The following is a 52,684-nucleotide window of genomic DNA, read 5'->3' on the forward strand; positions in this document are numbered from 1 at the left end:
TCGCGGCGCGCTGTTCGGGCCGACCGGCACCTCCGAGAGTCGCGCTAGAGTGACGTTCGGTGGCGACCGCAACACCAGCGTGACGCTCGGCCCCACGGCCGCCGGTAATCGACCCGATTCATAGTCACGCTAAGTTAAAGCCATGCCCGTCGACCCCAGGACACCGGTATTGATCGGCTATGGCCAGGTCAACCATCGCGACGAAATCGACCCGGAAAAGCGGTCCATCGAACCGGTCGACCTCATGGTCTTCGCGGCCCAGCGAGCTGCGGACCCCCGGGTGCTCGAGGCCGTGGATTCCGTCCGCGTGGTGCACATGCTCTCGGCGCACTACCGAAATCCCGGCCAACTCGTCGGCGAACGCCTCCACGCCAAGAAATTCGTCGCTAGCTACAGCAGCATCGGCGGCAACACGCCACAATCACTGCTCAGCCAGGCATGCCTGGACATTCAGCGGGGACGAGCCGGCGTAGTGCTCATTGCCGGCGCCGAAACCTGGCGTACCCGCAGCGGACTCAAGTCCCAGGGCAGCAAATTGGTGTGGACGATTCAGGACGAATCCGTTCCGCTGCCCGAAATCGCCGGTCACGACGTGCAAATGGCAGGTGCGGCCGAGCTGAAGATCCGCCTGGACCGGCCCGCCTACGTGTATCCGCTTTTCGAGCAGGCGCTGCGAATCGCCAATGGCGAATCGATGGCAGACCACCGCAAGCGAGTCGGCCAGTTGTGGGCGCGGTTCAACGCCGTCGCGGTCAACAATCCCAACGCGTGGATCCGCAAGCCGGTGACCGCCGAGGATGTCTGGCAACCCGGACCTCAGAACCGCATGATCAGCTGGCCCTACACCAAGTTGATGAACTCCAACAACATGGTTGACCAAGGCGCCGCGCTGATTCTGACCTCAGTTGAGCAGGCGACACGCCTAAAGATTCCCGCCGATCGCTGGGTCTACCCCCAGGCGGGCACCGACGCTCACGACACCCCTGCCATCGCCGAGCGCGCCGAGCTGCATCGGTCGACGGCAATCCGGATCGCCGGTGCGCGGGCGTTGGAGCTGGCGGGCATCGACGACATTGGCGGAATTGACTATGTCGACCCGTACTCATGCTTTCCCTCCGCTGTTCAGGTCGCCGCGGGCGAGCTAGGCCTCGATTCCGACGATCCCGCCCGGCCGCTTACCGTCACCGGTGGACTGACCTTCGCCGGCGGCCCGTGGAGCAACTACGTCACCCATTCCATCGCCACCATGGCGGAGCTGCTGGCGGCAAACCCCGGACGACGTGGCCTGATCACCGCCAACGGCGGCTACCTGACCAAGCACAGCTTCGGCATCTACAGCACCGAGCCGCCTCCTAAAGACCGCGCATTCCGCTGGGAAGATGTGCAATCAGCCGTGGATCGGGAACCCACCACTACCGGCGTCCTCGATTGGGAGGGCGTGGGCACCGTCGAAGCGTGGACGACACCGTTCAATCGAGACGGCGAGCCGGAGAAGGCCTTTCTGGCGGTCCGCACGCCAGAGGGCTCGCGCAGCTTGGCCGTGATCGCCGACCCCGCTTCGGCCGCGGCTACTGTGAATGAGGACATCGCCGGCGCCAAGGTTGCAGTCGCCGCCGACGGCAGCGCCACGCTGCAGTAACCGGGCGCGGGGCAGCACAGCAGGATGAGGGCCTGCTGCGAAGTCACGGTTAAGGTCACGTTCAAGCGTCAATAGTCGCGGAAGCAACGCCGACGTGCCTATTGTCATGGAGAGAGGTTGGGGGAGGTGAGGCCAGCTGCAGGTCCTGGTTACCGACGCCACAAGCACCGTCGGGCGGTTGGTCACACGCCAATTGATCGCGGCCGGACACACGGTCAGCGGCATAGCGCCCTACTCACACGACTGCCTGGACGCGGGCGTCGATTTCGTTTGCGCGTCGCTGCGCGACCCGGTGCTGCTCGAGTTAGCCGCCGAAGCCGACGCGGTGATCCATCTCGCGCCGATCGACACTAGCGCGCCGGGTGGCGCCGGCATCAACGGCCTCGCCCATGTGACCCATGCGGCCGCCCGAGCCGGTGCCCGGCTGCTGTTCGTCTCCCAAGCCGCTGGACGCCCGGAACTCTACGCGCAGGCCGAGACGTTGGTGTCCACCGGTTGGGCGCCGAGCTTGATCATTCGGATCGCGCCTCCGGTCGGCCGGCAGCTGGACTGGATGGTGTGCCGTACGGTTGCCACGCTAATGCGCAGCAAACTCTCTGCTCGGCCAATGCGGATGCTCCACCTCGACGACCTAGTCCGCTTCCTGGTGTTGGCGATAAACACCGACCGTCATGGTGTGGTTGACCTGGCCACCCCGGACACCACAAATGTGATCACTGCCTGGCGATTGCTGCGCTCGGTCGACCCGCGGATGCGGCTGCACGGTGTTCGCGGCTGGGCCGAGTTGATTCCCCAAATCGATATCACGACGGCACAAGAAGATTGGCAGTTCGAATACGGCTGGCAAGCGCTCGACGCGATCGTCGACACCGGGCGAGGACTCGTCGGCCGCAAACTCGGTCCCGCCGGCGCGACCAGCGGGTCAGGCCCGCTGTCGCTACCGGTAGACACCATCCCGCGGTTCGAGCCCTCCGACGGCGCACCCTTGAGCTGCGCGGCGCCCGATGGCCTGGAGGGCGAATTCGACGACCGGATCGATCCGCGGTTCCCGGTCTTCAGCGCCACGACACTAGCCGAGGCGCTACCGGGACCGCTGACCCCGATCACGCTGGACGTCCAGTTGAGCGGCCTGCGGGCGGCCGGTAGGACGATGGGTCAGGTGTTAGCGCTTGGCGATGTGGTTGCCGATGAATGGGGCAGTCGGGCGATCGCGGTTTTCGGTCATCGCCCTTACGTCGGGGTGTCGGCCAACATCGTGGCTGCCACCCAATTGCCCGGCTGGGACGAGCAAGCCGTCGCCGAGCGCACCCTGGGCGGGCAAAAGCTCAAGCCACAGCCCTCCGACTTGCTGCCGTTGGGTCCGCCTCAACTGGCGACTGGACCGCTCGGGTCGGTCGCCAAAGCGCTCGCCACGGCGCGGTCGCTGGCCCTGCTGCGCCATCTCCGGTCCGATACCCAGGCCTACGTTGCCGCCGCGACGGCCGAACATCTCGATGAGGGACAGCTCACCTCGCTACCGGACGCCAGCCTTGAAGTTCGGATACGACTGCTGCGGGATCGGATCCACCAGGGCTGGATTCTCACGGCGCTGTGGGTGATCGACACCGGCGTCACCGCTGCGACGCTGGAACACACTCGCGCGGGATCCAGCGTGTCCGGAGTTGGGCTAATCATGGAAAGCGACCGCATCGCGGCCGAAACCGTCTCGCTGGCGGCGGTGTTGCGCACCGATTCGCTGCTATCCGGCCTGGCATCCGAAGGCAACGTCGCCAGCATCCGGGCACTGTCTCCGGCCGCCGCTGCGGCTCTGGACGAAGCGGTAACCCAGCTCGGACACCGCGGGCGCGGAGAAGCCGAGCTGGCCAATCCGACGTTTGGCGACGATCCGGCACAACTGCTGATGACTGCGGCCGAATTCGCTGCAGCACCGCACGAGCCGGCGCCACCGCTCAAGTTGTCGCAGCGATTAGCCGCCAGCGCTCGCCGTTCCCGCGAGCTGGCTCATGACACCACCATCCGGTTTACCCATGAGCTTCGGATGACATTGCGCGAGCTGGGATCTCGCCGAGTTGCAGCGGACCTTATCGACGTCGGTGACGACGTGTACTACCTGACCTGCGATGAGCTCGTCACCATGCCGGCCGACGCCCGCCTCCGAATCAAGCGCCGTCGCACCGAGCGGGAACGCCTGCAGGCGCAACACCCGCCCGACATCATCGACCACACCTGGAATCCCACTGAATAGTGCTCAATTCACCAGCTCGCCTAGTGGCGACTGCGGATCGGCCAGACGCTCGGCGTCAACGGGAGTCCTCGATTGGATCAGGCCTTTGACGTCGTCGAGGACATCCCAGATGTTGACGTTCATCCCGGCTAGCACACGGTTGTCGCCGTCGAGCCAGAATGCGACGAACTCGCGCTTGGCGACGTCGCCGCGGAAAACCACCCGGTCAAAACTTGGCGCATGCCCCGCATACTCCATCCCAAGGTCGTACTGATCGGTGAAGAAGTAGGGCAGCTCGGCGTATTCTCCTGGCCGGCCAAGCATCCCGGCGACCGCCACCGCGGGTTGCTTCAGCGCGTTGGCCCAGTGCTCGGTACGGATCCGAGTGCCAAAGAGCGGATGTTGCGCGGCAGCGATGTCGCCGACAGCGTAGATGTCGGAATCGCTGGTGCGTAACGACGTATCGACCAGTACGCCGCCTGCGTCGGAGCCTGAGCCGAGCGCTAGCCCCGCCTGCTCGGCCAGTTCGATATTGGGCTTCGCGCCAACGGCCACCAGCACGGCATCGGCGGAGACGGTCGACCCGTCGCCCATCCTGAGGCCGGTGGCCTTGCCGTCGGACGTGGTGATTTCGGCGACCTGCGCCTGCAGCCGTAGGTCCACGCCGTGGTCGCGGTGCAGGTTGGCAAAGACTTCGCCGACGGTTTCGCCGAGCGCGGCCAGCAGTGGTTGTTTGGCCGTTTCGACGACGGTGACGTCGACGCCACGCTGACGAGCCCCGGCGGCGACTTCCAGGCCGATCCAGCCGGCGCCGACCACTGCCAACGAAAACCCCTCGGCCAGTACCGAATTCAGCGCATGCGCGTCGTCATAGGTGCGCAAGTAATGAACTCCGGCGGCGTCGGATCCGGGTATCGGTGGGCGACGCGACCCCGATCCCGTCGCTAGTAACAGCTTGTCGTAGTGCACCGTGGTGTCGTCGGCCAGTCCGACACAGTGGGCCGCGGGATCCAGCGATATCGCCCGCAAGTTGAGTCTCAGGTCGACGTGATTATCGCGGTACCAATCAGAATTGTGCACCGTGAAGTCATTCAGTGACTTCTTACCGGCAAGGTATTCCTTGGATAATGGCGGGCGCTCGTACGGCAGCAGCTCCTCTTCGCTGACGAGGATGATTTGACCGTCGAAGTCGTTGTCTCGCAGCGCTTCTACCGCTTTGGCCGCGGCAAGTCCGCCGCCCACTATGACGAATGTTGTCGACCCAGCCATGATCGCTACTCCATTCTGTTTTCGCCGAATTTTCCACCCTACTCGGGCATGCCTAACCCAAAAGTTTCCGCAGCGACAACGCATTCCGGACGGCGTGACCGCCCAGGTCGTTGTTGAAGTACATCCACACGTCGCGCCCTTCGGCAGTCCAGGTACTGATGCGCTGGGCCCACCGCGCCAATTCGTCACGAAGGTAGGAACCCGCGTACATCGCGTTCTGATCGGAGCCGTGCATCCGGACATACACCACGTCGGCGGTGGCCCGCGGGATACAAGCCAGGCCGCCGCCGCTCATCACCACATATGCGGCGCGGTGGCGTTCCAGCACCGCATAGACCGCCGGGTGGTCCCAGGACGGATGTCGCAGTTCGACGGCAACCCGGATCGGCGAAGGCACGCCGTCCAGGAAGGAGTCCAGGCGAGCATCATCGCGGTGCTGCTCGGGATGCAGTTGAACGAGCAGCATCCCGTGGCGGTCGCCCAACACCTGCCAGCAGCGTTGGAATCGTTCGATCCAAGGTCCGGGTGACGCTAGCCGGCGGTAGTGGGTTAGCCCGCGGTGCGCCTTGATCGACATGGTGAACCCATTCGGCAGCTGGTCGCGCCACCCGGCGAAGGTCGAGTCCTTGGGCCAGCGGTAGAAGCTGGCATTCAATTCCACCGTGTCGAACACCTCGGCGTAGCGCGCTAGCCGGTCCCCAATAGGCAGGCCGAGCGGGTACAGCACGTCGGTCCAATGGTCATACGACCATCCGGAGGTGCCGATTCGGACGGTCATCACCGGATCAACCGGCCACCTGCCGGCGCATGTCGGCATCCAGCGACGTTCGCACGAGCGCGGCCGCCAGCCGCGCGTTGGTGCGCGGCGCTAAGGCGGAAAGCTCCGCCGGATCGGTGGGCAGGCGCAATGCCTTGGCCGCAACAATGGCGCGGTCGTCGAAGTATGGTCGCACCCAGGTCCACACATCCTGCACCTCGCGCAGATAGATGTCGGCAGCTGTGTCTCCAATCCCGTTGAACTGCTTGAGGGTTCGTCTAGCCGCCGCCGGATCATGCTGGCTGCGCCGAGGGATTTGCCGCAAGTCTCCGGCGAATTCGTCTCGCACCCGCTCGGCCATGTCGGTAAGCCGGGTAGCCGAACTCTCGTCGTACCGCACGTAATGGGCGCGGCCGAACGCCTTGATCATTGCGTCCCGATCGGATGCCAACACGGATTTCGGTGTACGTAAGCCCGCCTCGAAGAGTTCCCGCGCCGCGCGCATGGCGACCGTGGCGTCGATGGGTTTGCTCGCCAGCATGCACAACACCAACAGCTGAAACAGCGGCATGGGCGTGTCCTTCAGCCGGATTCCCGCCTCCTCGGCGTACGTGGTCCCGGCGACCTTGAGCAGTCGTCGCACTCGTTGCTCGGACTTGTCCATAAACGCGGCGTACCCGCACCGCGTCATCGCAAACCGAGCCGGTCATTTGGGAGGCAAGCTGCGTGCGTAACCGGCACCCCGCGAGACCCAACTGGCAAGCTGGCGTTTGGTTTTCACGCCGTCGGCGGCGACCCGCAACCAGCCGCGGGTTTCTCGGCCTGCCATCACCATCGGGCTAACGTGCGCACGGCCTAGGAGCGTGTCGGTGTCGTCCGGCGGCACCCGCACCAGCAGTCCGCCCTGACCACTGACGGCGACGGCCATGTGTCCACCAATCAGGAATGCAAGACCGCCGAACATCTGCTTCTCATCGACCCCAGGCTGGGATGCCAGTAGCTCGCGAATACGGTTCGCGAGGTCGGTGTCGTAGGCCATGACGTCGGTGTCAGTCCAAATCCACCCGGATCGTCAGCAGGTCGGTGCCCATGGTCCGCACTCCCGCGCTATTGAGCCTGGGCAGGCTGCGCAGCCGGTCGCGCGGTTCATCGTCGGGCAGCAGATGCGCCGTTCCGCTGCGCCACTTGCCACCGATACGTACCCGAACGGCGGGGTTGGCCTTGATGTTGTAGACGTAATCCGAGTGCTCGCCGTGTTCGGAAACCATCCAGAACTTGTTGTCGACCACACTTCCGCCCACCGCAGTCCGCCGTGGCTGTCCTGACTTGCGGCCCGTGGTTTCGAGCATGGTCACCGGCAGTTGCCTCCCAATCGGATTGACCACCAGCCGCTGAACGCGATGAACGACCTGCCGTTTCAAATCTCGAAAGTCCGCCATAACTTTCGATTCTGCACCGATATTAGGCAGGCCGCGGGGCCGGGACACCGACGGCGCGCAACACCCATTCCCTGGGGACGGTTAACAGCAACGACCGGCGGGGAACGGTGGTCAACACCGCCTCGGGGATCGCGGTCTTGTAATGCATGGACAACCGTCCGGAAAACCCGGGGTCGACTTGGCTGACGTCGACCTCGATTGCCAGACCGCTTGCGGACAAGTCGGCTTTCACCGGGCCCTCGTCAGGTTCATCCCAGCGCTTATCGATGGCTCGCCCGGCGACCTTCGGCACCGTCGACAACGTGCCGAGGACCCGCTGGGAAGTGAGTACCAGGGCTCCAACGTAACTGCGGATGTTTCCCTTGGCGGCCATGCCCGGGACCGAACCGCTGAATCGGAAGGTGACGGGGACGAACTCGGCAAGATGGAGGATTCCCTCTGGTTCGAGTTCGGCCCGCATGTCGGCGGGTAGCTTGCCAATGCCAAGAATTCTGCGCAGGATCACGGCCATCCCTGCACAGTAACGGCCTCGGCGCAGCGGCGAGCCACTTTGCTCGAGCATTGATGTTTGTCGGGCCCTCGGATGAAGCACCGACCAACGCCGCGAAGACAGGCGCCGCCATGCCGGCGGCGCCTGTCCGAGTAGCTGCTACGTTGCGTACGGAACGAACGGACCACCAGGCACGTAGACGCCCCAAGCGGATACCTCCGGATTCCACACGATCGGATACGCCACTACTGAATTGGGCGGCATCCAGACAGCAGGAAGCCCGTAGCTGACCGGGTCATTGTAGTGGCCCGGCGGGGGAGCTCCACGCTGTCCCGGCGGAAGCGGAGTGCCTGCGCCATCGCAGTTGACGCCCGGACCCCCGGGGCAAATCGGCACCGGCGGCGGAACGGGATCATACGGATCGGCTTGCGCCAACCCGGCACCAAACCCGAGCGCTCCGAACGCAAAACCACCAGCGATCGCCGTACTAGCTGCGACTTTCTTCAGTTTCATGGTGAACTCCTTGTCGAGCAGTCTGGCTGCATCGTCGACTTGTGCACGACCCCCCGATCAGGGCGGACGGGCAGTGGTATGACCCCCTCAGCGGCCGGTTACCCAGTACCGAGGAAAGCTAAAACAGGACATTCCAGGGGTCTCGCCGGCGATGGCAAGCCACCGCAGGCGAGCAACCCAGAGCTGTCAGGCGGCGACCGTGGCGGTCTTGGCCGCAGGTTCCAGCGCCTGCCCGACGATCTCCGCCACGTCACTCATGGGCTTGACTGTCAGGGCATCGAGCACCTCGGCAGGGACGTCATCCAAATCGGGCTCGTTGCGCGCCGGTATGAAAACCGTTGACAGACCGGCACGTTGGGCGGCCAGCAGCTTCTGCTTGACACCACCGATCGGCAACACCCGGCCGTTCAACGTGACTTCGCCAGTCATGCCGACATCGGACCGGACCTGACGCCCGGTGGCCATGGAGACCAACGCCGTCACCATGGTCACCCCGGCCGACGGCCCGTCTTTGGGCACCGCACCGGCCGGCACGTGCACGTGAATGCGCCGATCCAGCACCTTGGGGTCAACGCCCAACTCCGTCGCATGTGATCGCACGTAGGACAGCGCGATCTGCGCCGACTCCTTCATCACGTCACCCAACTGCCCCGTCAGCTGGAGCCCTGGTTCCCCGTCGGTTGCTCCGGCTTCGATATAGAGCACGTCGCCGCCCAATCCGGTGACCGCCAGGCCGGTGGCCACGCCGGGCACCGCGGTGCGTTCTGCCGACTCGGGTGTGAACCGCGGCCGGCCCAGGTAGCCAACCAAATCGGGCTCGTCAACGGTGACGGGCGCGGGGTTCTCGGCCAGCTTCGTGGTCACCTTGCGCAGCGCCTTGGCGAGTAAACGCTCGAATTGACGCACGCCAGGCTCGCGGGTGTAGTCGGCGGCGATCTTGCGCAACGCGGCGTCGCTGACCATGACCTCCTCAACGGTCAGCGCAGCCCGCTCCCGCTGTCGGGGCAGCAGGTAGTCACGGGCGATGGCAACCTTGTCGTCCTCGGTGTAGCCGTCGATCTGCACCAGCTCCATCCGGTCCAGCAACGCCGACGGGATGTTCTCAATCACGTTGGCGGTAGCCAGAAACACCACATCGGAGAGGTCTAGATCCAGATCCAAGTAGTGGTCGCGGAAGGTGTGGTTCTGCGCCGGGTCGAGCACCTCGAGCAGCGCCGCACTCGGGTCGCCGCGGTAGTCGGAGCCTACCTTGTCGATTTCGTCCAGCAGCACAACGGGATTCATCGATCCTGCTTCGCCGATCGCTCGCACGATGCGGCCTGGTAGCGCGCCGACATAAGTGCGCCGGTGCCCCCGGATCTCGGCTTCGTCGCGCACGCCGCCCAACGCCACGCGCACGAACTTGCGGCCCAGTGCCCTGGCCACGCTCTCACCCAAGGATGTCTTGCCGACACCCGGGGGACCGGCCAGCACCATGACCGCGCCGGAACCGCGACCACCGACGACCTGCAGCCCACGTTGAGCGCGGCGAGTACGCACCGCCAGATATTCGACGATGCGGTCCTTGACGTCCTCTAGTCCGTGGTGGTCGGCATCCAGAATTTCCCGCGCCGCTGCCAAGTCCGTCGAATCCTCGGTCCGGACGTTCCACGGCAGGTCGAGCACGGTATCCAGCCACGTACGGATCCAGCCGCTTTCCGGGCTTTGGTCGCTGGCCCGTTCCAGCTTGCTGACCTCGCGTAGCGCTGCCTCGCGAACCTTTTCGGGCAAACCGGCGGCCTCGACGCGAGCCCGGTAAGCCGTGTCTTCGGGACCCTCCGGTCCCAACTCGCCGAGTTCCTTGCGGATGGCGGCCAGCTGTTGGCGCAGCAGGAACTCCTTCTGCGTCTTTTCCATGCCGGTCCGCACATCTTCGGCGATCTTTTCGTTCACCTCGACTTCGGCCAGATGTTCGCCGGTCCAGTCGATCAGGACCCGCAGCCGTTCTGCGACATCCGCAGTCTCTAGCAACTGCCGCTTCTGCACATTGGTCAGGTAGGACGCATACCCTGATGTGTCCGCCAGTGCCGACAGATCGGTCAGGCTGTTGACGTAGTCAACGATCTGCCAGGCTTCACGGCGTTGCAGCATGGCCAGCAGCAGTTTCTTGTATTCGGCTGCCAGAGCCTTGATCTCGTCGGTCACCTCCGCCTGAGGGACCTCGGTCACCTCGACCCATAGCGCCGCACCCGGCCCGGTAGCTCCGGCTCCGATGTGCGCCCTGTGCTCGCCGCGCACGACCGCGGCGCTGCCACCACCGGCCATGCGTCCAACCTGCAGGATTTTCGCCACCACGCCGTGGGTCGGGTAGCGGTCCGCCAACCGGGGGGCGATAAGCAGCTGACCCGACTCGCTCGCCTGAGCGGCGTCAACCGCCACGCGTGCGGCGTCGTCAAGCGCAATCGGCAGCACCATTCCGGGCAAGACGATCTCGTCGGTGACAAACAAAACTGGCAACGACATGGCTTCAGCCATCAATCCTCCAAAGTTAAGCCTGATGCGCTCAACTCGGTAGCGTCCCGGTTTGTTCCCCGAGATGGCGAGACTCGTTACGCAGCTAGTTGTGGATCGCGGGCTGCTCTGAACGCGCCGAAGCGCGCTGGCGTGCCCGGAAGGCTTCGACCTTGGCGCGGTTGCCACATTTGATCCCGCACCACTGTCGGTTCTTTGCTCGCGACGAGTCTATGAAGAGGCGGGTGCAACCCGGGTCGACGCAGCGCTTTACGTACTCGATGTCGGCACCCGCAAGGAGATCCAACAGATCCGCGGCCAGGGTGGCGAGCAGTTGCGCTGTGGTGCCTTCGCGACGAGCGAAGCCCGTTCGCTGCAATCGCAGCGTGAGCTGGCGCTGGCAGGCTCGCTCGTTGAGAAGGTTGACATCGCCAGGCTTGGGCCGGCGCTGCTCGAGCCGGGCCATAACCGACCGGTAAATGGCCTCGCGCAACTCGATAGCGGCCGCGAGATCGCTGTCCGTGACATCGATCGCGGTGTCCACCAGCCCAGCTTGAACCGCCCAGTCGGACAACCGTTCCGGGTGCGTCAACAGTTCCTCCGACGCGGGACTTCCGCGGTATCGCACGGTGCCCGCGAAGTCGAGGCAGCGGCGGCCGCTGACGAAGCGAAACGTCACGTAACCACCTTGACAGGTTTCATGATCGTCGACAAGCTGTAACGGTATAAACAGGTTACGCTGCGGAACCGGATGCATCCCGCCCGCACGTGAACCGCAACGGCATCGCCGCCGTTTACTAGTGCGAGAGGTGGAAGGAGCCAACGCAAATGGACCTCTACCGCATTACCCACCCACTGCGGTTGGCCAAGGGATCGCACCAGCCGGGATCAGGCAAAGGCTGCGCGATGAATGTGATTTCCTACATCAACGGCGATGCCCGAGTTACCGACTTTCCGGAATGCTCGGCGCGGCCGTTGAGCATCCTCGTCCAGTCGTGTAACGACCTGCTGGCGGCAGGAGACGGCTACCTGTCGCCAGAAGACAGCATGCTGGCCCTCGACCTCGCCTGGCAGACGGTGGGTACGGCGGACGTTCCCAACACCGTCGTACACGCCTGGATCGCCGAATTGCTGGCCAGTCCGACGTGGGGAGTCTTCGGCTACGCAAGACTTACCGCGATCAAAGCGATCATCGATCTTGCCGAGCTGCATCGCGCCGCCGCGTCTGGCGACATGCCACCTGCCGCCGACTGGGACGCCGCCACCCGTGCCATCCGGATGACCAACTGCAGCGCCGCCGGACTGCATGCCATCCGCGCCGCATACGAGTCAGCTGCCCTCGTGGATACCGATCTGCTGCCGGGACTGGATGAGGTGGTCGCTCATGCCATGAACGCCCACGCGCTGGGCGCCGAGGGTACCACCACAAGCCGAATTGTCGAGCTCACCCGTCACGCGATCCGGTCGTGGCGTGATCTTGCCGGACTGGACAACCCGGCGCCGCTGGAGCGTGCAGTCATTCCCGCGGAAGCGGCCTAAGACTGCGCAGTTGCGTCACATGCTTGGGCGAAAGCTCCTCAAGGCAGGTCACGCCGAGTAACGCCATTGTCCGGGTTACACCGCTCGCCAGGATTTCGATCGCGCGTTTGACGCCGGCCTCGCCGCCGGCCATTAGGCCGTAGAGATAGGCTCGCCCAATCAGTGTGCATCGCGCGCCGAGCGCGATCCCCGCCACGATGTCGGCGCCCGACATGATGCCGGTGTCCAACAGAATCTCGGTGTCCTTACCCAGTTCACGCGCCACCGTCGGCAACAGATGGAATGGCACCGGGGCCCGATCGAGTTGACGGCCACCGTGATTGGACAACACGATGCCATCGACGCCGCGATCCACCACGGCGCGGGCGTCTTCAACTGTCTGGATCCCCTTGACGACGAGCTTGCCGGGCCATTGCGACTTGATCCAGGCCAGATCGTCGAAGGTGACGCTGGGGTCGAACATGGTGTTGAGGTACTCGGCGACGGTGCCCGACCATCGATCCAGTGACGCGAACGCCAGCGGTTCGGTGGTCAACAGATCGAACCACCAGTGCGGGTGCGGCAGCGCGTCAAGCACGGTTCGCAGTGTGAGCGCTGGGGGGATTGACATCCCGTTGCGGACATCGCGCAGTCGCGCGCCGGCAACCGGAACGTCGACGGTGACCATCATGGTGTCGAATCCCGCGTCGGCGGCGCGCCCCACCAACGCCATCGAACGGTCGCGATCACGCCACATGTACAGCTGAAACCATTTGCGGCCCTGCGGGACAGCAGTGACCACATCTTCGATCGAGCAGGTGCCCAGGGTGGAGAGTGAGAACGGGATCCCAGCCGCGGCCGCTGCCCGCGCACCGGCGATCTCGCCCTCGGTGTGCATCAACCGGGTAAATCCGGTCGGCGCGATCCCGAACGGGAGTACCACCGGCTGACCGAGCACGTTCCATCCAGCAGTCACGTTGGTGACGTTTCGCAGGATCGTCGGGTGAAACTCGATGTCGCGGAAGGCTTGTCGGGCCCGCGCAATGGATAGTTCATCCTCGGCGGCACCGTCGGCGTAGTCGAAAGCCGCCTTGGGGGTGCGCCGTTTGGCGACGCGTCGCAGATCCTCGATGGTCAGCGCGGCGTCTAGGCGACGCTTCGTGCGGTCGAACTGGGGCCGTTTGAACTGGATCAGCGGCGCCAGGTCGCGAATTTTGGGCACCCGCCGTTTGATCGCCACCAATTCATCTAACCAGATGTGCGACCGTAGTCTGATGAAATCGACAAGCGATCCATTCGATCTGCAGCGCTTTGTCGACGCGCAGTCGCCGGTCTATCGCAATGTTGTCAACGAGCTGCGCGCCGGACGAAAACGCAGTCACTGGATGTGGTTCGTCTTCCCGCAACTTCGCGGGCTCGGCAGCAGCCCAATGGCTGTACATTACGGCATCTCCTCGCCGGAGGAAGCTCGCGCCTATCTTGCGCACGACATACTGGGGCCGCGCCTGCACGAGTGCGCTCAGCTGGTCAACCAGATACCGGGCCGCTCGATCCAGGAGATCTTCGGCCCGCCCGACGACCTCAAACTGTGCTCGTCGATGACGCTGTTCGCCCGTGCTACCGACGACAACGCGGACTTCGTCGCGCTACTGGCCAAGTACTACGGCGGCGGAGAGGACCAGCGGACCGTGGCACGGCTGAGATCCAAATAGGCCCAACAATGTGACGAGCCGCCGGAGCCGGTGCTGAACCAGCCCGGCGGCTCCGATATGCGTGCTGTCACGACGCCACGATCAGCCGACTGCCTCCAGTGTCTGGGCGGCGGTGATCGCTTGTGCCACACCGGAAACGATCGCTGCAACCTTCAACGCCTCCAGTACAGCCTCTCGGCCAATGCCCGCCTCACGCAGCGTGTGCTCGTGAGCGACCACGCAGTGCGAGCACCCATTGATCGACGACACCGCGAAGGACCAGAGCTCGAAATTCGCCTTGTCCACACCCGGATTGGCGATGATGTTCATCCGTAACCCAGGGCGCAGATCGTCGTACTGTCCCTCGAGGAAGCCGCGGCCACGGTAGAACACGTTGTTCATGCCCATGATCGACGCGGCTCCCAGCGCCGCATGATATGCCTCGGCAGACAGATTGTCGGCTGCTTCGGCGCCAATCTCGGCCAGCACCTGCGTGTTCCGTGTCGCCGCGGCACTGGCCAGCAAGGTGCCCCAGAGCTGCTCGTCGCTCAGCACCGCGCTGCGGCTGATGGACCCCAGGTTCAGCTTCAGGTCTTTGGCGTACTCGGGTATCGCGGCCTTGAGGTTCTCTACACTCATCTCACTCTCCGATCAGGCGTCAAACGTCGGGCGTCGGGCATCAGGCGGAAGCCTTGAGCAATTCGCCGGCATCGAGGGTGGGGTCGCCCTTACGCCAGTTGCACGCGCATAGCTCGTCGGATTGCAGGGCGTCCAGGACCCGCAGCACCTCATCGACGTTGCGTCCCACGGATCCGGCCGTCGCTGAAACGAATTGGATCTCGTTGTTGGGGTCGACGATGAATGTCACCCGGTCAGCGACGCCGTCGGCGTTGAGCACTCCGGCGGCTTGGACGAGCTCGCGCTTGATGTCCGAGAGCATCGGGAAGGGCAGCGTCTTGAGATCTTCATGTTGTGCACGCCATTGGAAGTGCACAAATTCGCTGTCGATCGAGACGCCAAGGACCTGCGTGTCGCGGTCTTCGAATTCGTCGTTCAGCTTGCCGAACGCCGCGATCTCTGTCGGGCATACGAAGGTGAAGTCCTTCGGCCAGAAGAACACTACTCGCCACTTGCCCGGATGGTCGTCGCTGGAGACGGTGGTGAAATAGTCGCCGGGCTGCTTAGCGTCGACCTTCGACAGATCGCCACCGATCAACGCAGTCAGGCGGTAGGCGGGGAATTGATCGCCAATTGTCAGCACAGCCATATCACTTCTCCTCATTTGACTTTCAACACACAGCTCTTGGTCGCTCGCCACCATGGTGCCTGCATTTGACTGTGAGGTAAAGGTGATATGTCCCACTATACTAATAGGTATGACCGATAAGACTTATCAGCCGACCCTTGCCGGGCTTCGCGCGTTCGCCGCGGTAGGTGAAAAACAGCATTTCGGCAGTGCGGCAGCCACTCTCGGCATCAGCCAGTCGACGTTGTCGCAGGCGTTGGCGGCACTGGAAGCCGGCCTGGACACCCACCTCGCCGAGCGATCGACGCGGCGTGTCTTCTTGACGCCAGAGGGCAAACAACTTCTGCCGTTCGCCCGTGCTGTGATCGAGGCGGCGGACGCATTCACTGCCGCCGCCGCGGGGGTATCGGATCCACTGCAGGGCACCATGCGGTTGGGATTGATTCCCACCGTGGCCCCATACGTACTGCCGACCGTCTTGGCCGGACTGGCACGTCGGCTGCCGTCTCTGAGTGTGCGGGTGATCGAAGACCAGACCGAACGGCTACTCGCGATTCTGCGGGAAGGGGCATTGGACGCGGCCCTGATCGCGTTGCCCGCCGACGCCAACGGCTTCACCGAAGTCCCGATCTACGAAGAGGATTTCGTACTGGCACTGCCCCCGGCACATCCGCTGTCCGGCAAGCGTCGGGTGCCAGTTGCGGCGTTGGCGGACTTGCCGCTGCTCTTGCTGGACGAAGGCCATTGCTTACGGGATCAGGCTCTCGACGTGTGCCATAAGGCCGGTGTACGGGCCGAACTTGCCGACACCCGGGCAGCTTCGCTGGCAACCGCCGTGCAATGCGTAATTGGCGGATTGGGGGTGACGCTGATACCGCAGAGCGCGGTGCCCGTCGAGGCCGCGCGCAGCCGCGTCGGGCTCGCGCAATTTGCCGCGCCGTGCCCGGGACGGCGGATCGGCCTGGTGTATCGGACTTCCAGCGGTCGCGATCAGCCCTACCGGCGGCTCGCCGGGATCATCGGCGAACTGATCAGTGCTCAAGAGCGAGTGCGGCTGGTCAAATAACAGCCGGGGCATCGGCAAGGTGCGCGGGTTAAGTTCGGCCTTATGGAGAAGGTAATCGCCGTGCTGATGCGGGCCGAGCCGGATGACGAGTGGTGCGCCCGACAGCGGGGTCCGGTCGCCGACGCTCTGTTGGGACTGGGTGTTCCCGGGCTATCGATCAATGTTCGTGACGGCGCGGTGCGCCACTCCTTGATGACATTGACTACGTTGAATCCGCCGGTGGCCGCGGTGGTCAGCCTGTGGACCCAGCAATGCTACGGCGAGCAGACCGCGGAGGCGCTGCGCCTGCTCAGCGCGGAATGTGAGCAGTTCGCCGCCTACTTGGTGACCGAATCGGTACCACTGGCCGGCCCGACACTCGAATTCGGCGCTCGCACACCGGGTTTGGCCAACATCGCGCTGTTGCGCCGGCCCAGCGGCCTCGACCGGTCGACCTGGCTGAACCGCTGGCAACGTGACCACACGCCGGTAGCGATCGAGACACAGTCGACATTCGGCTACACCCAGAACTGGGTGGTACGAGGCCTCACCCCGGACGCGCCGGGAATCGCGGGCATCGTCGAAGAGTTGTTCCCCGCGGAGGCGATCACCGATATCAAGGCCTTTTTCGGCGCCGCCGACGACAACGACCTGCAGCACCGGCTCAGCCGGATGGTCGCCAGCACAACTGCATTCGGTGCCAACGAGAACATCGACACCGTTCCAACCAGCCGTTACGTGTTTAAAACACCTTTCGCTGAATGTGAGGACCGCGTATGACAACGCTGAATGAAGCTACGGCGCTGGCCGCGGCAGAAAGTGGTCTGGCGGTGGTTTCCACGGTTCGCGCCGACGGAACCGTTCAGGCTTCACTGGTCAATGTCGGCCTGTTGCCGCACCCTGCCGAGGGCGAACCGGTGCTCGGGTTCACCACCTATGGAAGGGTCAAACTCGCCAACCTGCGGGCTCGGCCGCAACTGGCCGTCACATTCCGCAACGGATGGCAATGGGCGACCGTTGAAGGCCGCGCGCAGCTGGTGGGCCCTGACGATGCCCAACCGTGGCTGGCCGACGCGGACCAGTTCCGGCTGCTGCTTCGCGAGGTCTTCACCGCTGCGGGCGGCACGCATGACGACTGGGACGAGTACGACCGGGTGATGGCCGCCGAGCGGCGGGCCGTGGTGTTGATCGCGCCCCCCCGGGTCTATAGCAACGGCTAGCCCGGCGAGCAGACACAAAATCGCCCTGGAACGCGCGGTCCAGGGCGATTTTGTGTCTGCTCGCCGGTAGGTTGGCAACCTGTGACGCTGCTCATCGACGACGAAAACCGCGTACGCACCCTGACATTGAATCGGCCCGAGGCGCTGAACGCGTTCAACGAAGCTCTTTACGACGCCACCGCCCAAGCCCTGTTGGATGCGGCCGATGATCCTCAGGTCGCCGTGGTGTTGCTGACTGGCACCGGACGCGCCTTCAGCGCGGGCACCGACCTCGCCGAAATGCAGGCGCGAATCACCGACCCAGACTTCACCGAAGGGAGGTACGGGTTTCGCGGGCTGATCGACGCGCTACGCAGTTTCCCCAAGCCGTTGATCTGCGCCGTGAACGGCCTCGGAGTGGGGATTGGCACCACGATCCTCGGCTACGCAGACCTGGCGTTCATGTCTTCGACGGCGCGTCTGAAGTGCCCATTCACCAGCTTGGGTGTGGCACCCGAAGCGGCGTCTTCGTACCTGCTGCCACAACTGGTTGGTCGGCAAAACGCTGCCTGGTTATTGATGTCCTCGGAATGGATTGACGCCCTGGATGCCCTGCGCATGGGGCTGGTGTGGCGTGTCTGCGATCCCGATGCGCTGTTGCCCGAGGCCCGTCGACATGCCGAAATCCTTGCCGCCCGTCCCATTGCGAGCCTGATGGCCGTCAAACATACGATCGTCGAACCCATGCGACCCGAGATCGCGGCCGCGACCGCGCGGGAAAATGCGCACTTCGCCGAGCTTATGGGCACGCAGGCCAATACCGCGGCTCTGGCGGATTTCAGCGAACGGCGTCGCTAAGGCGCCGCGACTGCGTCGAGTTGGACGGCGGCGATAATTGCCCGCAGCGTCCGACGGCAGCGTCCACAGTCCCCGCCGGCCCCGCACGCAGCGGCGATTTCTTTGGAGGTCGACGCGCCCCGCGCCACGGCGTCACACACGGTCTGATTGGTGGCTCCGACGCACAGGCACACGTACATCAGCAAACCCCTGCCACACGCTTGCGCATCGCAGCCCGCATCATCGGGATGCCTGCCGGAGACCAACGTCGCATATTAGTGGAGTCTAACCTAAGTAGGTTAGTGGAGTCTAACCTAAGCTACTGACACGCGGCCGACGCGTTGCGTCGGCGTGACGCGCGGAGGGCGCAACAAACACGCGCCGACCCCTAGTTACTGCACTAGATTTAGACGCGGCACCCAAAGGTGCTGCAAAACCCCAGCATGGTGGCGCTCCAGCCCAGCCCACCTGTTGCGGTCAGACATGCCATCCTTCACACCGTAGGAGTGCTCATGCAAGGTGATCCGGATGTTTTGCGCCTACTCAACGAGCAATTGACCAGCGAGCTCACCGCTATCAACCAGTATTTTTTGCATTCCAAAATGCAAGACAACTGGGGCTTTACCGAACTAGCGGAGCACACCCGCGCCGAGTCCTTCGACGAAATGCGGCACGCCGAGGCGATCACCGATCGCATCTTGTTGCTGGACGGGCTGCCGAACTACCAGCGTCTGTTCTCGGTACGCATCGGCCAGACGCTGCGCGAACAGTTCGAGGCCGACCTGGCCATCGAATACGAGGTGCTCGACCGTCTTAAGCCAGGAATCATCATGTGCCGCGAAAAACACGACAGCACCAGCGCCATCCTGCTGGAAAAGATCGTGGCCGACGAGGAATCCCACATCGACTACCTGGAGACGCAACTGGAGCTGATGGACAAGCTCGGCGAGGAGCTGTACTCGGCGCAATGCGTCTCGCGGCCACCGAGCTGACACCCGTACCAGGCGCTGCCGAATAGCGCTCGCAAACCTGGGCACCCGTTAGCGTCGGACGCCGACCGGAAGGCAGGTATGACGAGCGCGACACCATCGGCGATCCCGTCGCTCCAAGCCGCCGATCCCACCCCAAGCAGCGCACTCATCAGCCCACAGCGGCGCAACTTCATCTTCCTGGCCATTGCGCTCGGCATGCTGCTCGCGGCGTTGGACCAGACCATCGTGGCGACCGCGCTGCCGACCATCGTCGCCGACCTGGGCGACGCCGGCCGTCAATCATGGGTGGTCACCAGCTACCTGCTGGCTTCGACAATTGTCACCGCATTGGTCGGCAAACTGGGTGATCTGTTCGGCCGCAAGCGCGTGTTCCAGGCGGCGGTGGTGTTCTTCGTCGTCGGCTCGGTGTTATGCGGGCTCGCGCAATCGATGGTCATGCTGGTAGGAGCGCGGGCGCTGCAAGGCATCGGGGGCGGCGGCATCACCGTGACAGCCAGCGCTCTGATCGGTGAGGTGGTCCCGCTCCGGGAGCGTGGTCGGTATCAGGGGGTTCTGGGTGGGGTATTCGGTGTCACGACGATCGTCGGCCCGCTGCTGGGCGGCTACTTCACCGACTATCTGACCTGGCGTTGGGCGTTTTGGGTCAACATCCCGGTTTCGGTCGTGGTGTTCTTCGTCGCCGCGGCGGCAATCCCGGCACTGGCCGTGTCCGCCAAACCGGTGATCGACTACGCCGGGATTGTGTTTGTGGGCCTCGGTGCGGCGGGCCTGACTGTGGCCACCAGCTGGGGAGGCACCCTATATCCGTGGGATTCGGCGACGATCATCGGGCTGTTTGTCGGCGCCGCGGCGGCCTTGGTGGTGTTCGTGTGGGTGGAAAACCGGGCGTCCGAACCGATCCTGCCAATGCGACTCTTCCGTAGCCCGGTCTTCACCGTGTGCTGTGTGCTGGCCTTCGTCGTGGGTTTCGCGATGCTCGGCGCAATGACCTTCTTGCCGACATATATGCAGTACGTCGACGGCGTGTCGGCAACCACCTCGGGTTTGCGCACACTGCCGATGGTTTTCGGCATGCTGGTCACCTCAACTGGCTGTGGCACGCTGGTTGGCCGCACCGGCCGGTACAAGATCTTTCCGGTGGCCGGGACGACATTGATGGCGGTCGCGTTTCTGCTGATGTCGCGCATGGACCCAACGACCTCGGCCCTGGTTCAGTCGCTGTTCCTCCTTGTCCTGGGTGCCGGCATCGGCCTGTCCATGCAGGTGCTGGTCCTGATCGTGCAAAACACGTCGAACTTCGAAGACCTGGGTGTGGCGACCTCGGGTGTGACGTTCTTCCGCACGATCGGTAGTTCGTTCGGCGCCGCCATCTTCGGTTCGCTATTCAGCAACTTCCTCAACGAGAGACTGGGCCCGGCGGTGGCGTCCAGTGGCGCATCCGCCGAAGCGGTCAGTTCTCCCGCCGGGCTGCACCGGCAACCCGCTGCCGTAGCCGCGCCGATCGTGCAGGCTTATGCCGAGTCGCTGTCGCAGGTGTTTCTATGGGCGGCTCCGGTGGCAGCGGTCGGGTTCATTTTGGCGCTGTTCTTGCGTGAGGTACCGCTCCGGGATATCCACAACAGCGCGGTCGACCTGGGCGACGGCTTCGGGATGCCAAGCACCGACACCCCGGAACGGTTGCTGGAGAACGCGATCGCACGCATGCTGCGCGGGGATCCCGGTGTGCGACTGCGCAGCATCGCAATGCGACCCGACTGCCGGCTTGACGTGGCGGGGCTATGGGCAGTGTTGCGCATCAACCGGTTCGGGCAGTTCTTTGGGACGGCCAGGCTCACCGATATCGGCAACTACCTCCGGGTTCCCTTCGAGGTCTTGGAACCCACGTTCGCCAGTTTGGTCGCCTCCGGCTACGTGGTGCGCGACGGAGACCGCATGTGGCTGACCCCGGCCGGGGTCCAACAGGTCGACTATGTGTACTCGTTGCTGCTGGGCTGGATCATGGAAAGATTGGCTCGAGCACCCGGCTTCGACGGGCGCCCCGACCGACGCGCAGTCGAAGCCGCCCTGGGACGTGTCGCTTATCGCGTTCTCGTCCAGCGGGACTGGGGCGACGACGCACCAACTGCGGCTATTCCGGCTGAGGGTCTCAGCGGCGACGGGTCGCGCGGGCGTAGCATCTCGCCATGAGCCGAATCGGAACATTCGCCGACGACGACGTGGCCGGGTGGGTCTTAAAATCCCCCGAACTGGGCGGCGCACTCGCCAATTTCAGCCACGCGGTCTACAGCAAGAACCGACTGCCACCGCGCACGCGTGAGCTCGCGCGTGCGGTGATCGCCAGCGACAACGAATGCGTCGTGTGCGCCAATACCCGCTTTGCAGATGCCGACGGCGGCGACGTGGATGTCCCTGAAGAGCTGTACGAGCATGCGACGCAATGGCGTACTTGGCAGGGCTATAGCGAACAGGAGCGGCTGGCGGCCGAATTCGCGCACCGGTTTGCCACCGAACACACGGTGCTGCGCGACGACGAAGACTTCTGGCGCCGCTGCAGCGAACACTTTTCCGACGAATTGCTCGCCGACCTGGCCTTGTCGTGCGCCCTCTGGGTGGGCATGGGACGGGTGCTGCGGACGCTGGATATCGGCCAGGCGTGCAAGCTGACCCTGCCGAGCCGCGGCTAGCTGCTTTGACCGCCACACCGCTCGCCGCCGCGGCGATCGCCCAGTTGGAGGCCGAGGGCGTGGACACCGTCATTGGCACCGTCGTGAACCCCGCCGGGCTCACTCACGCCAAGACCGTGCCGATACGCCGGACCAACACATTCGCCGACCCCGGCCTCGGGGCCAGCCCCGCGTGGCATGCTTTCGCGATCGACCACAGCGGCATCGCAATCACCGATGATGTAGGTGCAGTTGGCGATCAGCGCATCCGTATCGACCTGTCAGCGCTGCGCATTATCGGCGACGGGTTGGCGTGGGCGCCCGGCGCGTTCTTCGAACAAGACGGCACACCCGTTCCCATGTGCGGTCGCGGAACCCTCAGCCGGATCGAGACCGCACTTGCTGAAGCCGGCTTTGACGCGATGGTCGGCCACGAAATCGAGTTCCTTCTGGTCGACGCGAACGGTGGCCGACTGCCCTCGACGATGTGGGCGCAGTACGGCCTTGCCGGTGTGCTCGAGCACGAAGCGTTCGTCCGTGATGTCATCACCGCAGCATCGACGGCCGGGGTTGCGATCGAGCAGTTCCATCCCGAGTATGGGGCCAACCAGTTCGAGCTCTCGTTGGCACCGTTGGCGCCGGTGGCCGCCGCCGACCAGTTGGTACTTACCCGAATCATCATCGGTCGCGCCGCCCGCCGCCACGGAGTGCGCGTCAGCCTGTCACCGGCACCATTTGCCGGTGAAGTCGGATCCGGTGCCCACCAACACATCTCATTGTCTACTCCAGAAGGGCCGCTGTTTTCCGGCGGCACGGGTGCACACGGCATGACGCCGGCCGGGGAAGCTGCGGTGACAGGGGTGCTTCGGGGACTGCCGGGGGCACAGGGCATCCTGTGCGGATCGATCGTGTCCGGCTTGCGGATGCGGCCCGGCAACTGGGCTGGCGCCTACGCGTGTTGGGGCACCGAAAACCGGGAAGCGGCAATACGATTCGTTGAGGACGGCCCGGGCAGCCTGCGTGGCGGCAACGTCGAAGTGAAGGTGATCGACCCATCAGCCAACCCGTACCTGGCGTCAGCGACCATCCTCGGGCTGGCGCTCGACGGTATCAAGCACAAAGCAGCGTTACCGCCGGAAACGACAATCGATCCGGCAAAGCTTTCGGACGCCGACCGTGCCCGCACCGGCATCGTAGGGTTGTCCAAATCCCAGGCCGACGCGATTGCCGCGCTGGATAATTCGGATTTACTGCGGGGCATTCTCGGAGATCCCATCGTCGACATTGTGGTAGCAGTCCGCCGTCTGGAACATGAGCGTTACGGCGATTTCGGTCCCGAGCACCTAGCCGACCAGTTCCGCATGGCGTGGAGCCTGTGACGGGTCGCGTTGGAAGTGTCTGACTCCTCGGCGCTGGCCCGACACATCGATGAAGTGGCGTTGATCGACCAGCACGTCCACGGATGCTGGTTGTCGGCGGGGGAGCGGCCGCGGTTTGAGAACGCGCTGAACGAGGCCAACACCGAACCCCTTGCGGACTTCGACTCCGGATTCGACTCACAGTTGGGCTTTTCGGTCCGCAATCACTGCGCTCCGGTCCTGGGACTGCCCAGACACGTTGACCCGCAAGTATATTGGGATCGCCGCAGTGAACTTGGCGAAGTCGAAGTGGCCCGACTTTTCCTGAGAGCCGCCGGCGTATCCGATTGGCTGGTCGACACCGGAATCGGCAATGCGACCGCAGATGTCGCCACGTTGAGCGAATTGTCCGGAGGCCGCGCTTTCGAGGTCGTTCGGCTCGAGCAAGTGGCCGAGCGCGCCGCACAGGCACCTGGCGACTATGCGTCGGCATTCGAAGAGATCCTGCGCAGTCGGATGACCACAGCGGTCGGCACCAAGTCCATCCTGGCGTACCGGGGCGGATTCGAAGGCGATCTGATCGAGCCGCCAGCGTCACAGGTCGCCGAGGCCGCCGCGCGGTGGCGGGACCAAGGGTCGACCCGATTGCACGATCGAGTGTTGCTGCGCTTCGGGCTGCACCAGGCGCTACGTCTTGGCAAGCCGCTGCAACTCCACGTCGGCTTTGGCGACCGGGACTGCGACCTGCACAAGACGAATCCGCTGTACCTGCTTGCCTTTCTTCGCCATTCGGGAAACACCCCGATCGTGTTACTGCACTGCTATCCCTACGAGCGCGAAGCTGGCTATCTGGCCCAGGCCTTCAACAACGTCTATCTCGACTGCGGGTTGAGCGTGAACTATCTCGGGGCTCGGGGACCCGCCTTCATCGCCCGTCTGCTGGAGATGGCACCCTTCCGCAAGATCCTGTACTCATCGGACGGTTTCGGGCCCGCCGAACTGCATTTTCTTGGTGCAGCCTTGTGGCGCAACGGTATTCACCGCGTCCTGGGCGGGTTCGTGGACAGCGGCGACTGGAGCGAAGCCGACGCCATCCGGGTCGTCGACCTGATGGCCCACCGCAATGCCGCCCGCATCTACCGCCTTGCCAGGACGACCGATTAGAGGGGAACGAATCGGCGCAGCTTCCCGCTGGCCTGGTGGCGTTGCAAGCTTTCGGCGACCCGGATCTGGATTGTTGGCTCCGGCAGTCCATAGCGGCGCAGCGCGGAAATCAGCGACGCGGTCAATGCATCGAGATCGGGACAGCCGATGACCAGGATGTCCGCGCCGGTCGCGGTCTGGGTGACCTGGTATTCCGATACGTGTCGATCGGTACCCAGTACGTGGCGAAACGCCGTCGCGGGCACCGTCGTTTCCCCGTAGCGGAAGTCGTCGTCGCGACGTCCACCGATGTCGGCGACGCGCGCGAAGGCGCTGCCGCACGCGCAGCCGCCCGCCAGCGGGGTGACTTGATCGCCAAGGTCGTAGCGGATGAACGGGAACGTTCGGTTAGCCAGTCCGGTGGCGAGCGTGCGGGCCGCCGGCTGGTCGGGGCCGACCGGGTTGCCATTGTCGTCGAGACGCTCGAGGATGACCTCGTCCTCGCACACGTGCAGTCCCGCGCCGCGTCCGCAACCGACCGCCTGTACACCGATTTCGGTTGACCCCCAAAGGTTATGGACGACGGCATCCCAAGCCTGGGCAATTGCCCGTCGGTCCTCCTCGAGTAACGGTTCCGAGTTGGTGCTAATCCGTACCGGGTCGATTCGGAGCTTGCCGGCCAGCGCCGCCCGCGCCAGGCGGCCGATCACCGACGGATAACCCACCAGATGGGTGGGCTGTGCTGCCACCACCGCGGCGAGCACCTCATCAAACGGTGCACCCGCGGCAATCACCACCGTCTCCATGTTCGGAGCGGTAGGCACGTCGAACAGCGGGGTGCTGGCATGCGGTGGGACACCGGCCGATAGCACGGCAAGCCGCGCGGGGTTCAACACCCTCGGGTCGCGCCGTTCTTCGCGCGCCTGCATTCGCCAGGCAAGGCAAGCCGCCGAAACAAAGAACTGCCAATCCCATACGTAGACACCGCGTACCCCGCTGGAGCCCCCCGAGCTGAACACCTGCAGATCGCCCGCGGCATACGAAAACCATTGCTGCTCAGCAAGAATGCCTTCGGCGCGGTCGCGATCAAGGTCAGCTGTGACGATGTCGTCCCAGTGCTCCTGGGCGTCCTGTTTGGTCATCATCGGAAGGGACGCCAGATCGGCGACCGAAGCGCGGGACGCGTCGAGGCCGCGCAGTCGCCGAGCGTGAAAAGGCGAGCGGTGCATTGCGTAGCCGAGCAGTGCCCGCAGGCGCTGGTTCTGGTAGTCCGAAATCTGCCGACGCGACCATTCCAGCCGAGCAATGTGGTCGGACATGTGGGCCTGTACCGCATTGAGGTGCGCCCGGCGCAAACCCGCATAGGCCGCCCGCGCCATCACGGCTGCCTAAATCACGCCCGTCGCGTCAAAAATCCAGCTGGTATCAACATTCTCCAAGCCCTCGAAGTGGTTGGGAGGCGCGAAACTGGTCAGGCTGGCCATGTCCCAATAGTCTTTCCACAGCGTAACTTTGCCGTCGATGACCTTGTGCACCGTTACGAACCTCAGGACACCTCGCTCGCCCGTCCTGAACGTCCAGGTCTCCGAATGCTCGTACATTACGTCGGGACCATCGGATATCAGCAGACCGTCGTGGTTTTCATAGCCGGCCAACGGCTCCAGCCCGATCTTGAGCCGTTTCAGGATGTTGTCCGGGCCGCGTGCCGCCAACGCGGGAACGGGCATGTCGACGTAGAGGCAGTCGTCGGACAGGAACGTCTTGACCGTGTCCCAGTCTCGTCGCGAAAGTGCCTGCCATAGGCCCAGCACCGCATCCCGAACCGCTAACGTCGAATCTTCTGCCACAGTCGTTATGACACCCTCTCACGCCACTGGTGTCAACCAGCCCGACCGGCGGCCGCGCAGTACGATCAGGTCCGCCGCGTCGCTACCACCCACACCGCATCCGGTCACGAAACGAGGACCCTCGCCGTGCACACATATTCCGGAAGGTTTCGCCCGGCGATCATCGTAGGCGCGCTCGGTGTGGTGTTCGGCGACATTGGTACCAGCCCGATCTACCCATCCAGACCGTCTTCAACCCCAGTGACCCTCATCCGATACCGATCAGCCCCGACAACGTGTACGGGGTCGTGTCGTTGATCTTCTGGTCCGTGATGATCATCGTGACCACCGCCGACGCCGCCGAATACTTCGGGCTGCCGCTAGACCGCACGGTGGTCATGGGGTCGCGCATTGAGGTGTAACCCTCTAGCGCGAGCGCGTCACGGCGCGTGCGGCGCGAGCGCGTCACGGAGCAACCATCGACCGCGCCGGCCCGAGGATCACCGGAAGTGTCGACCAACCACGCAGCACCCGGGTATCGCGCCTGCTTCCGACGCCTGCTGACCGTACGTCAGGGAAGCGGTCGAAGAAGGTTCGTAGACCGACCTCGCCCTCGGCGCGGGCGAGCGCGGCCCCGAGGCAGAAGTGGCGGCCGGTGGAGAAGGCGAGATGCTTTCCCGCATTGGGGCGTTCGATCTCGAAGCGGTGCGGATCTGGGAACACGGCCGGATCGCGGTTGGCCGCGGCCAGGTAGATCACTACTAACTCGCCGCGTTTGACCACCGTGCCGGCTACCTCGACGTCCCTGCGTGCCACTCGCGCACTGATCTGGACCGGCGAATCCAGCCGCAGGATTTCTTCCACCGCGTTCGGCCACAGCTCCGGGCGCTGTCGCAGTTTGTCGAGTTGCTCGGGCGCATCAAGCAACATGCGAATTCCGTTGCCCAACAAGTTCACTGTGGTCTCGAAACCGGCTACCAACACCAGCCCGGCAATCGCCTGAAGTTCGGTCTCATCGAGATATGTTTCGGCACTCCCGCTTTCGGCCGTCCGGATCAATTGGCTCATCAGGTCGTCGCCGGGAACACGTCGCAATTGCCCCAGATGCGCTGCGAGCCAAGCGTTAAATCCCGTTATGCCCCGCTGCATGCGCTGATACTGCCGATAAGGCACCCCGATATCCAGACTCGGTGCACCCAGTTCACCGAATTCCAGGACGCGTCGCCGGTCATAGTTCGGTACTCCCAAGATGTCGCTGATGACCGCGATCGGAAGTTGCGAACAATATCGCCCAACAACGTCAACAACACCGGGCTGATCCGCGAGCCGATCCAAGAGGCTGATCGCAGTTTGTTCCACGCGATCGCGTAGTGCGGCAACCGCCCGCGAGGTGAACACCGCCGATACCGTCTTGCGGTAACGCGTGTGATCGGGCGGCTCAACCGCCAGCAATGACGGCGGTCGCAACGGATGGAGTTGCCCATCTCGGGTGCGGCGCTCCAGCCAGCGAAGCGGTGTCGCCAGATTCTCACCGAAGGAGATGACACGGAAATCGTCCGATCGCAACAGTTCGTGGCTGAGTCGATAATCGGCGGTCAAATAGTTGGCGCGAGCCCGTATAAGGCGGCCATGGCTGCGCACTTCGTCGTAAAAGGGCACCGGGTCCACGGCGACCGCAGGGTCGGCGATAAGCCTTGCCTGCAAGTCGCCTCGCCGCATCGCGATTACTGCTAAACCACGGATGACTCCGTGCATCGCGAACCAGTGCAGTCTGTCCTTCACCGCTCCTCCATCGATCGGCTGGCCCAATAGTTCGAAGCGTCAGCAGTCAGCGATGATCTGGAAGTCTGTTGTCACGACCTTATTGGGATTGCTGTTGTTGATTCCATACGCGCTTCCGGTGATTGTGTAGGTGTGGTTGGCGAGGTTGACATGAGCGTCGCCCACCCCGCCTTGCCAGAAGCTGCCGTTGAACCCGTCGACGTTGTGGATCTTCACCCACTGAGGGATCACCCGGTCACCGCTGAGCAAGACGACCGCTTGGACTTGGCCGTCATGGTCCCGGATGTCAATCGTCCGATACGACTGCTCCTGACTGCATGCCGGTGGACGTGTTGTGTGGCTATTGCCGTCGATGGTCAGGCGCGCGGCCTTTCGAGGCACGGTCTGGGTTTGTGCACACCCCGATATGCCGACGACGACAAGTGCGGCTCCTGCCACCGTGACCAAGCGCTTGTCCACGAGCCACCTCCATGTTCGGCCTTCGCATCGTGGAGGAAACATTACTGCCGTATTGGGTCCAGCCTCGGTAGCGCTTTAAGGATGCGACTCCGAACAAACTCGGGGCTGATGCCCTTGAGCCGGTCGATCCAGCGGATGCTTCGCGGTACATACCAATGCAACCGCGTCGGGTGGTGGTATGCCTGCCACGCCACCTCGGCCACGCTGGCCGCGGGCATCAGGCGGAACATGCCCCTCTTGGGTGCGGTCACGCGAAGTTCCTCGGCCGAAATCGGCTCCGCGTCCTTCTCGGAGTGCTGGGGCGTCGAAGTGAGAATCGCGGTGTCGATCAGGCCCGGTAGCACGTCGGCAACCCGCACGCCGTGCCGCTGCCATTCCACACTCAATGCCTCGGTCAACCCCTTGACCGCATGCTTGGTCGCCGAGTAGACGGCGAGGCGTGGCATGCCGTACGTGCCCGACGACGATGACGTCGAGAACATCAGACTTCCGGGCGCTTTCTTGAGGTAGGGGAGCGCGCCATAGGCCCCGGTCAGTACAGCCTTGAAGTTCACGTCAACGACGCGCATCGCAGCCTCGTAAGGCACGTCCTCGAACCAGCCGCCCTCGCCGATGCCAGCGTTGTTCCACATCATGTCGAGTCCGCCACCGACATGGCCGGCACAAAAATCAGCGAGGCCGTGATCGAGCGCGACCTTGTCCGTCACGTCGACGACGCGGGTCCACAACCCTGGGCCAAGCTGCGCACTCAGCGATTCGAGACCGTCCTCGTAGCGGTCTATCGCGCCCACTCGCCAGCCCTTGGCGTGGAACAGCTTTGCGCCTTCACGGCCCATTCCACTGCCCGCACCGGTGATGAATATCGTCTTCATCGATGTGCTCGAAGCCGCCCCTCAGCCTGCTTCGACCACATCCTTGATGCGCTGCAGCGTCTTGTTCATGTCGCGGATGTTATTGCGCTGTCGTAACCACCCCCCGAACACCCAGTAGTACACGGTCGTCAGCACAGACGGAGTCAGCCGAAATGACTCGGTCACATCGGTGCCGTCACCGGCAGGCGTCAACCGGTAGTGCCAGTTGTTCACCGGTTTGTCGCCGAGCATCGCAGCAAATCCGAACTCCCGGCCCGGCTCGCACGCGGTGACCTCGCAGGTCGTCCAGTAGACCGGCCCGATCCCGTTGCGCCGGACGTGTCCGCGGAACCGGGCGCCGAGCTCGGGGCCGGTCGACTCACCGAGCCACTCGGCCTCGAAGGTTTCCGGTGAGAACCGTCCGGTATTTCTAATATCTGCGATTAATTCCCAGATCTTGTCCGCTGGCGCCGCCATATGAACTGTCGCTGAACCCTCCATAGGAGAATCCAAACACGTTCACTGTAACGAAACCAGACCAGTCGCCGATATTCACTGTTTGGGCGTGAATATCCCGAGGATCCCAAGGACGGTCTGCTCCAGTTGACGTACCGGCTTGGGCAACACCACGGGCACGGGTGGCAGGCCGCCGGCGCTGGCGCACTTCGGCCATGCGGCGGGCCCCTGGCCGGCCAGAACTCGGTTGGCTACAGCGATTTGTTCCTGCTTAGAGGCATTTGCCGGGTTCCCGACACCACCGTATTCCTCCCACGTGGCTTGCTTGAACTGCAGACCTCCGTAGGCGCCATTGCCGGTGTTAGCGCGCCAGTCGCCGCCGGACTCGCACTCGGCGACGGCTTCCCAGTTCATGACATCGGCGTCCGCGACACCGGTGGATAGCGACAGCCCCGTCGCGATGAAACCCGCGGCCATGGCGGACTTGATGAGGGGCTTTGCGATGTTCGTCATGTCCGGCATTTCGCCGGGCGTAGTCAAAGCGTTACCGATAGGAAAAAAATGTGAGATCGGTTATCAATCACTTTGAGATTGGCGCAAACGGCATTCAGCCGAGCCGATCAGGCGGGCGGCGGAGCCTGGCAGTGCGACCGGGCCGCGGCTTCCAGGACCCGTTGATACAGGTTGTCGAAGCCGCGCGCCCGCACCGTTTCGCGGCTCGCTCTCTCGAGCTGGCGAGCGCATCGCGGCGAGTTCAGCAAACTCCAATTAAGCGCAATCTGAGAGAAAATCTTATCGTTCAGGGCCTTGATTGCCGACCGCGAGCCTTGCCGGACGCGGTCGGGATCGAGCTCGACCGCGGATGTCTGTTACGGCAGCGCGTCAACGGCTATGCACGTTGACGGTCTCGATCGCGTCGATCACCGGCGTCGGATCATCCAAGGCGACAAATGTTTTCGCTCCGGGTACCTCGATCATGGTGGAGTTCGGGAACAAGGCCGCCATCCGTCTGGCCAGCGATGGGGTGAAGCATCGGTCGCGCATCCCCCATACCAGCGTGACCGGCTTGCCAAATTGCGGGAACCGCGTCGACACGTCGGTCAGATCGGTGGCGGCGACGTGCCGTAGCAGTGTCGCGAGATCACCGCAGATACGAGCGTCCTTACGGCAGGGCTGGATCCACGCGGCCGTAAGTTCAGGGTTCGGCTCGTTGAGCAGCAGTCCGAAGCCAAGCGGAGAATGCCGGACCCACTTCCATCGCAGCATTGCGAACAATGCCTTGATGGATCTCGGACCGCGCAGCACCGCAAAGACGACGGTGAACGGGAACGGCGGGAACCTGTCGAATGCGTCGCAATTGGTGAGCACCAAGCGCGCGATTCGGTCAGGATAGGCGTCGATAACGAGCTGGCACAGACCTCCACCGGTGTCGTTGCCGACCAGGGTCACCTCGGAGAGGTCGAGGGCGACCATAAATTCGTGGATCATCGCGGCAATTCCGCGCGGGGAAAGGTCGGCACCGTCGTTCACGGGGATGGTGTGCGAGCCCAACGGCCAGGTCGGCAGGATACAACGAAACCCCTTGCGAGCAAGCCCTTCTGCGACACGCTCCCACAGACGTTCGTCGACAAGGATCCCGTGGACAAATAGCACCGGGGGGTGTGGTGAGTCGGCCGGCCCCAATACTCGGTAGTCAATCGTTGCCTGTGACAGCGCCACCTGTGCCATCTCAACTATCCTTTGCACTAACTTACAAACTCACAGTACGGAAGTTACGTACAGAGTGCATGAAAGTCAAATGTCTTGGTGGCGCGGCCACGAAATGACGCGCGTCGCGGGAAGTGTCGACGCCCGCTGATGACCTGGCACGATGGCAAGAGCGCCGCATCGTTACGCACACCGGGAGTGCGGCCGGTGATTTCTGCCGCGCTAGCGGTCTCGCTGATCCTGGGCGCAGCTTTCCTGGTGGTAACCAGGGTCCATCCGTCAGCCACTGACTCCCTCGGGCATCCTCATGGGCCGGCCACCGACGATCAGACCAAGTCTCAAGTCATCGAGTCGGCCAAACAAATCGTCATCGTCGCCGGACTGCGGACCACGACCGCCGGTTATCTACTCATGTCGTGCACGGACCAGGAAAGCCCTCCCTACCAAGGCGCGATCCACCTGACGTTCGAGCCGCCGACCGATGCACCCACCGACGCTTACTTTAGGGAGATCGCCGCGGCTCTGGTTGCGCACGGCTGGACGGAGGGCCTACCGCCAACCCAGCACGTGTTCGGCAGGACCCTTTCCAAGGACGCCGTCACGGCAATTGTGTACCGCCACAGCGATAACCCGAGCCTAGGGGTGATGCGTGTGTACGGCGAGTGCCGCAACATGAACGATCACCGCGGCGACACCAGCGCGTGGACCGACATCACGGGGGAGTTCACAGGGCCCGTTAGGACCCGGTAAAGCTCGCTAATGCGCTACTGCGCTTGACGGTCCATTGAATCGGCCGTCAAGCGCAGTAGCGGGGGTGCAGTGGGTTAGACCCTTGTCAGCGAGCGCCCAGTGAGCTCTGCAGGTCACCCTTCATGGCGTTGAGCTGAGCGCCCCAGTACTCCCAGCTGTGCGTTCCGTTGGAGTCGAAGTTGAACACCGCGTTATGGCCGCCGGCGGCGTTGTAGGCATCCTGGAACTTCAGGTTGCTGCTGCGCACGAAGTTCTCCAGGAACTCGGCGGGCACGTTGGCACCGCCCAACTCCGACGGGGTGCCGTTACCGCAGTAGACCCAGAGCCGGGTGTTGTTGGAGACCAACCTCGGGATCTGGATCGTGGGGTCGTTACGCGCCCATGCCGGGTCACTCGACGGGCCCCACATGTCCGAGGCCTTGTAGCCACCGGCGTCGCCCATCGCCAGGCCGATCAGCGAGGGACCCATCCCCTGGGAGGGGTCCATCAGGGCCGACAGCGAGCCGGCGTAGACGAACTGCCCGGGGTGGTAGGCGGCCAGGATCAGTGCCGACGAGCCGGCCATCGAGATACCGACCGCGGCGCTGCCGGTGGACTTGACGCTCCGGTTGGCCGACAGCCATTGAGGCAGCTCGCTGGTCAGGAAGGTTTCCCACTTGTAGGTCTGGCAGCCGGCCTTGCCGCAAGCGGGGCTGTACCAGTCACTGTAGAAGCTGGACTGCCCGCCGACGGGCATGATGACCGACAGGCCCGACTGGTAGTACCACTCGAACGCCGGGGTGTTGATGTCCCAGCCGTTGTAGTCGTCTTGGGCACGAAGGCCGTCGAGCAGGTAGACCGCAGGTGAGTTATCCCCGCCGCTCTGGAATTGGACCTTGATGCTGCGACCCATCGCCGCGGAAGGCACCTGCAGGTACTCAACCGGCAGACCCGGACGGGAGAACGCTCCCGCGGTCGCGGCTCCGCCGGCAAGTCCGACCAGACCCGGCAGTGTGGCAGCGGCGGCTGCGCCGACCAGAAGTCGGCGGCCCCAGGCCCGTATCTTCCCGCTCACCTCTGTCATACGTGTGCCCCTTAGTTCCTTATGTGTGGTGCCCCCGGCAGAACTTACCGCGCGAGTAGGTCAAATGTCGATCTGGACGCGAACTCGTTTCGTTTCGGTATCGGTTACCGACGTGGATATAGCAACTGTGCTATGGGGGCCGCGGCGGTTGTGCCGCATTCGTTATAGCCCCCGCCCAGACCGGCCAAACGGCGCACACGCCAAGCGTTATGCACGCGTTACGCACTTGGAACCTCCGACGGCCGGTTTGCCGATCCGGGTCAATTTCGGTGAGGCCACCTGCTGGTTTCCGTTTGGTAACGACACCGAGGAAGCCGAACTCGCGTCGACCGCGTAGGCTCGCTCGAAGTAAGCCGACGGAGACCACGCTATTCCCGGTCCGTTCCGGCGCTCACGTCCCACCGCACCTGGGCTTTGAGGTGCGCCATGGGACTGGTGGAGGGCGTCGAGGGTCCGGGACTGAATGAGGTGCGAGATTTTGGATACGGTACTTGGGCTGTCAGTCACGCCGACCACAGTCGGGTGGGTACTTGCAGAAGGACACGGCGCAGACGGCACCATCCTGGACCATCACGAACTGGAACTGCACGGCGGTCATGGGGTACGCGCCGTCCGCACCGCGCAGCAGGTGGCGGCGGAGGTATTGCGCGCCAGGGAAGTGGCCACCGCGGGCGATCATCGGCTGCGTGTCATTGGCGTCACCTGGAACGACGAAGCGTCGGCGCAGGCGGCACTGCTGCTGGAGGCACTCACCGACGCCGGTTTCGACAACGTCGTTCCGATTCGGATGCTCGATGCCGTGGAAACTCTGGCGCGGGCCATCGCACCCGTCATCGGCTACGAGCAAACCGCGGTGTGCATTCTCGAGCACGAGTGGGCCACCGTCGTCATGGTCGACACCCACGACGGCGAGACACAAACGGCCGTCAAGCATGTGCGTGGCGGCTTTAACGGACTGACTTCCTGGCTGACGGGAATGTTTGACCATAGTGCATGGCATCCCGCCGGGGTGGTTGTGGTCGGTTCCGACCGTGACGTCAGCGACCTTTCCTGGCAACTCGAAAAGGCTTTGCCAGTGCCGGTTTTCGCACAAACGATGGCGCAGGTGACGGTCGCGCGGGGTGCGGCCCTGGCGGCAGCGCAAAGCACCGAGTTCACCGATGCGCAACTGGTGGCCGATATCAGTGAGCCCGTCGATGTGGCCGCGCGGGCTCGGCGACTGTCCTACACCGGAGCTGCGACCACGTTGGCCGCCGCTGCAGTAACCTTCGTCGCCTCCCTGTCCCTGGCCGTGGGTCTTCAACTGGCTCCAGACAAAGATCCCGGAACGCCAAGACCCGTGGTGCACAAACCGGCGCCTCCTGTCGCAGAAGCCGCGGCTACCGCCATTGCACCGCCGGCATCGGCTCGGCCACGTATTCCCGCGGCAGCCCCCCAACCCCCAGCGCAGCACGAACCCGTCCGGCTGACCGCCGGCGAACAGCTCACGGAGTCCACTGCGGAGGAGACCCCAGGCTCCGTTGCGCCCCGGACGGATCCGACCAATGGCCTCATATTGACCAGGGTGCTCGAACACATCCCTGGCACGTACGGCGAGATCGGCGGGCGGCCACCGGAGTAGTCATCAGCGGTCAGGTTTGAATTCGGGTTGGGCTTGTGCCGTCCTTGGCGCGAATTGCGTTAAAGGACACGATGACTTCGTCGGCGACGTGCAGCGAACCCATCAACAGCGAGTACGGCTTGACGTCGTAATCGGACTGGCGGACGGCAGACTCCGCAGTCATGCGCCACGAGTCACCGAGATCGTCTGTGCGCACATCGATTACGTGTTCGCGTGAGCGTTTCCGGATGTCTAATTTGCCGGTTAGGCGGTATCCGTCGGCGGTTTTGTCGAAGGCCTCCGCGGTGAAGCGGATAGCGGGATAACGACCCGCGTCAAGCGATCTCAGCGCATTCGACCGAACCAAGACCTTCTCGGGCCCGGACAGGCTTTTGACGCCACCTTCGCCGCGCAGCACCTCCAACGAACTCACCTCGACCGCAAGCTCTCCCGTAGTGGGTTCATCCCCCACCCAGCTCACCGTGGCCCGCCACCGCCTCATTGCGATGGTAAGCCGATGGCCCATTCGCGCAGCCCTGCCGCTAACATCGGTCCGAACAATCAACTCGCCGTCGGATTCGTCCAAAATCCAGGTGTCGGTCACAGACCGACTGTAATCACATCGTCAGAACGGTGCGGTAGCGTGACCGCCCCTGCTCCATTGCCGCGTAGCCGTCGGCCGCCTGCGACAACGGCAGCTTCTCGATCCACGCCCGCACACCGGACACGACCGCGAAATGCATTGTGTCTTCGATATCTTTCGCAGTCCCAGAGGGATGGCCGACAACACTGAGCCCCGGATTTATCAGCTGCACAGGACTGATCGGCAAGGGATCTGCCGTGACACCGATCGCGACCAGTTCACCTTGCGGCAGTAACCCACCGATCGTGTCGGCCATCGCCGCCGCGTTCCCAGCAGTGGCCAGCACGACCGCGGCACCGCCCAAGGCCCGCAGTGCGTCGGCTACGTCACCGCTGGTGGAATCGATGTAGTGATGGGCGCCCAGTTTCCGGGCATCCTCAGCCTTAGCGGCACCGCGAGCGATCGCAATGGTCTCGAAGCCCATCGCGGCGGCGAACTGCACCCCAAGATGGCCGAGGCCGCCGACACCGAGAACCGCGACACGATCGCCGGGTAAGGCCTTTGTGTGACGCAGCGCGTTGTACGTCGTGACACCGGCGCAGCCCATCGGGGCGGCTTCTGTGTCGGACAGTTCGGCAGGAATGCGGGCCAACGCATTTGCCGGAACCGTTACCGCCTCGGCATAACCGCCGGGATACTGCCAGCTCGGCACTTTCATGTTCGAGCAGTGGATGAAAATGCCTTTGCGGCAGCAGTCGCAGTGGTTGCAGTTACCGCCGAACCACCCGACGGCGACGCGATCACCAACCACGAAATCATCGACCCATTCGCCGAGTTCGGCTACGGTTCCGGCGATCTCGTGCCCGAGGGTCAACGGCCACGACATGCCCGGAAAGCCACCTTGGGCAAAATGGCGGTCAGTGCCGCATACGCCACACGCGGACACCGCTACACGCACCTCGTCGCGGCCAGGTGAGCGAGTCGCGACCTCGACAACCTCTAACGGTGCACCAGCCGACTGGATCTGGGCGGCTCTATGGGTGGTCACACGTGCCCTAGTGTGCGACAGGGCATTTGGCTGCCCCATTGCTGTGATAGTCAACCTGCCAGTGCTTGATCCCGTTGAGCCAGCCGGAGCGCAGCCGCTCGGGTTTGCTGATCGATTCCAGGTTAGGCATCGCGTCGGCGATCGCGTTGAACATCAAATCGATCGTCATCCGCGCCAAGTTGGCACCGATGCAGTAGTGCGCGCCAGTGCCGCCAAATCCCACGTGCGGATTGGGATCGCGCAGGATGTTGAAGGTGAATGGATCGTCGAACACGTCCTCGTCGAAGTTGGCGGATCGGTAAACCATCACCACCCGCTGACCCTTCTTGATCTGCACGCCGGATAGATCGTAGTCCTCGAGGGCAGTGCGCTGGAACGAGGTGACTGGGGTCGCCCACCGGACAATTTCGTCGGCCGTGGTGACGGGGCGTTCCCGCTTGTACAGCTCCCACTGGTCGGGGAAGTCGGTGAAGGCCATCATGCCCTGCGTGATGGAGTTGCGGGTGGTCTCGTTGCCAGCGACCGCCAGCAGAATGACGAAGAAGCCGAACTCGTCTTCGGAGAGCTTGTGACCGTCGATGTCGGCCTCGACCAACTTGGTGACGATGTCGTCCCCTGGGTTCTTGGCCCGGTCCGCGGCCATTTGCATGGCATACATAATCAGTTCCACCGAGGCGGCCGTCGCGTCATTGCTGGCGAACTCGGGATCTTGGTCGCCCACCATCTCGTTCGACCAGTGGAAGAGCTTCATGCGGTCCTCTTGCGGTACACCCAGCAACCCGGCGATTGCTTGCAACGGCAATTCACAGGACACCTGTTCGACGAAGTCACCGGAACCTTCAGCGGCCGCTAGCTCGACGATGCGCCGCGCACGTTCACTCAGGTCACCGCGCAACCGCTCGACGGCGCGGGGAGTGAAGCCCCGCGAGATGATCTTGCGCAGCCGGGTGTGCTGCGGAGCATCCATGTTGAGCAGGACGAACTTGCCCCTTTCGATGTGCTCGCCAACGGTGCCGTCTTTGTAGCGTGGCAATGCGGTCTTCTGCAGGCTGGAAAAGATATCGCTGCGCAATGAGACCTCTTTGACGTCCTTGTGCTTGGACACCACCCAGAAGCCGCCGTCATCGAAGCCACCCCTGCCGACCGGCTGCTCGTTCCACCAGATCGGCGCGGTTCGACGCATCTCGGCGAGCTCCGCTACCGGCAACCGTTCGGCGTAGATGTCCGGGTCGGTGAAATCGAACCCGCGGGGCAGGTTGGGAATCCGCTTGGCTGTCGTCATGGGCTCACTCCTCGATACACCATGCTCTAGTAGTTGGCTCATGCCACTAATTCATTGCTACACCACCGTTGGGAAGGATCGGAAGAAGTTCCCCGAAGCCGAATTGCAACATGTTCACCCGCGATGGGTTTCAAGCCCGTCACAGGTCTGCCCTGACACAGCACCAATCAGCGCCGCTGCACAGCGGAACGGCCTGATCGGTGCGCTTCGTTCTGAGTGACTTCATTGGGTCACGGCGGCCCCGGTCCTGGACTTGTTCGAACGGTACCTAGAGCCCGACACTATGGGCCACGACCCATCAAGCCCGCCCGCTCGGACGCTCGACTGCCTAGGCAGTATCGCTGCCCCGGCGGGAAGCCGCGCCGAGCTCCTCTGAGCGCCGCGGCGACGAGCTCTCGATCGATGGGAAAGTTCGACTCCGTGGGCGGCGGGCCGACCTCCAAGATCCCCTGTACCGCTGCGCGCAGGTACTCCCGCAAGGTGCCGTCGCTGTATCGCGCACTTCTGGTGAGGATGCGGTTGGGCAGGTCGGCAACGCAGGCTGAAATCACTTCAAGCGTCTGAGCGTCCTGGCGGTCCCACAGTTGGACCGACAGTCGCGCGATGACCTCGAGAAATTCGTTTTCGACACAGCGCAATTGATCGGTGACTTCACTCGGTAGTGCCAAGTCAACGAGTTCATAGCGACTCACGACCAAACGGAACGCTCCCGAGCCCGGATACCGCCTGGGATAGATGAGCGAGGTCTCTGCCGCCGCGAGCACCTCGTCACGAGGGTTAGCAACGGTGTGGGCATCATCGACCAAGGCGACCAACAGCTCGACAAAGCGCCGCGCGGCACGCAGCCACGCGTGACCGATGAGACCCTCGCGCGACCCATACATTTGGTAAATCGCGGCCGTAGGGACCCCGGTGATTCTGGCAACCGCTCGAATCGTCAACGCCTCGAGTCCAGCCTGACCGGTAAGCCATTCGACGGCGTCCATCACCGAATCCGGATCAAATGGCTGAGAATTCGACATAGGTCGGCGCTCGTGCACGGCGTCGCCGCTTCGCTGGATCGCGCATTTGTGCATGCCTTCGACGCCTCTCGTGGTCTCGTAATCGCCGCAACTAACTCCACCGGGTGGATGTACGACTGTGCCGCGAGGGTGATGCGCAAATGCTGCAGAATGTTGAAATGCGCAGGTAAACGCCCAAATTGACACGTTTCGCCGCGGTTGTGGCGGCTATCGCGATCGCCGGCGAGCCCGCATCATCAACTATCAAACGGGCATCACTGACTTGCTTCATAGCTGGTTGACGGTGGCACCGCCGGGACGGCCGCATAGTCGGCGTAACGCTGCAGGCTCGATCTCGCCCGAACGACCGCTTCGGCGCCGCCGGCGGGCGACGCGCTATAGGTCTCGAGTGGGTTTGCGCCCAAACTATTGACGAGGCCGTCCAACTGCGCAGCGCGCAACGGCGGAGGCTTACCCGCGTTTGCAATCGCGCAATGCAGAAACACCGCATCATCCGCCGCGCCGACCCTGGCGAAGAACCGCGTGGCGTAGCGCAACCCGACCCATTGCTCGACCCAGTCTCCGACCCGGTCCCAATGGTCGAGCGTCTCGATCAACATCCGCGCCGCAGGGGCGGGATCGCCATGCATGGCGCGAGTCCCCGCGCCTTCCAGTAATGCAATGCCGAACCACCACCTATTCCGCACCTCACCGGCCAGCCGCGCCGCCTCGTCGAACAAGAACAGCGCACGCTCCGGATCGGATTTCTTCAGCAGATAGCCAAGCGAGAAGTAGGCCATCGACCGCGCTGTGGGGTTGCCGGTAGCGTCGGCTATCTCCACCGCCTCCTGAGTGGGAGGCAAAGCGGCGTCCGAGTTGCCCAGTAAACCTTGAGCAACCGCGAGCGCGGAGATCGCCTGCACCGTGCGAATCGGGTCACCCTCACGACGGGCGCGCTCCGTCTCGCCATCCCAGTGCGCCAGGGCGCTGCGCGGGTCACCGTTGACTAGGGCCATGTCTGCCTGCACGTCGGCGGGATAGGAAATGCGCCCTGCCCCGCGACCGGGGATCCGCACACCAGCCAACGCCGCCAGGGAGCCTGCGCGGGACGGGTCACCTGCGCTCCACGCGCCGCGCGCGGCCGTACCAGCCACCGCAGCAAACAACGGATGATCCGGATCGGCAATCGCTATAACCCGTTCGGCCCAACCGCCCACCTCTTAACCGATGCGTAGGCCGACAAGCTCCGCCGACGACGCAACCAATCGCATCCCATGGTCGACATCCTCGTCGGCCATGGCTCGCTCGAAGGCCGCACGCGGCGGACTCCAACACATGCTCGCAGTTGTCAAACACCAGCAACACCTCGCGCGATCGCAAGTATTCGATCACCGACTGCTCGATGCCTAGGCCTTGGTGTTGTTGTAGCCGGAGGGCTGCGGCGACCGTGTGTCCAACGGCGTCACCGTGCTCCAGCGGTCCCAATTCGCAGATCCCCACGCCGTCGCCGAAGCGATCCTGCTCGCGTCGGGCGACCTCGGCGGCAAGCCGCGTCTTACCGACACCACCGACGCCGGTCAACATGACCAACGGGCCCGCACGCAACGCATCAACGGTGCACGCCAACTCATCCTCGTGGCCAACGAAACTGGTTGTACGCCTCAATATGCGCGAATGGGGCCGATCGCAGACAGGCGGATGCGTTGCGCGCTGATCGACCAGCTGTAGCTGCTCGGCCTCATGATCGGCGGCCTGGCCGGTAAGGATCAGCTGATGCACCTCGCACAACAACTGGCCGGGTTCCACACCGAGTTGATCGGCCAGCCGCATCCGCGTCTGACGATAGGTATCGAGCGCATCACCCTGCCGACCACACCGGTACTGGGCCAACATCAACTGCCCCGCCAACCGCTCATCCAGCGGATGCGCCGCCTGCGTCGCGATCAGCTCCACCAACAACTCACCATGCCGCCCCACCCGCAACGCCGCATCATTGCGATCCAACTCCACCGCAAACCGCTCGGCCAGCACCGCACTACGAACCTCATTGACCCACGGCGTATCCAAAAACATCAACGGCTCACCCGACCACATACCCAACGCCCGATCAAACAACCCCACCGCCTCAACCGGATCCCCACACCCACGCGCTGCGGACACCAAATATCGGAACCGATGCAAATCCACCGACAACTCATCGGTCGCCAGCATGTACCCCGCGGACCCCCGCGAAATCACCACTCCCTCAGCCACAGCCAACAGATTCCGCAACCGAGACACATATCCCGCCACCGAATTGCGAGCACGCCGCGGCGGCCGATCCGACTACACCCGATCCACCAACTGCTCCGGCGAAACGGCACGATTCACATCCACCAGCAACGCCACCAAAACACACCGACGACGCGCATGACCAATATCCAGCAGGCGCCCATAAACGCGCACCTCGACGTCGCCGAGCGCGTGAAACTCGACGGTCATTCGGCACACCCTCCCTGACAAAGGCACACAGCAAACGCAGCTATTGCTGGTGACGGAAAGCATACGATCGCAGCTTTGCAGAATCGGCGCTTCCGATAAGGCTCCCGAATCTGCCCTCAGCTCTCTCAGGCCGCAAAGGCCATAACGGCCTTGTGGGCCTGACGGCAATCGTTATGCTTTGGTGAAAGTCACTGGTGCGATGGAGGGGTGGAACATGATTCGCGAACTGCTAGCCGCAGCTGCGATCACGGGTGCCGCGATCGGTGTTGCCCCAGACGCTGGCGCCGACAACGGGCGTTGGCCCGGAGACGTACCGGGAATGAACTATGACGCCTCGCTGGGCGCCCCGTGTGACAACTATGAACGCTTCATCTTTGGACGGGGCCCCAGCGGTCAGGCCGAAGCCTGCCACTTCCCGCCGCCTAACCAGTTCCCGGCGGCCACGACCGGGTACTGGGTGATCTCCTACCCCCTGTATGGCGTCCAACAGATCGGTGCGCCATGCCCCAAGCCACAGGCTGCCGCGCAGTCGCCGGCCGGCCTGCCGATGCTCTGTCTGGGAGCTCAAGGTTGGCAAGAAGGGTGGTTCACGGGGGCAGGATTTTTCCCGCCTGAGCCATGACACGCGACCGTCAGCTTGCCGAATCGCCGATCCCACGGTGGTTACGGTTTGTGCTGACGTCTGATCGTGCCGGCTCGGCGTGGTACATCGGGGCCGGCTTCTTCTTCGCGCCAGTCCTCGCCGTGCTGTCGCCGTGGCCCACGGTCACAGCGGTGCTGTGGTGGCTCATCGGGCTGGCCGGCCTTTCGCTCGGCCTGCTTGGAATCGCTATGGCCGTAGGCCTCGCGCGGGTATTGCGGTCCGGTGCCGAAATACCGGAAAGCTACTGGCGCACCCTCGTCGACTACTGAACTTGATTCTGGCTGGGCGAATTCGCCGGGATTACAGTCGTATCAAGCGTTCGCCAAGGAATAGGAGACTCCGATGGCCTTCAACCCCAAAGATGCCGTCGATGCGGTCCGAGACATCGCGACCAACGCCGTCGAAAAGGCCTCGGACATCGTCGAAAACGCCAGCGACATCATTCGCGGGGACATCGCGGGCGGAACCAGCGGGATCGTCCAGAATTCCATCGACATTGGTACCCACGCGGTCGAGAGGGTGAAAGAGGTGTTCACCGGTCGCGACGACGACCTGGATTAATCGGCTGTCGTCCGCCGTCACACGGCGGCGGCGGCGTTGAGTTCGTCCAACCTGGTGGTGGCCTCGAGGTACTCCTGCACCCAGCGCTCGATGACGGTAGCCGTCTTCTCCACCTTGGTGAACTGTCCGACCACCTGCCCCACAGGGTTGAATGCGACGTCGACGGTCTCGTTCGGGTACTTGTTCGTTGCCCGCACCGCCATGCCGGAGACCATGTACTGCAAGGGCATACCGAGCGGCTTCGGGTTGTCCGGCTGCTCCCAGGCCTCGGTCCAGTCGTTGCGCAGCATCCGCGCCGGCTTACCCGTGAACGACCGGCTACGGACGGTGTCACGACTGCTCGCCTTGGCGTAAGCCGCTTGCTGAACAGGGGTATTCGAGGCCTCCTCGACCATCAGCCACTGCGAGCCGGTCCAGGCACCTTGGGCACCAAGTGCCAATGCCGCGGCGATCTGCTGTCCACTGCCGATGCCACCCGCCGCCAGCACCGGGACCGGGGCCACCGCCTTGACGACTTGCGGCCACAACACGATCGAGCCCACCTCACCACAATGGCCGCCGGCCTCGCCGCCCTGGGCAATGATGATGTCGACGCCCGCGTCGGCGTGCTTACGGGCCTGCGAAGGCGACCCGCACAAGGCGGCCACTTTGCGCCCCGAGTCGTGGATGTGCGTGATCATGTCCGCCGGTGGAGTGCCCAGCGCATTGGCGATCATGCTCACCTTGGAGTGTTTAAGCGCCACCTCAACCTGCGGGGTGGCGGTCGCCTCGGTCCAGCCGAGTAGCTGCAAGCTGTCCTCGGCCGCGTCTTCAACTGGAACACCGTGATCGGCAAGGATTTTGCGCGCGAAGTCAAGGTGCTGCTGGGGCACCATTGCTTGCAATGTTTTGGTGAGCTCTTCGGCGGATAGGTGCGAGTCCATTCCCTCGTACTTGTTCGGAATGACGATGTCGACCCCGTAGGGATGATCACCGATGTGCTCATCGATCCAGTTGAGTTCGATCTCTAATTGTTCGGGGGTGAAGCCGACCGCCCCGAGAACGCCGAAACCGCCGGCTTTGCTGACAGCGACAACGACATCGCGGCAATGGGTGAAAGCGAAAATGGGAAACTCGATACCGAGTTGGTCGCATATGGCGGTGTGCATGCCTGCTCCTGGGGCGCTCGCCGATCGTTCTAAGAATTGAAACGTGTTCTAGTTTAGTACGGGGGGCGTCGACGTGGCCAGCCAGGTCTTGTCGCGTCGCAACTAGAACCCGTCAGGGCCGGTCAGATCGCCAGCGTGTGCCCCACCCACAGGACCAGGAACGTGAACATGCAGCCAGCGCAGGCGAGGTGATCCCGACAGATGGATCGCGCCAGGCGACTTTGCTCGGCCGAGCTGTCGAGGCGCTTTCCGAGCCGAACCGCGCAAGGGACGGTGTGTAGCAGGGCCAGTATCACTGGAACGCCTGCGAGACCAGCCGACGTTGGCAGGAGCCACTCGAGTTGGTACCCCCGGAGGCCTTCAAACGTTAACGCGCCCAACAAGATCACCATGACCAGAGCGATCAGCCAGTTCATCGGGCGCGACGTCGTCGTGGCGCGGTGGTAATAGGCAGCAATAGACGCGAGCACGGGCTCGGGCAATTCCGCGCCCACACGTCGGTACCGCAGAACCTGGACGTCGAACATCAAATCCATCCACAAGATCGCAAGCAGGAACCCGCTGCAAGCCGTGAGTATTGGTGCCACGACGCTTATCCACCTCCGGGTTGCCACAGACTACCGGTGCCGGGACGGATTAGAACAGGTTCTAATAGCGTTCGAATGCCTCCGGGGTGCCGTGATGGTTTACGGATGCCACCCAAAATCACGGTCAGATAACCGCGTGAGCCGGGCCCCACCAGTGGGTTGGCCCTCACTCCGCTGAGCTACGGCCCAGTATGCTTGGCGCGCTCAATCGCTGGATGACAGCGCTGCGACGCCCTTGATCCCGTAGGAGACGCGGGGTAGCGTGATGCTGGCAATTACGAAACTATGGGTATCGTAATTGCAGTCCACCGAAAGGATCGGCTCGATGCGCAGCGTGTATGCCGGCGCGCCCTTTACGACGACCACAGCCGAGATCGCCGCCGCGCTAGAAGACGTCAGCATCCCCACCCTGCTCCTGTCGCTGGTTCACATCACCGGGGATCCGCGCTTTATCCGAGACTTCAAGCCCATGGGTCTGTTTCTCAATGAAATCCAGGGGTTCATGTCTGAGGAGGACAAGGCCCGGGCCCGTGCCGAGGCGCTACCGGTGATCGCCGCGTATCGAGACCGCGGCTGCCCCGAGCCCGAGCCGCTGGACCTTCGGCTCATTAGGGAAATGATGGACTGGGCGGCCTGCGAGCACGTTCTCGACGACTACCTACCGCTGCTCTTAGAGGAGATGGACCTCGAAGGGGTCGATCCTCGACGCCCGGCCGCCCTGGCGGCCGAGCACCCGGCGGAGCTGCCGGTCCTCGTGATCGGATGCGGCGAATCCGGCATCCTGGCCGGAATTCGCCTCAAACAGGCCAACATTCCCTTCACCATCGTGGAGAAGAACCCCGGTCCCGGCGGAACCTGGTGGGAAAACCGCTATCCCGGCGCCCGGGTCGACGTGGCAAACCACTTCTATTGCTACAGCTTCGAACCCAACAACGACTGGACACACTACTTCGCCGAACAGCCCGAATTGCAAGGCTATTTCACAAGAGTGATGAACGAGCACGGTCTAGCCGAGCAAGTGCGCTGGAACACCGAAGTTCTCGCCGCCGAGTGGAACGACGACGACGGCACCTGGAGCGTGTCGCTGCGCGCAGCCGACGGACAGACGAGCACCATGCACGCGCGAGTCGTCATCACCGCGGTTGGGCAGCTAAATCGACCGTATGTCCCCGAATTCGACGGTGTCGAGACCTTCGAAGGACCATCGTTTCACTCCGCCGCCTGGGATCATTCCGTCGACCTGACCGGCAAGCGCGTCGCCCTCGTGGGCGCCGGCGCCAGCGGCTTCCAGATTGCGCCGGCGATCGCGCCGGATGTCAAGCAGCTCACGGTATTCCAGCGTACCGCCCAATGGATGTTCCCAAATGTGATGTACCACGACGAAGTTGGACCCGGTGTGCGGTGGGCCATGCGACACCTGCCGTTCTACGGCAGGTGGTACCGATTTCTCCTCCTATGGCCAGGCGCCGACAAGGGCCTCGACGCCGCGCGCGGCGATCCGAACTATGCGGACCAGGACTACGCCGTCAGCGATATGAACGCCGCCGCCCGCATGATGTTCACCCAGTGGATCACCAGCCAGGTCTCTGACGACGAGCTGTTGAGCAAGGTCTTACCCGATTATCCGGCCACCGGAAAGCGGACACTGCAAGACAACGGCAGCTGGCTGCAAACACTGCAACGAAACAACGTCCAACTGGTCCGCACGCCGATCCAGCGGATAACCCCTCGCGGCATCATCACCGAAGACGGTTTGGCACACGACGTCGATATCATTGTCTACGCCACAGGATTCCGGCACACCGACGTCTTGTGGCCGCTAAAGGTCGTCGGCCGCAACGGTATCGACCTTCGCGACATGTGGGGACGACGACCCTACGCCTACCTAGGCATCACGGTTCCGGGTTTTCCCAACCTTTTCCTCATCTACGGGCCGGGCACCCATCTGGCACACGGGGGCAGCCTGATCTTTCAGTCCGAGCTTCAGATGCGTTACATCAACCTCTGCCTAGAACGCCTGGCGGAGGCCGATATTCATTCCCTGGAGCCGACGGCGGCTGCTGCCACCGAATGGCATCAACGGACACAGGCCGAAATCAAGAAGATGGTGTGGTCGCATCCCGCCGTCAAACACTCTTACTTCAAGAACGCTGACGGTGAGATCCACACCGTCAGCCCTTGGCGCCTCAGCGAGTACTGGGCCGCAGTACACCAGCCCGATTGGTCTCAATTCGTTCTACGACACCGAAAGTGAGCACGCCGACATGCGCACGGTAGTCATCGACGGGCCCGGCAACATCCGGGTCGAGACCCGTCCCGATCCGGCGCTTCCGGGGCCCGACGGCGTCATTGTCGCCGTGACTGCCGCTGGCATCTGCGGATCCGACCTGCACTTCTACGAAGGCGAATACCCGTTGGCCGAATCCGTTGCGCTCGGTCACGAAGCCGTAGGAACCGTTGTCGAGGCCGGCCCGCACGTACGCACCGTCAATGTTGGCGACCTTGTCATGGTGTCGTCGGTGGCCGGCTGCGGCGCCTGTCCGGGCTGTGCCACCCGGGACCCCGTCATGTGCTTCTCGGGCCTGCGAATCTTTGGGTCGGGCGCGCTCGGCGGCGCCCAAGCCGATCTGCTCGCCGTGCCCGCCGCCGACTTCCAGGTGCTCAAGATTCCGGACGGCATCAGCACCGAACAGGCGCTGCTGCTCACCGACAACCTCGCCACCGGCTGGGCGGCGGCCCAGCGCGCCGACATACCATTCGGCGGCACGGTGGCGGTGTTCGGCCTCGGAGCAGTAGGCCTATGCGCTCTGCGCAGCGCGTTCATGCACGGCGCTGCAACAGTTTTCGCTGTGGATAAGGTAGACGGACGTCGGCAGCGTGCGGCCGACTGGGGTGCCACACCCGTCGCACCGGCCGCCACAGAGGCGATTCTTGCCGCGACCGGTGGCCGCGGCGCCGACTCCGTCATCGACGCGGTCGCGACCGACGCTTCGCTGACCGACGCGCTCAATGCGGTGCGGCCGGGCGGCACCGTTTCGGTAGTCGGCGTACACGACCTGAAACCGTTTCCTCTTCCCGCCCTCAGCTGCCTGATGCGCAGCATCACGCTGCGAATGACCACCGCGCCGGTGCAGCGCACCTGGCCGGAACTGATCCCGCTGCTTCAGTCGGGCCGCCTCGATGTCGACGGCATCTTCACCACGACCCTGCCGTTGGACGAAGCGGCCAAAGGCTATGCGACCGCCGGGTCTCGGTCCGGCGACGACGTGAAGATCCTACTTACGCCGTAACGCGTTCACCGCGAGTAACCAGCCAAGTGATGCAGGATCCCCGCAGGCCCAACCCGCGTCGATTTCGGGAAGAGCACCGGCCATCCGTGCGCAGTCGCGACCGTCGCCAACTCGCGACGGGGGTTCACCGGCCGCGGAAAGCCGACGAGTGACATTAACGCCAAGTCTTCCTCACCATCGGCGTAGCAGTAACTGTCTTGCAGCACAACATCATTGGCTGCACAGAACTGGCGCACCGCGCGAGCCTTATTGGCGCCCCACACAATGGGTTTGACGATCCCGCCGGTCAATCGGCCGTGCTCATCGAGGTCGAAATGATTGCACAGTACGTCAGCCATGCCAAGGAAGCGTGCGACGGGCAACGCGTGGATGCTGAGCGCCGACGAAGCTAGTACCACCGTGTGCCCCTGGCGTTGGTGGGCTTGTACGATCTCGCCCATAATCGAATACACCCGCGATGCAAGTCGATCCACAAACAACTGGTGGCCCAACTTGTTTAGTTCAGCGATGGATTCACCGCGCAAGTAGCCTGCCGCCCGCGTCAACACGTGCTCAAACTGCACGCGGCCGAATCGATACCGAAGGGCGGCGTCGGCCACTCGCAGCATCTCGCCAATCCCAGCCTGGCGACGCCGAACACGATCGCCGACGTGCGCCATTGCCGTAAAGCCGTCCACCAGCGTTCCGTCGAGGTCGAAGAATGCGCCAACTCGCGGTCCGCGTGCTCCCGCATTGATTGCTTCGATTAGGTCAACCCCGCCGCCGTCGAGTTGCCTTGTCATCAGTGCAGCGTTGCAGACTCGCCTTGTATGCGAGTTGGAGAAGGCTGTAAATCCGCTGGTGGCGTGCCGCTATCGTCGCGTTGCCGTTATGTACTGCGACCGCATGAAACTGTCGATTTTGACGTCCACGTCCGGCGGGGTCATTCCGTAGCCGGCCTGCAATTCAAGCGTCGTCCGGACGGGCTCGACCGCCCATCCGTGGGCAACCAGCCACTCCGCGGGGTCGGTGGTGGTGTCGTCGTAGCTGAGGGCGGAGAAGTCCACGTCACCGGACATATTGACCCCGGGGTGGATCGCTTCCAAGGCGACGAGCTGCTCGTGATCGAAGCGTGAACCCAAGGCGCCCAAGGCAAGTCGGCTGCCCGGCGCGCACAGCTCGCCGATGCGGGTGAGCAGCGACTGCTGCGCGTCGCCGGTCAAATAGGGCAGTAGGCCTTCGACGGACCAGGCACTGGACCGTTGTGGGTCGAAGCCGGCCGCTTTCAACGGGGTTGGCCAGTCGGAGCGCAAGTCGGCTGCTACTTCACTGCGCCGGGCTTTGGGCTCAGCACCTTGTTCGCCTAGCACATGTGCTTTGAATTCAAGGACCTTCGGCAAATCGACTTCGAAAACTGTTGTTCCGGAAGGCCAGTCAAGGCGATACGCCCGAGAATCCAGGCCGGCGGCGACGATCACTGCCTGTCGTACGCCGGCGTCAGCGGCACTGCGAAAGAAGTCGTCGAAGAATCGAGTCTGCACGCCGTACAGACGTGGGAACGCGGTCTCGTCCTCCGAGGTTCCGGGGTTGGCCAGTAGGCCCGTGAGATAGGGGTCGGCTGAGGCTTCGATGAAGGACTTTGCGTATTCGTCGGTAACCAGCGGCGCTGCGCTTACGGCGTGCAATGCGCGCCATCCGGCCACCAGCAGTGCGGTGTAGCCCACGCCGCTGACGATGTCCCACTGGTCGTCGTCGGAACGTAGTGATCCAAACTTCGGTGTTGTCATCAACGCCAACGTACCCGCACCGGCAACCGCTCAGAGTTCCAGCAGGACCGTCACCGGACCATCGTTGACCAGTTCGACCCGCATGTGCGCACCAAAGACACCGGTCTCCACGTGTGCACCCAACCCACGTAATGCTCCCGCGAACACGGCGATCAATGGCTCAGCAATCGGCCCCGGTGCGGCTGCGTTCCAAGAAGGCCGCCGGCCCTTGGCCGTGTCGGCGTAGAGAGTGAACTGGCTGACTACCAAGATCGGTGCGTCGACATCGGATGCGGATTTTTCCTCGGTGAGAATACGTAGATTCCAGAGCTTTTCGGCGAGTCGCTGCGCAGTATCAGGGCCATCGCTATGAGTGACACCAACGAATGCGAGCAGGCCCTGCCGGTCCGGCCCGATGGCGCCGACCACCCGGCCGTCCACTGACACCGCTGCCGACGACACCCGTTGCACCAGAACTCGCATGGGGCTCGATGCTGCCATGCGACAGTAGAGCAGTGTCTGTGCTAGTCGCATTTTCGGTGACCCCACTCGGTGTGGGGGAGGGTGTCGGGGAGATCGTCGCCGAGGCTGTTCGCGTTGTTCGCGACTCTGGTCTCCCCAACAAGACGGACTCGATGTTTACCGTGATCGAGGGCGATAGCTGGGAGGAAGTGATGGCAGTGGTGCAGCGCGCCGTGGAAGCGGTCGCCGCTCGTGCACCCCGAGTCAGCGCAGTCATCAAGGCGGATTGGCGAGCGGGGGTCACCGACGCGATGACACGCAAGGTCGATTCCGTCGAGCGCTATCTATCCGAGCATTAGGCCTGCGCTGCGGCGCGGAAGGCCCGCTCGGCCGCGTCGCCATGGACTGCGAACACGACACGTTCAAGCGAGGCCGACTGGTGCTGTCGCACCGCGTCGACCATGAGCCGTGCCGCGTCCTCGAGCGGAAAGCCACCGACGCCGGTGCCGAATGCGACCAGCGCCAGCGAGCGGCAACCAAGCTCGTCGGCCTTTTGCAGGGTAGAAGCCGTGGCCTGGCTGATGATTTCCGATGAGGTCGGGCCGCCAAGCTCCATCGTGGCGGCGTGGATCACGTAGCGCGCCGGCATATCACCGGCGGTGGTTTCGACCGCCTCACCGAGTCCGATCGGCGCCTTTTCATTCGATTCGCGCTGCACGACCGGGCCTCCGGCGCGGGAGATCGCCGCGGCCACGCCGCCACCGTGTCGAAGCTGGGTGTTGGCCGCGTTGGTGATCGCGTCGACCTCGAGCTTGGTCACGTCCGTCTGGAGTACTTCTAACTCGGTCATCGACACATTCTCTCGCAGCCAGATCGTGAATCGAAGCTCGGCGGGATTTGCCGAAACGCAGAACTCACCCGACCCCGATGTGTAAGTTGGCGCTCGTCACTTTTCACCTGCAGGCGATGGGGAGGATGCCGCAATGTCGTACTTGACCGCCACGCCGGAACTACTGGCGGAGGCGGCCGCGAATGTGGCGGGCATCGGCGCGTCCCTCAGTGAGGCCAACCTCGTCGCGCTAGCGCCGACCACCCAGGTGCTGGCCGCGGCGGGTGATGAGGTGTCGGTAGCCATCGCGTCGCTGCTTTCCAGCCACGCCGCGGAATATCAGGCGCTGGGCGCTCAAGCGGCGACATTTCATGCCCAGTTCGCACGCGCCTTGAACGGCGCCGGCGGGGCGTATGCGCTCGCCGAGGCGGCTAATGCCTCACCGCTGGAGTTCCTCGAGCAGCAATTGTTGGGTCTGATCAACGCGCCTACCCAGCTGCTGTTGGGACGCCCCCTCATTGGGGACGGCGCTAATGGAGCGCCGGGCACCGGGCAAAACGGCGGTGCTGGGGGGATCTTGTGGGGCAACGGTGGTACCGGCGGATCCGGCGCTGCCGGGCAGGCCGGCGGCAACGGCGGTAGCGCTGGTCTCTGGGGCAACGGTGGGGCCGGCGGTACGGGCGGTACCGGCGCCGGCGCCGGCGGCAGGGGAGGCAACGGCGGCTGGCTCGTCGGCAACGGCGGTACCGGCGGTGTCGGCGGGACGGGAGAGGCCGGCGCGTTGGGTCAGGCCGGCCTAACAGGCGCTACCGGCGGCAAAGGCGGCCAAGGCGGCACCGGCGGAATGGGCGGTGCCGGCGGTAACGCGGGGCTGTTGTTCGGCAATGGTGGAGTCGGCGGCCAAGGCGGTGCGGGCGGCGTCGGCGGTCAGGGCGGCCTCGGCGGCAACGGCGTGACCGGTGTGCACGGCATCGACGCCGGCACCGGCGGCGACGCCGGCAACGGCGGCATCGGCGGCATGGGCGGCACCGGTGGAGTAGGCGGGGCCGGCGGCAACGGCTCAATGTTCGGCGGCCAGGCCGGCGCCAACGGCAACGGCGGTATCGGCGGCGACGGCGGCGTCGCCGGGCTTGGCGGTACCGGCGGCGCCGGCGCGGCCGGCGACGCTGCCAACCCAAACGGCGGCGCGGGCGGTCACGGGGGTAACCCAGGGACTCCAGGCGGCGGCGGCAACGGCGGCGCCGCTGGCGGGGCTGGCGCAATCGCGGGGGCGAACGGCGCTACCGGCGCCGTCATCGCCAGCGGCGGCGACGGTGGCGCCGGCGGCGCTGGCTTCGACGCCAGCAGTGGCGCGGTCCTGGGCGCGAACGGGGGCAACGGGGGGGCCGGCGGAGCCGGCGGCAAGTTCGGCAATGGCGGTGCCGGCGGAAACGGCGGCAATGGCGCGCAGGGCGCCCCCGGCACCAACGGTGACAGCGCGGGCGAGGGTGGCGGCAACGGCGGAACCGGCGGCAACGGCGGCAGCGGCGGCAATGGCGGCGCCGGCGGCGCGGTGTCCGGCAACGGAGGTAACGGTGGATTCGCCGGCGCCGGCGGTGCTGGCGGGGACGGTGGTAGCGGTGTCGACGGTGCGCCCGGCGTGGTCGAGATTAACGACGGCGCCGGCGGCGACGGCGGCGCCGGCGGTAGCGGCGGCAACGGCGGCAAAGGCGGGATGGGCGGCCTCGGCGGCGCAGCCATAAACGGCACCGCGGGATTGGACCGCGACGGTGGGGCCGGCGGCAGAGGCGGCACCGCCGGGCTGGCCGGCAATGGCGGCAACGGAGTGAGCTCAGACGTCGCCGAAGGCGGCAACGGCGGCAGGGGCGGTGATGCCGGTAGCGGCGGCAACGGCGGGGGCGGCGGGCAACGGCCAGGGGGGGGCCAACGGGGGGACCGCGGGGGCGGCGGGGGCGGCCTCCTTCGCGGGGCGGGCGGGGGGGCGGGGCGGGGGGGCCGCGGGAGCGGCGGGGGGCGG

The 52,684-nt window shown here is 64.1% G+C and carries 58 protein-coding genes and 2 pseudogenes (1 of these 60 running past the window's edge); 24 read left to right on the forward strand and 36 right to left on the reverse strand.

Translation table 11 applies throughout. From position 1 onward, the window contains the following. The 3 genes and pseudogenes from MSIMFI_RS22635 to MSIMFI_RS22645 all read left to right on the forward strand — a co-directional run. A pseudogene (locus MSIMFI_RS22635) lies at positions 1-124 on the forward strand (CoA transferase); it begins 2,358 nt to the left of the window's first position. An 18-nt stretch (positions 125-142) separates the two neighbouring features. Further along, positions 143-1,639, forward strand: a complete 1,497-nt coding sequence (locus tag MSIMFI_RS22640; protein WP_191499253.1) for an acetyl-CoA acetyltransferase — start codon at positions 143-145, stop codon at positions 1,637-1,639. Positions 1,640-1,775: 136 nt separating this feature from the next. Further along, a complete protein-coding gene (locus MSIMFI_RS22645) occupies positions 1,776-3,884 on the forward strand; it encodes a Rossmann-fold NAD(P)-binding domain-containing protein (RefSeq protein WP_191499799.1) in 2,109 nt (702 codons plus the stop codon). A gap of 3 nt (positions 3,885-3,887) precedes the next feature. Here MSIMFI_RS22645 and MSIMFI_RS22650 read toward each other — a convergent pair whose 3' ends face one another. The 9 genes from MSIMFI_RS22650 to MSIMFI_RS22690 form a co-directional block, all read right to left on the reverse strand. Further along, complete coding sequence (locus tag MSIMFI_RS22650) at positions 3,888-5,132, reverse strand: NAD(P)/FAD-dependent oxidoreductase (RefSeq protein ID WP_191499254.1); 1,245 nt, start codon at positions 5,130-5,132, stop codon at positions 3,888-3,890. Between the two features lie 52 nt (positions 5,133-5,184). Beyond that, positions 5,185-5,910 carry a DUF72 domain-containing protein gene (locus MSIMFI_RS22655; protein ID WP_191499255.1) on the reverse strand — a complete coding sequence of 242 codons (726 nt, stop codon included), beginning with the start codon at positions 5,908-5,910 and terminating at the stop codon, positions 5,185-5,187. Between the two features lie 7 nt (positions 5,911-5,917). Continuing rightward, positions 5,918-6,553, reverse strand: coding sequence for an HhH-GDP family DNA glycosylase (locus tag MSIMFI_RS22660; protein ID WP_191499256.1), 636 nt, complete (start codon positions 6,551-6,553; stop codon positions 5,918-5,920). Between the two features lie 42 nt (positions 6,554-6,595). Next, positions 6,596-6,928 (reverse strand): TfoX/Sxy family protein, encoded by a 333-nt coding sequence (locus MSIMFI_RS22665; RefSeq protein WP_191499257.1) that lies wholly within the window; start codon positions 6,926-6,928, stop codon positions 6,596-6,598. 10 nt (positions 6,929-6,938) lie between these two features. Next, entirely contained in the window at positions 6,939-7,328 is a 390-nt protein-coding gene (locus MSIMFI_RS22670; RefSeq protein WP_191499258.1) for a nitroreductase family deazaflavin-dependent oxidoreductase, read from the reverse strand. A gap of 22 nt (positions 7,329-7,350) precedes the next feature. Next, the gene (locus MSIMFI_RS22675) at positions 7,351-7,839 is read right to left on the reverse strand and encodes a hypothetical protein (RefSeq protein WP_191499259.1); all 489 of its coding nucleotides are present in this window, start codon (positions 7,837-7,839) and stop codon (positions 7,351-7,353) included. A 138-nt stretch (positions 7,840-7,977) separates the two neighbouring features. Further along, entirely contained in the window at positions 7,978-8,331 is a 354-nt protein-coding gene (locus MSIMFI_RS22680) for a hypothetical protein (protein ID WP_186243288.1), read from the reverse strand. A gap of 186 nt (positions 8,332-8,517) precedes the next feature. Further along, positions 8,518-10,845 carry an endopeptidase La gene (lon, locus tag MSIMFI_RS22685; RefSeq protein WP_191499260.1) on the reverse strand — a complete coding sequence of 776 codons (2,328 nt, stop codon included), beginning with the start codon at positions 10,843-10,845 and terminating at the stop codon, positions 8,518-8,520. A gap of 82 nt (positions 10,846-10,927) precedes the next feature. After that, positions 10,928-11,500, reverse strand: coding sequence for a CGNR zinc finger domain-containing protein (locus MSIMFI_RS22690; protein WP_191499261.1), 573 nt, complete (start codon positions 11,498-11,500; stop codon positions 10,928-10,930). Positions 11,501-11,649: 149 nt separating this feature from the next. Here MSIMFI_RS22690 and MSIMFI_RS22695 point away from each other — a divergent pair, with 149 nt between their 5' ends. Next, positions 11,650-12,360 (forward strand): hypothetical protein, encoded by a 711-nt coding sequence (locus MSIMFI_RS22695; RefSeq protein ID WP_191499262.1) that lies wholly within the window; start codon positions 11,650-11,652, stop codon positions 12,358-12,360. Here the strand turns inward: MSIMFI_RS22695 and MSIMFI_RS22700 are convergent. Next, entirely contained in the window at positions 12,338-13,579 is a 1,242-nt protein-coding gene (locus MSIMFI_RS22700; protein ID WP_191499263.1) for an alpha-hydroxy acid oxidase, read from the reverse strand. The genes MSIMFI_RS22695 and MSIMFI_RS22700 overlap by 23 nt on opposite strands. A 34-nt stretch (positions 13,580-13,613) precedes the next feature. On the opposite strand from MSIMFI_RS22700, the gene MSIMFI_RS22705 reads away from it, so the two are divergent. Then, complete coding sequence (locus MSIMFI_RS22705; protein WP_186243292.1) at positions 13,614-14,051, forward strand: DUF1810 domain-containing protein; 438 nt, start codon at positions 13,614-13,616, stop codon at positions 14,049-14,051. 81 nt (positions 14,052-14,132) lie between these two features. Here MSIMFI_RS22705 and MSIMFI_RS22710 read toward each other — a convergent pair whose 3' ends face one another. Continuing rightward, a complete protein-coding gene (locus MSIMFI_RS22710) occupies positions 14,133-14,669 on the reverse strand; it encodes an alkyl hydroperoxide reductase (protein WP_186243293.1) in 537 nt (178 codons plus the stop codon). Positions 14,670-14,709: 40 nt separating this feature from the next. Further along, positions 14,710-15,297: a peroxiredoxin gene (locus MSIMFI_RS22715; protein WP_186243294.1), complete on the reverse strand. Its 588-nt coding sequence runs from the start codon at positions 15,295-15,297 to the stop codon at positions 14,710-14,712. Positions 15,298-15,406: 109 nt separating this feature from the next. Here MSIMFI_RS22715 and MSIMFI_RS22720 point away from each other — a divergent pair, with 109 nt between their 5' ends. From MSIMFI_RS22720 to MSIMFI_RS22735, 4 genes are all read left to right on the forward strand, one after another. Next, positions 15,407-16,342, forward strand: a complete 936-nt coding sequence (locus MSIMFI_RS22720; protein ID WP_191499264.1) for a hydrogen peroxide-inducible genes activator — start codon at positions 15,407-15,409, stop codon at positions 16,340-16,342. 42 nt (positions 16,343-16,384) lie between these two features. Next, the gene (locus MSIMFI_RS22725; RefSeq protein ID WP_191499265.1) at positions 16,385-17,101 is read left to right on the forward strand and encodes an EthD domain-containing protein; all 717 of its coding nucleotides are present in this window, start codon (positions 16,385-16,387) and stop codon (positions 17,099-17,101) included. Further along, on the forward strand, positions 17,098-17,541 hold the full coding sequence (locus MSIMFI_RS22730; RefSeq protein ID WP_191499266.1) for a PPOX class F420-dependent oxidoreductase: 444 nt from the start codon (positions 17,098-17,100) through the stop codon (positions 17,539-17,541). Before MSIMFI_RS22725 ends, MSIMFI_RS22730 begins: the two co-directional genes overlap by 4 nt. 81 nt (positions 17,542-17,622) lie before the next feature. After that, a complete protein-coding gene (locus MSIMFI_RS22735; RefSeq protein ID WP_191499267.1) occupies positions 17,623-18,378 on the forward strand; it encodes an enoyl-CoA hydratase/isomerase family protein in 756 nt (251 codons plus the stop codon). On the opposite strand, the gene MSIMFI_RS22740 is transcribed toward MSIMFI_RS22735, so the two are convergent. Beyond that, positions 18,375-18,557, reverse strand: a complete 183-nt coding sequence (locus MSIMFI_RS22740; RefSeq protein ID WP_186245782.1) for a (2Fe-2S)-binding protein — start codon at positions 18,555-18,557, stop codon at positions 18,375-18,377. The genes MSIMFI_RS22735 and MSIMFI_RS22740 overlap by 4 nt on opposite strands. Before the next feature lie 312 nt (positions 18,558-18,869). Between MSIMFI_RS22740 and bfr the strand changes: the two genes are divergently transcribed. The 5 genes from bfr (at position 18,870) to MSIMFI_RS22765 (ending at position 24,534) form a co-directional block, all read left to right on the forward strand. Further along, on the forward strand, positions 18,870-19,349 hold the full coding sequence (gene bfr / locus MSIMFI_RS22745; RefSeq protein ID WP_186245783.1) for a bacterioferritin: 480 nt from the start codon (positions 18,870-18,872) through the stop codon (positions 19,347-19,349). Positions 19,350-19,427: 78 nt separating this feature from the next. Continuing rightward, on the forward strand, positions 19,428-21,536 hold the full coding sequence (locus tag MSIMFI_RS22750; RefSeq protein ID WP_191499268.1) for an MDR family MFS transporter: 2,109 nt from the start codon (positions 19,428-19,430) through the stop codon (positions 21,534-21,536). Next, entirely contained in the window at positions 21,533-22,033 is a 501-nt protein-coding gene (locus tag MSIMFI_RS22755; protein WP_191499269.1) for a carboxymuconolactone decarboxylase family protein, read from the forward strand. Before MSIMFI_RS22750 ends, MSIMFI_RS22755 begins: the two co-directional genes overlap by 4 nt. A gap of 5 nt (positions 22,034-22,038) precedes the next feature. Then, positions 22,039-23,391: a type I glutamate--ammonia ligase gene (locus tag MSIMFI_RS22760; protein WP_191499800.1), complete on the forward strand. Its 1,353-nt coding sequence runs from the start codon at positions 22,039-22,041 to the stop codon at positions 23,389-23,391. Between the two features lie 9 nt (positions 23,392-23,400). Then, a complete protein-coding gene (locus MSIMFI_RS22765; protein ID WP_191499270.1) occupies positions 23,401-24,534 on the forward strand; it encodes an amidohydrolase family protein in 1,134 nt (377 codons plus the stop codon). Here MSIMFI_RS22765 and MSIMFI_RS22770 read toward each other — a convergent pair. Both MSIMFI_RS22770 and MSIMFI_RS22775 read right to left on the reverse strand, forming a co-directional pair. Then, the gene (locus MSIMFI_RS22770; protein WP_191499271.1) at positions 24,531-25,892 is read right to left on the reverse strand and encodes a phenylacetate--CoA ligase family protein; all 1,362 of its coding nucleotides are present in this window, start codon (positions 25,890-25,892) and stop codon (positions 24,531-24,533) included. The genes MSIMFI_RS22765 and MSIMFI_RS22770 overlap by 4 nt on opposite strands. Before the next feature lie 9 nt (positions 25,893-25,901). After that, positions 25,902-26,360, reverse strand: a complete 459-nt coding sequence (locus MSIMFI_RS22775; RefSeq protein ID WP_191499272.1) for a limonene-1,2-epoxide hydrolase family protein — start codon at positions 26,358-26,360, stop codon at positions 25,902-25,904. 126 nt (positions 26,361-26,486) lie between these two features. Between MSIMFI_RS22775 and MSIMFI_RS28485 the strand changes: the two are divergent. Further along, positions 26,487-26,686, forward strand: a pseudogene (locus MSIMFI_RS28485) (KUP/HAK/KT family potassium transporter); the annotation flags it as partial. Here the strand turns inward: MSIMFI_RS28485 and MSIMFI_RS22780 are convergent. The 7 genes from MSIMFI_RS22780 to MSIMFI_RS22810 form a co-directional block, all read right to left on the reverse strand. Next, positions 26,608-26,808, reverse strand: a complete 201-nt coding sequence (locus tag MSIMFI_RS22780) for a hypothetical protein (protein WP_191499273.1) — start codon at positions 26,806-26,808, stop codon at positions 26,608-26,610. The pseudogene MSIMFI_RS28485 and the gene MSIMFI_RS22780 sit on opposite strands and share 79 nt — an antisense overlap. After that, entirely contained in the window at positions 26,805-28,121 is a 1,317-nt protein-coding gene (locus MSIMFI_RS22785; protein ID WP_191499274.1) for a cytochrome P450, read from the reverse strand. Before MSIMFI_RS22785 ends, MSIMFI_RS22780 begins: the two co-directional genes overlap by 4 nt. Positions 28,122-28,160: 39 nt before the next feature. Next, positions 28,161-28,580, reverse strand: a complete 420-nt coding sequence (locus MSIMFI_RS22790; protein ID WP_224770383.1) for a lipoprotein LpqH — start codon at positions 28,578-28,580, stop codon at positions 28,161-28,163. A gap of 41 nt (positions 28,581-28,621) precedes the next feature. Next, positions 28,622-29,452, reverse strand: coding sequence for an SDR family oxidoreductase (locus MSIMFI_RS22795; RefSeq protein WP_191499276.1), 831 nt, complete (start codon positions 29,450-29,452; stop codon positions 28,622-28,624). 21 nt (positions 29,453-29,473) lie between these two features. Further along, a complete protein-coding gene (locus MSIMFI_RS22800; protein ID WP_191499801.1) occupies positions 29,474-29,932 on the reverse strand; it encodes an SRPBCC family protein in 459 nt (152 codons plus the stop codon). Between the two features lie 51 nt (positions 29,933-29,983). After that, entirely contained in the window at positions 29,984-30,400 is a 417-nt protein-coding gene (locus MSIMFI_RS22805) for a transglycosylase family protein (protein WP_186243307.1), read from the reverse strand. Positions 30,401-30,769: 369 nt separating this feature from the next. Next, on the reverse strand, positions 30,770-31,615 hold the full coding sequence (locus MSIMFI_RS22810) for an alpha/beta fold hydrolase (protein WP_191499277.1): 846 nt from the start codon (positions 31,613-31,615) through the stop codon (positions 30,770-30,772). A gap of 129 nt (positions 31,616-31,744) precedes the next feature. Here MSIMFI_RS22810 and MSIMFI_RS22815 point away from each other — a divergent pair, with 129 nt between their 5' ends. Then, positions 31,745-32,344 (forward strand): hypothetical protein, encoded by a 600-nt coding sequence (locus tag MSIMFI_RS22815; protein ID WP_191499278.1) that lies wholly within the window; start codon positions 31,745-31,747, stop codon positions 32,342-32,344. Positions 32,345-32,429: 85 nt separating this feature from the next. Here the strand turns inward: MSIMFI_RS22815 and ag85B are convergent, their stop codons facing one another. Beyond that, on the reverse strand, positions 32,430-33,407 hold the full coding sequence (gene ag85B, locus MSIMFI_RS22820) for a diacylglycerol acyltransferase/mycolyltransferase Ag85B (protein WP_191499279.1): 978 nt from the start codon (positions 33,405-33,407) through the stop codon (positions 32,430-32,432). 478 nt (positions 33,408-33,885) lie between these two features. Between ag85B and MSIMFI_RS22825 the strand changes: the two genes are divergently transcribed. Next, positions 33,886-35,028: a DUF7159 family protein gene (locus MSIMFI_RS22825; protein ID WP_191499280.1), complete on the forward strand. Its 1,143-nt coding sequence runs from the start codon at positions 33,886-33,888 to the stop codon at positions 35,026-35,028. 10 nt (positions 35,029-35,038) lie between these two features. Here MSIMFI_RS22825 and MSIMFI_RS22830 read toward each other — a convergent pair whose 3' ends face one another. The 7 genes from MSIMFI_RS22830 to MSIMFI_RS28500 form a co-directional block, all read right to left on the reverse strand. After that, a complete protein-coding gene (locus tag MSIMFI_RS22830) occupies positions 35,039-35,611 on the reverse strand; it encodes a YceI family protein (RefSeq protein ID WP_191499281.1) in 573 nt (190 codons plus the stop codon). Between the two features lie 13 nt (positions 35,612-35,624). After that, positions 35,625-36,638 (reverse strand): alcohol dehydrogenase catalytic domain-containing protein, encoded by a 1,014-nt coding sequence (locus MSIMFI_RS22835; RefSeq protein ID WP_191499282.1) that lies wholly within the window; start codon positions 36,636-36,638, stop codon positions 35,625-35,627. Positions 36,639-36,645: 7 nt separating this feature from the next. After that, on the reverse strand, positions 36,646-37,920 hold the full coding sequence (locus MSIMFI_RS22840) for a cytochrome P450 (protein WP_191499283.1): 1,275 nt from the start codon (positions 37,918-37,920) through the stop codon (positions 36,646-36,648). 281 nt (positions 37,921-38,201) lie between these two features. Then, entirely contained in the window at positions 38,202-38,942 is a 741-nt protein-coding gene (locus tag MSIMFI_RS22845) for a TetR family transcriptional regulator (RefSeq protein WP_191499284.1), read from the reverse strand. Between the two features lie 254 nt (positions 38,943-39,196). Then, positions 39,197-40,075 carry a hypothetical protein gene (locus MSIMFI_RS28490; RefSeq protein WP_224770385.1) on the reverse strand — a complete coding sequence of 293 codons (879 nt, stop codon included), beginning with the start codon at positions 40,073-40,075 and terminating at the stop codon, positions 39,197-39,199. Beyond that, the gene (locus tag MSIMFI_RS28495; RefSeq protein ID WP_224770386.1) at positions 40,035-41,174 is read right to left on the reverse strand and encodes an AfsR/SARP family transcriptional regulator; all 1,140 of its coding nucleotides are present in this window, start codon (positions 41,172-41,174) and stop codon (positions 40,035-40,037) included. Before MSIMFI_RS28495 ends, MSIMFI_RS28490 begins: the two co-directional genes overlap by 41 nt. A gap of 72 nt (positions 41,175-41,246) precedes the next feature. Continuing rightward, positions 41,247-41,402 (reverse strand): hypothetical protein, encoded by a 156-nt coding sequence (locus MSIMFI_RS28500; RefSeq protein WP_224770387.1) that lies wholly within the window; start codon positions 41,400-41,402, stop codon positions 41,247-41,249. Positions 41,403-41,616: 214 nt separating this feature from the next. On the opposite strand from MSIMFI_RS28500, the gene MSIMFI_RS22855 reads away from it, so the two are divergent. From MSIMFI_RS22855 to MSIMFI_RS22865, 3 genes are all read left to right on the forward strand, one after another. Continuing rightward, positions 41,617-42,024: a hypothetical protein gene (locus MSIMFI_RS22855; protein WP_186245786.1), complete on the forward strand. Its 408-nt coding sequence runs from the start codon at positions 41,617-41,619 to the stop codon at positions 42,022-42,024. Further along, positions 42,021-42,314: a hypothetical protein gene (locus MSIMFI_RS22860; protein ID WP_191499285.1), complete on the forward strand. Its 294-nt coding sequence runs from the start codon at positions 42,021-42,023 to the stop codon at positions 42,312-42,314. Before MSIMFI_RS22855 ends, MSIMFI_RS22860 begins: the two co-directional genes overlap by 4 nt. A 73-nt stretch (positions 42,315-42,387) precedes the next feature. Beyond that, positions 42,388-42,606 carry an Rv1893 family protein gene (locus MSIMFI_RS22865; protein ID WP_186243318.1) on the forward strand — a complete coding sequence of 73 codons (219 nt, stop codon included), beginning with the start codon at positions 42,388-42,390 and terminating at the stop codon, positions 42,604-42,606. A 17-nt stretch (positions 42,607-42,623) separates the two neighbouring features. On the opposite strand, the gene MSIMFI_RS22870 is transcribed toward MSIMFI_RS22865, so the two are convergent. Together MSIMFI_RS22870 and MSIMFI_RS22875 are read right to left on the reverse strand one after the other, a co-directional pair. Further along, the gene (locus MSIMFI_RS22870; protein WP_191499286.1) at positions 42,624-43,754 is read right to left on the reverse strand and encodes a nitronate monooxygenase; all 1,131 of its coding nucleotides are present in this window, start codon (positions 43,752-43,754) and stop codon (positions 42,624-42,626) included. A 122-nt stretch (positions 43,755-43,876) separates the two neighbouring features. Further along, entirely contained in the window at positions 43,877-44,341 is a 465-nt protein-coding gene (locus MSIMFI_RS22875) for a hypothetical protein (protein ID WP_191499287.1), read from the reverse strand. A gap of 325 nt (positions 44,342-44,666) precedes the next feature. Here MSIMFI_RS22875 and MSIMFI_RS22880 point away from each other — a divergent pair, with 325 nt between their 5' ends. Together MSIMFI_RS22880 and MSIMFI_RS22885 are read left to right on the forward strand one after the other, a co-directional pair. Beyond that, the gene (locus tag MSIMFI_RS22880) at positions 44,667-46,595 is read left to right on the forward strand and encodes a flavin-containing monooxygenase (RefSeq protein ID WP_191499288.1); all 1,929 of its coding nucleotides are present in this window, start codon (positions 44,667-44,669) and stop codon (positions 46,593-46,595) included. Between the two features lie 10 nt (positions 46,596-46,605). Then, the gene (locus MSIMFI_RS22885) at positions 46,606-47,631 is read left to right on the forward strand and encodes an alcohol dehydrogenase family protein (RefSeq protein WP_191499289.1); all 1,026 of its coding nucleotides are present in this window, start codon (positions 46,606-46,608) and stop codon (positions 47,629-47,631) included. A 5-nt stretch (positions 47,632-47,636) separates the two neighbouring features. On the opposite strand, the gene MSIMFI_RS22890 is transcribed toward MSIMFI_RS22885, so the two are convergent. From MSIMFI_RS22890 to dtd, 3 genes are all read right to left on the reverse strand, one after another. Further along, positions 47,637-48,413: an HAD family hydrolase gene (locus tag MSIMFI_RS22890; RefSeq protein ID WP_191499290.1), complete on the reverse strand. Its 777-nt coding sequence runs from the start codon at positions 48,411-48,413 to the stop codon at positions 47,637-47,639. Between the two features lie 69 nt (positions 48,414-48,482). Next, on the reverse strand, positions 48,483-49,397 hold the full coding sequence (locus tag MSIMFI_RS22895; RefSeq protein ID WP_191499291.1) for a class I SAM-dependent methyltransferase: 915 nt from the start codon (positions 49,395-49,397) through the stop codon (positions 48,483-48,485). Positions 49,398-49,427: 30 nt separating this feature from the next. Beyond that, a complete protein-coding gene (gene dtd / locus MSIMFI_RS22900) occupies positions 49,428-49,859 on the reverse strand; it encodes a D-aminoacyl-tRNA deacylase (protein WP_191499292.1) in 432 nt (143 codons plus the stop codon). Positions 49,860-49,891: 32 nt separating this feature from the next. Here dtd and MSIMFI_RS22905 point away from each other — a divergent pair, with 32 nt between their 5' ends. Continuing rightward, a complete protein-coding gene (locus MSIMFI_RS22905) occupies positions 49,892-50,197 on the forward strand; it encodes an MTH1187 family thiamine-binding protein (protein ID WP_186243326.1) in 306 nt (101 codons plus the stop codon). Here the strand turns inward: MSIMFI_RS22905 and MSIMFI_RS22910 are convergent. Next, a complete protein-coding gene (locus tag MSIMFI_RS22910) occupies positions 50,194-50,688 on the reverse strand; it encodes a macro domain-containing protein (protein WP_191499802.1) in 495 nt (164 codons plus the stop codon). The two genes, MSIMFI_RS22905 and MSIMFI_RS22910, sit on opposite strands and share 4 nt — an antisense overlap. Before the next feature lie 133 nt (positions 50,689-50,821). On the opposite strand from MSIMFI_RS22910, the gene MSIMFI_RS22915 reads away from it, so the two are divergent. After that, positions 50,822-52,684, forward strand: a 1,863-nt coding sequence (locus MSIMFI_RS22915; RefSeq protein ID WP_191499293.1) for a PE family protein, incomplete at its 3' end; no start/stop codon positions are given.

It is taken from the genome of Mycobacterium simulans, from assembly GCF_900232995.1.
GTDB lineage: Bacteria > Actinomycetota > Actinomycetes > Mycobacteriales > Mycobacteriaceae > Mycobacterium > Mycobacterium simulans.

What these genes read in the sequence shown, in the direction of transcription:
- MSIMFI_RS22655 (WP_191499255.1), bottom strand. Translation starts at nt 5,910, where the DNA reads ATGACCGTCCGAATCGGCACCTCCGGATGGTCGTATGACCATTGGACC.
- MSIMFI_RS22705 (WP_186243292.1), top strand. Translation starts at nt 13,614, where the DNA reads ATGAAATCGACAAGCGATCCATTCGATCTGCAGCGCTTTGTCGACGCG.
- MSIMFI_RS22800 (WP_191499801.1), bottom strand. Translation starts at nt 29,932, where the DNA reads ATGGAGGGTTCAGCGACAGTTCATATGGCGGCGCCAGCGGACAAGATC.
- lon (WP_191499260.1), bottom strand. Translation starts at nt 10,845, where the DNA reads ATGGCTGAAGCCATGTCGTTGCCAGTTTTGTTTGTCACCGACGAGATC.
- MSIMFI_RS22715 (WP_186243294.1), bottom strand. Translation starts at nt 15,297, where the DNA reads ATGGCTGTGCTGACAATTGGCGATCAATTCCCCGCCTACCGCCTGACT.
- MSIMFI_RS22710 (WP_186243293.1), bottom strand. Translation starts at nt 14,669, where the DNA reads ATGAGTGTAGAGAACCTCAAGGCCGCGATACCCGAGTACGCCAAAGAC.
- MSIMFI_RS22650 (WP_191499254.1), bottom strand. Translation starts at nt 5,132, where the DNA reads ATGGCTGGGTCGACAACATTCGTCATAGTGGGCGGCGGACTTGCCGCG.
- MSIMFI_RS22910 (WP_191499802.1), bottom strand. Translation starts at nt 50,688, where the DNA reads ATGACCGAGTTAGAAGTACTCCAGACGGACGTGACCAAGCTCGAGGTC.
- MSIMFI_RS22695 (WP_191499262.1), top strand. Translation starts at nt 11,650, where the DNA reads ATGGACCTCTACCGCATTACCCACCCACTGCGGTTGGCCAAGGGATCG.
- MSIMFI_RS22870 (WP_191499286.1), bottom strand. Translation starts at nt 43,754, where the DNA reads ATGCACACCGCCATATGCGACCAACTCGGTATCGAGTTTCCCATTTTC.
- MSIMFI_RS22665 (WP_191499257.1), bottom strand. Translation starts at nt 6,928, where the DNA reads ATGGCCTACGACACCGACCTCGCGAACCGTATTCGCGAGCTACTGGCA.
- MSIMFI_RS22660 (WP_191499256.1), bottom strand. Translation starts at nt 6,553, where the DNA reads ATGGACAAGTCCGAGCAACGAGTGCGACGACTGCTCAAGGTCGCCGGG.
- MSIMFI_RS22880 (WP_191499288.1), top strand. Translation starts at nt 44,667, where the DNA reads ATGCGCAGCGTGTATGCCGGCGCGCCCTTTACGACGACCACAGCCGAG.
- MSIMFI_RS22755 (WP_191499269.1), top strand. Translation starts at nt 21,533, where the DNA reads ATGAGCCGAATCGGAACATTCGCCGACGACGACGTGGCCGGGTGGGTC.
- MSIMFI_RS22725 (WP_191499265.1), top strand. Translation starts at nt 16,385, where the DNA reads ATGGAGAAGGTAATCGCCGTGCTGATGCGGGCCGAGCCGGATGACGAG.
- MSIMFI_RS22865 (WP_186243318.1), top strand. Translation starts at nt 42,388, where the DNA reads ATGGCCTTCAACCCCAAAGATGCCGTCGATGCGGTCCGAGACATCGCG.
- MSIMFI_RS22895 (WP_191499291.1), bottom strand. Translation starts at nt 49,397, where the DNA reads ATGACAACACCGAAGTTTGGATCACTACGTTCCGACGACGACCAGTGG.
- MSIMFI_RS22815 (WP_191499278.1), top strand. Translation starts at nt 31,745, where the DNA reads ATGACCTGGCACGATGGCAAGAGCGCCGCATCGTTACGCACACCGGGA.
- MSIMFI_RS22680 (WP_186243288.1), bottom strand. Translation starts at nt 8,331, where the DNA reads ATGAAACTGAAGAAAGTCGCAGCTAGTACGGCGATCGCTGGTGGTTTT.
- MSIMFI_RS22805 (WP_186243307.1), bottom strand. Translation starts at nt 30,400, where the DNA reads ATGACGAACATCGCAAAGCCCCTCATCAAGTCCGCCATGGCCGCGGGT.
- MSIMFI_RS22845 (WP_191499284.1), bottom strand. Translation starts at nt 38,942, where the DNA reads ATGTCGAATTCTCAGCCATTTGATCCGGATTCGGTGATGGACGCCGTC.
- bfr (WP_186245783.1), top strand. Translation starts at nt 18,870, where the DNA reads ATGCAAGGTGATCCGGATGTTTTGCGCCTACTCAACGAGCAATTGACC.
- MSIMFI_RS28500 (WP_224770387.1), bottom strand. Translation starts at nt 41,402, where the DNA reads ATGACCGTCGAGTTTCACGCGCTCGGCGACGTCGAGGTGCGCGTTTAT.
- MSIMFI_RS22770 (WP_191499271.1), bottom strand. Translation starts at nt 25,892, where the DNA reads ATGGCGCGGGCGGCCTATGCGGGTTTGCGCCGGGCGCACCTCAATGCG.
- MSIMFI_RS22855 (WP_186245786.1), top strand. Translation starts at nt 41,617, where the DNA reads ATGATTCGCGAACTGCTAGCCGCAGCTGCGATCACGGGTGCCGCGATC.
- MSIMFI_RS22885 (WP_191499289.1), top strand. Translation starts at nt 46,606, where the DNA reads ATGCGCACGGTAGTCATCGACGGGCCCGGCAACATCCGGGTCGAGACC.
- MSIMFI_RS22795 (WP_191499276.1), bottom strand. Translation starts at nt 29,452, where the DNA reads ATGAAGACGATATTCATCACCGGTGCGGGCAGTGGAATGGGCCGTGAA.
- MSIMFI_RS22720 (WP_191499264.1), top strand. Translation starts at nt 15,407, where the DNA reads ATGACCGATAAGACTTATCAGCCGACCCTTGCCGGGCTTCGCGCGTTC.
- MSIMFI_RS22840 (WP_191499283.1), bottom strand. Translation starts at nt 37,920, where the DNA reads ATGACGACAGCCAAGCGGATTCCCAACCTGCCCCGCGGGTTCGATTTC.
- MSIMFI_RS22810 (WP_191499277.1), bottom strand. Translation starts at nt 31,615, where the DNA reads ATGGCACAGGTGGCGCTGTCACAGGCAACGATTGACTACCGAGTATTG.
- dtd (WP_191499292.1), bottom strand. Translation starts at nt 49,859, where the DNA reads ATGCGAGTTCTGGTGCAACGGGTGTCGTCGGCAGCGGTGTCAGTGGAC.
- MSIMFI_RS22860 (WP_191499285.1), top strand. Translation starts at nt 42,021, where the DNA reads ATGACACGCGACCGTCAGCTTGCCGAATCGCCGATCCCACGGTGGTTA.
- MSIMFI_RS22670 (WP_191499258.1), bottom strand. Translation starts at nt 7,328, where the DNA reads ATGGCGGACTTTCGAGATTTGAAACGGCAGGTCGTTCATCGCGTTCAG.
- MSIMFI_RS22740 (WP_186245782.1), bottom strand. Translation starts at nt 18,557, where the DNA reads ATGTACGTGTGCCTGTGCGTCGGAGCCACCAATCAGACCGTGTGTGAC.
- MSIMFI_RS22675 (WP_191499259.1), bottom strand. Translation starts at nt 7,839, where the DNA reads ATGGCCGTGATCCTGCGCAGAATTCTTGGCATTGGCAAGCTACCCGCC.
- MSIMFI_RS22750 (WP_191499268.1), top strand. Translation starts at nt 19,428, where the DNA reads ATGACGAGCGCGACACCATCGGCGATCCCGTCGCTCCAAGCCGCCGAT.
- MSIMFI_RS22730 (WP_191499266.1), top strand. Translation starts at nt 17,098, where the DNA reads ATGACAACGCTGAATGAAGCTACGGCGCTGGCCGCGGCAGAAAGTGGT.
- MSIMFI_RS22640 (WP_191499253.1), top strand. Translation starts at nt 143, where the DNA reads ATGCCCGTCGACCCCAGGACACCGGTATTGATCGGCTATGGCCAGGTC.
- ag85B (WP_191499279.1), bottom strand. Translation starts at nt 33,407, where the DNA reads ATGACAGAGGTGAGCGGGAAGATACGGGCCTGGGGCCGCCGACTTCTG.
- MSIMFI_RS22890 (WP_191499290.1), bottom strand. Translation starts at nt 48,413, where the DNA reads ATGACAAGGCAACTCGACGGCGGCGGGGTTGACCTAATCGAAGCAATC.